Source organism: Roseibium sp., assembly GCF_050301095.1.
Lineage (GTDB): Bacteria > Pseudomonadota > Alphaproteobacteria > Rhizobiales > Stappiaceae > Roseibium.
Map to the genome: position 1 here is coordinate 1 of NZ_JBNKYW010000061.1, position 41213 is coordinate 41213.

The 41213-nt window shown below is 62.1% G+C and carries 39 protein-coding genes and 1 tRNA gene; 18 read left to right on the plus strand and 22 right to left on the minus strand.

The genetic code is table 11. From position 1 onward, the window contains the following. The 5 genes from ACQY7U_RS05535 to iaaH all read left to right on the plus strand — a co-directional run. Window positions 1–438, plus strand: a 438-nt coding sequence (locus tag ACQY7U_RS05535) for a YeeE/YedE thiosulfate transporter family protein (protein ID WP_428642756.1), incomplete at its 5' end; no start/stop codon positions are given. Then, complete coding sequence (locus ACQY7U_RS05540; RefSeq protein WP_428642757.1) at window positions 435–611, plus strand: hypothetical protein; 177 nt, start codon at window positions 435–437, stop codon at window positions 609–611. The genes ACQY7U_RS05535 and ACQY7U_RS05540, both read left to right, overlap by 4 nt. Before the next feature lie 111 nt (window positions 612–722). Then, on the plus strand, window positions 723–1775 hold the full coding sequence (locus ACQY7U_RS05545; RefSeq protein ID WP_428642758.1) for a MaoC family dehydratase: 1053 nt from the start codon (window positions 723–725) through the stop codon (window positions 1773–1775). An 82-nt stretch (window positions 1776–1857) separates the two neighbouring features. Further along, window positions 1858–2631, plus strand: a complete 774-nt coding sequence (locus ACQY7U_RS05550) for a response regulator transcription factor (RefSeq protein ID WP_428642759.1) — start codon at window positions 1858–1860, stop codon at window positions 2629–2631. Window positions 2632–2765: 134 nt separating this feature from the next. Then, window positions 2766–4247 (plus strand): indoleacetamide hydrolase, encoded by a 1482-nt coding sequence (gene iaaH, locus ACQY7U_RS05555; protein ID WP_428642760.1) that lies wholly within the window; start codon window positions 2766–2768, stop codon window positions 4245–4247. 160 nt (window positions 4248–4407) lie between these two features. Here iaaH and ACQY7U_RS05560 read toward each other — a convergent pair whose 3' ends face one another. From ACQY7U_RS05560 to ACQY7U_RS05570, 3 genes are all read right to left on the minus strand, one after another. Then, window positions 4408–5655 carry a L,D-transpeptidase family protein gene (locus tag ACQY7U_RS05560; RefSeq protein WP_428642761.1) on the minus strand — a complete coding sequence of 416 codons (1248 nt, stop codon included), beginning with the start codon at window positions 5653–5655 and terminating at the stop codon, window positions 4408–4410. A gap of 305 nt (window positions 5656–5960) precedes the next feature. Continuing rightward, window positions 5961–6917 carry an acetyl-CoA carboxylase carboxyltransferase subunit alpha gene (locus ACQY7U_RS05565; RefSeq protein ID WP_428642762.1) on the minus strand — a complete coding sequence of 319 codons (957 nt, stop codon included), beginning with the start codon at window positions 6915–6917 and terminating at the stop codon, window positions 5961–5963. 241 nt (window positions 6918–7158) lie between these two features. Next, complete coding sequence (locus tag ACQY7U_RS05570) at window positions 7159–7989, minus strand: DUF3108 domain-containing protein (RefSeq protein ID WP_428642763.1); 831 nt, start codon at window positions 7987–7989, stop codon at window positions 7159–7161. 342 nt (window positions 7990–8331) lie between these two features. Here ACQY7U_RS05570 and rpmB point away from each other — a divergent pair, with 342 nt between their 5' ends. After that, the gene (gene rpmB / locus ACQY7U_RS05575; RefSeq protein ID WP_428642764.1) at window positions 8332–8628 is read left to right on the plus strand and encodes a 50S ribosomal protein L28; all 297 of its coding nucleotides are present in this window, start codon (window positions 8332–8334) and stop codon (window positions 8626–8628) included. A 20-nt stretch (window positions 8629–8648) separates the two neighbouring features. Beyond that, complete coding sequence (locus ACQY7U_RS05580) at window positions 8649–9335, plus strand: VUT family protein (RefSeq protein ID WP_428642765.1); 687 nt, start codon at window positions 8649–8651, stop codon at window positions 9333–9335. Between the two features lie 306 nt (window positions 9336–9641). On the opposite strand, the gene ACQY7U_RS05585 is transcribed toward ACQY7U_RS05580, so the two are convergent. The 4 genes from ACQY7U_RS05585 to ACQY7U_RS05600 form a co-directional block, all read right to left on the minus strand. Beyond that, complete coding sequence (locus tag ACQY7U_RS05585; protein ID WP_428642766.1) at window positions 9642–10643, minus strand: esterase-like activity of phytase family protein; 1002 nt, start codon at window positions 10641–10643, stop codon at window positions 9642–9644. A gap of 162 nt (window positions 10644–10805) precedes the next feature. Further along, complete coding sequence (gene cobT / locus ACQY7U_RS05590; protein ID WP_428642767.1) at window positions 10806–12713, minus strand: cobaltochelatase subunit CobT; 1908 nt, start codon at window positions 12711–12713, stop codon at window positions 10806–10808. A gap of 7 nt (window positions 12714–12720) precedes the next feature. Further along, window positions 12721–13707, minus strand: a complete 987-nt coding sequence (cobS, locus tag ACQY7U_RS05595) for a cobaltochelatase subunit CobS (RefSeq protein ID WP_428642768.1) — start codon at window positions 13705–13707, stop codon at window positions 12721–12723. Between the two features lie 68 nt (window positions 13708–13775). After that, complete coding sequence (locus ACQY7U_RS05600; protein WP_428642769.1) at window positions 13776–14366, minus strand: DnaJ domain-containing protein; 591 nt, start codon at window positions 14364–14366, stop codon at window positions 13776–13778. Between the two features lie 182 nt (window positions 14367–14548). On the opposite strand from ACQY7U_RS05600, the gene ACQY7U_RS05605 reads away from it, so the two are divergent. Then, complete coding sequence (locus ACQY7U_RS05605; protein WP_428642770.1) at window positions 14549–14848, plus strand: BolA family protein; 300 nt, start codon at window positions 14549–14551, stop codon at window positions 14846–14848. Between the two features lie 195 nt (window positions 14849–15043). Here the strand turns inward: ACQY7U_RS05605 and ACQY7U_RS05610 are convergent, their stop codons facing one another. Genes ACQY7U_RS05610 through ACQY7U_RS05620 form a run of 3 tightly spaced genes read right to left on the minus strand, consistent with a single transcriptional unit; the run spans window position 15044 to window position 18183 of the window. Further along, window positions 15044–16369, minus strand: coding sequence for an HlyC/CorC family transporter (locus ACQY7U_RS05610; RefSeq protein WP_428642771.1), 1326 nt, complete (start codon window positions 16367–16369; stop codon window positions 15044–15046). Continuing rightward, window positions 16366–17514, minus strand: a complete 1149-nt coding sequence (gene aroB, locus ACQY7U_RS05615; protein ID WP_428642772.1) for a 3-dehydroquinate synthase — start codon at window positions 17512–17514, stop codon at window positions 16366–16368. Before aroB ends, ACQY7U_RS05610 begins: the two co-directional genes overlap by 4 nt. Before the next feature lie 21 nt (window positions 17515–17535). After that, window positions 17536–18183, minus strand: coding sequence for a shikimate kinase (locus ACQY7U_RS05620; RefSeq protein WP_428642773.1), 648 nt, complete (start codon window positions 18181–18183; stop codon window positions 17536–17538). Window positions 18184–18381: 198 nt separating this feature from the next. Here ACQY7U_RS05620 and ACQY7U_RS05625 point away from each other — a divergent pair, with 198 nt between their 5' ends. Together ACQY7U_RS05625 and xerD are read left to right on the plus strand one after the other, a co-directional pair. Further along, on the plus strand, window positions 18382–18525 hold the full coding sequence (locus ACQY7U_RS05625) for a hypothetical protein (protein ID WP_428642774.1): 144 nt from the start codon (window positions 18382–18384) through the stop codon (window positions 18523–18525). Continuing rightward, complete coding sequence (xerD, locus tag ACQY7U_RS05630) at window positions 18525–19448, plus strand: site-specific tyrosine recombinase XerD (protein ID WP_428642775.1); 924 nt, start codon at window positions 18525–18527, stop codon at window positions 19446–19448. The genes ACQY7U_RS05625 and xerD overlap by 1 nt, the downstream gene beginning before the upstream one ends. 136 nt (window positions 19449–19584) lie before the next feature. On the opposite strand, the gene ACQY7U_RS05635 is transcribed toward xerD, so the two are convergent. Further along, entirely contained in the window at window positions 19585–21591 is a 2007-nt protein-coding gene (locus ACQY7U_RS05635) for a methyl-accepting chemotaxis protein (protein WP_428642776.1), read from the minus strand. A 370-nt stretch (window positions 21592–21961) separates the two neighbouring features. On the opposite strand from ACQY7U_RS05635, the gene ACQY7U_RS05640 reads away from it, so the two are divergent. Then, entirely contained in the window at window positions 21962–23608 is a 1647-nt protein-coding gene (locus ACQY7U_RS05640) for an AMP-binding protein (RefSeq protein ID WP_428642777.1), read from the plus strand. Here the strand turns inward: ACQY7U_RS05640 and ACQY7U_RS05645 are convergent. The 3 genes from ACQY7U_RS05645 to ACQY7U_RS05655 form a co-directional block, all read right to left on the minus strand. After that, complete coding sequence (locus ACQY7U_RS05645) at window positions 23598–24728, minus strand: GNAT family N-acetyltransferase (protein WP_428642778.1); 1131 nt, start codon at window positions 24726–24728, stop codon at window positions 23598–23600. The genes ACQY7U_RS05640 and ACQY7U_RS05645 overlap by 11 nt on opposite strands. Continuing rightward, the gene (locus ACQY7U_RS05650; protein ID WP_428642779.1) at window positions 24718–26142 is read right to left on the minus strand and encodes an oligosaccharide flippase family protein; all 1425 of its coding nucleotides are present in this window, start codon (window positions 26140–26142) and stop codon (window positions 24718–24720) included. The genes ACQY7U_RS05645 and ACQY7U_RS05650 overlap by 11 nt, the downstream gene beginning before the upstream one ends. Before the next feature lie 891 nt (window positions 26143–27033). Then, window positions 27034–27426, minus strand: coding sequence for a YchJ family protein (locus ACQY7U_RS05655; RefSeq protein ID WP_428642781.1), 393 nt, complete (start codon window positions 27424–27426; stop codon window positions 27034–27036). 104 nt (window positions 27427–27530) lie between these two features. On the opposite strand from ACQY7U_RS05655, the gene ACQY7U_RS05660 reads away from it, so the two are divergent. After that, entirely contained in the window at window positions 27531–28502 is a 972-nt protein-coding gene (locus tag ACQY7U_RS05660; RefSeq protein ID WP_428642782.1) for an endonuclease/exonuclease/phosphatase family protein, read from the plus strand. 12 nt (window positions 28503–28514) lie between these two features. Here ACQY7U_RS05660 and ACQY7U_RS05665 read toward each other — a convergent pair whose 3' ends face one another. After that, window positions 28515–28880 (minus strand): c-type cytochrome, encoded by a 366-nt coding sequence (locus tag ACQY7U_RS05665; RefSeq protein WP_428642784.1) that lies wholly within the window; start codon window positions 28878–28880, stop codon window positions 28515–28517. Between the two features lie 184 nt (window positions 28881–29064). Between ACQY7U_RS05665 and ggt the strand changes: the two genes are divergently transcribed. Beyond that, window positions 29065–30810 carry a gamma-glutamyltransferase gene (gene ggt, locus ACQY7U_RS05670; RefSeq protein ID WP_428642786.1) on the plus strand — a complete coding sequence of 582 codons (1746 nt, stop codon included), beginning with the start codon at window positions 29065–29067 and terminating at the stop codon, window positions 30808–30810. Window positions 30811–30843: 33 nt separating this feature from the next. On the opposite strand, the gene ACQY7U_RS05675 is transcribed toward ggt, so the two are convergent. Both ACQY7U_RS05675 and ACQY7U_RS05680 read right to left on the minus strand, forming a co-directional pair. Further along, entirely contained in the window at window positions 30844–31410 is a 567-nt protein-coding gene (locus ACQY7U_RS05675) for a TetR/AcrR family transcriptional regulator (RefSeq protein ID WP_428642787.1), read from the minus strand. Continuing rightward, window positions 31407–31775 (minus strand): hypothetical protein, encoded by a 369-nt coding sequence (locus ACQY7U_RS05680; protein ID WP_428642788.1) that lies wholly within the window; start codon window positions 31773–31775, stop codon window positions 31407–31409. The genes ACQY7U_RS05675 and ACQY7U_RS05680 overlap by 4 nt, the downstream gene beginning before the upstream one ends. Window positions 31776–32004: 229 nt before the next feature. On the opposite strand from ACQY7U_RS05680, the gene ACQY7U_RS05685 reads away from it, so the two are divergent. The 4 genes from ACQY7U_RS05685 to ACQY7U_RS05700 all read left to right on the plus strand — a co-directional run bounded on the left by ACQY7U_RS05685 (window position 32005) and on the right by ACQY7U_RS05700 (window position 35563). Continuing rightward, complete coding sequence (locus ACQY7U_RS05685; RefSeq protein WP_428642789.1) at window positions 32005–32790, plus strand: ThuA domain-containing protein; 786 nt, start codon at window positions 32005–32007, stop codon at window positions 32788–32790. Window positions 32791–32858: 68 nt separating this feature from the next. Next, window positions 32859–33932 (plus strand): Gfo/Idh/MocA family protein, encoded by a 1074-nt coding sequence (locus ACQY7U_RS05690; protein ID WP_428642790.1) that lies wholly within the window; start codon window positions 32859–32861, stop codon window positions 33930–33932. A 540-nt stretch (window positions 33933–34472) separates the two neighbouring features. Then, a complete protein-coding gene (locus tag ACQY7U_RS05695) occupies window positions 34473–35069 on the plus strand; it encodes an ankyrin repeat domain-containing protein (RefSeq protein WP_428642791.1) in 597 nt (198 codons plus the stop codon). A 14-nt stretch (window positions 35070–35083) separates the two neighbouring features. Continuing rightward, the gene (locus ACQY7U_RS05700; protein ID WP_428642792.1) at window positions 35084–35563 is read left to right on the plus strand and encodes a YHS domain-containing (seleno)protein; all 480 of its coding nucleotides are present in this window, start codon (window positions 35084–35086) and stop codon (window positions 35561–35563) included. Window positions 35564–35581: 18 nt separating this feature from the next. Here ACQY7U_RS05700 and ACQY7U_RS05705 read toward each other — a convergent pair whose 3' ends face one another. The 3 genes from ACQY7U_RS05705 to ACQY7U_RS05715 form a co-directional block, all read right to left on the minus strand. After that, entirely contained in the window at window positions 35582–37789 is a 2208-nt protein-coding gene (locus ACQY7U_RS05705; protein ID WP_428642793.1) for an adenylate/guanylate cyclase domain-containing protein, read from the minus strand. A gap of 395 nt (window positions 37790–38184) precedes the next feature. Further along, on the minus strand, window positions 38185–38688 hold the full coding sequence (locus ACQY7U_RS05710) for a nucleoside deaminase (RefSeq protein ID WP_428642794.1): 504 nt from the start codon (window positions 38686–38688) through the stop codon (window positions 38185–38187). Between the two features lie 47 nt (window positions 38689–38735). Further along, window positions 38736–39206, minus strand: coding sequence for a nucleoside deaminase (locus tag ACQY7U_RS05715; protein ID WP_428642795.1), 471 nt, complete (start codon window positions 39204–39206; stop codon window positions 38736–38738). A 122-nt stretch (window positions 39207–39328) separates the two neighbouring features. Between ACQY7U_RS05715 and ACQY7U_RS05720 the strand changes: the two genes are divergently transcribed. Then, a complete protein-coding gene (locus ACQY7U_RS05720; protein WP_428642796.1) occupies window positions 39329–40237 on the plus strand; it encodes a LysR family transcriptional regulator in 909 nt (302 codons plus the stop codon). Window positions 40238–40588: 351 nt separating this feature from the next. Here ACQY7U_RS05720 and ACQY7U_RS05725 read toward each other — a convergent pair whose 3' ends face one another. Together ACQY7U_RS05725 and ACQY7U_RS05730 are read right to left on the minus strand one after the other, a co-directional pair. Continuing rightward, the gene (locus ACQY7U_RS05725; protein WP_428642797.1) at window positions 40589–40834 is read right to left on the minus strand and encodes a hypothetical protein; all 246 of its coding nucleotides are present in this window, start codon (window positions 40832–40834) and stop codon (window positions 40589–40591) included. A 256-nt stretch (window positions 40835–41090) separates the two neighbouring features. Continuing rightward, a tRNA-Gly gene (locus ACQY7U_RS05730) sits at window positions 41091–41165 on the minus strand. Window positions 41166–41213 lie beyond the last annotated feature (48 nt).

Genomic DNA, 41213 nt, shown 5'->3' on the forward strand with positions numbered 1-41213 from the left:
CAGCCCTGGGGTGTCGTCTACGGCCTTGGCCTCTGGGCAGCCAAGGCCGCCAGCGCGGCGGGCGCGGATCTCACCGGCTCCGCCTTCTGGACCGCCCCGGCCTCCATCGACCGCCTGAACCACAGCCTCCTGACCGACTACACCTCGCTGACCAACATCGGCATCATTCTCGGGGCCTTCCTGGTGGCGAACTGGCGCAGCGGCGGCCTTGCCCAGAAACTGCCCGCGCTGCCCTGGCAGGCCTGGACCGCGACGGTCGTGGCAGGATTTCTTCTCGGCTATTCCTCCAGGCTCGCCTTCGGCTGCAATGTCGGAGCCTTCTTTTCCGGCATTTCGACGGGCAGCCTGCACGGCTGGGTCTGGTTCGCGGCGGCCTTCGCCGGAGCGGTCTACGGTGTCAAGCTGCGCCCGTTGCTGAAGCTGGAGGCAAGACAATGACGCGCCTGGTCACGGCCACGATCGCGATTGCCGGACTTGCCGTCATGATCGCCCTGGATGCGGCCGCCACGCCGCCCAACCCCTACAAGGCGCCGAAGCTGCTGGCGCTCGGCTCGGGCGTGGCTCCCTCCGGCGGCTTCTGCGGTGCCCTGCCGGACCCGGCGGGCAAATAACCTGCGAAGCGGCGACGGCCGCGCCTGCCGCCCCTCTCCAAACGTCCAGCTTGCAAGTGTGCACTGCAATAGGCTTAACTCGCCGCAAAGGACAGCAACCGGGAGGCAGAGTTGAGCAAAACCAGTCGCGGCAATTTTTTCGAGGACTTCGAAGTCGGCCAGATCATCCGGCATGCCACACCGCGCACCGTGACCAGCGGCGACCAGGCGCTATACACCGCGCTCTACGGCTCGCGCTTCGCGGTCCAGTCCTCCGACGCCTTCGCGAAGTCGCTCGGTTATGCCCATGCCCCCGTCGACGATCTGCTCACCTTTCATGTGGTCTTCGGCAAGACCGTTCCGGACATCTCCCTCAATGCCGTTGCCAATCTCGGTTATGCCGGCGGGCGGTTCCTGGCCCCGGTCTTTCCCGGCGATACGCTGTCGACCGTGTCGGAAGTCATCGGCAAGAAGGAAAATTCCAACGGCAAGACCGGCGTCGTTTACGTGCGCTCCACGGGCTATACCGACAATGGCACGGAAGTGCTCGACTATGTCCGCTGGGTGATGGTCAACAAGCGCGATGCGGGCAGCCCCGCCCCGGACCCTGTGGTGCCGGATCTGCCGGCCGCGCTCGACCCGCAATCGCTCGGCGGCGCCGTTCCCCTGCTCGACAGCGCCAACTGGGACAATGAACTGTCCGGATCGGAATTCCGCTTCGCGGATTACGAGGTCGGCGAGAAGATCGACCACGTCGACGGCATGACCGTCGAGGAAGCCGAGCACCAGATGGCGACCCGGCTCTACCAGAACACCGCCAAGGTGCATTTCAACCAGCACACGGAAGCCCACAGCCGCTTCGGCGGCAGGCTGATCTATGGCGGTCACGTGATTTCCCTTGCCCGGGCGCTGTCCTTCAACGGCCTTGCAAACGCCTTCCACATTGCCGGCATCAACGGCGGCCGCCACGTCGCCCCGCTCGGTGCGGGCGACACGGTCTATGCCTGGTCGGAAGTGCTGGAGAAGGCCGAGATCGAGGGCCGCACGGACGTCGCCGCCCTGCGCCTGCGCCTCGTCGCCACCAAGAACCTGCCCTGCAGCGATTTCCCGCTGAAGGACGCGGACGGCAAATACGTGGACGGCGTCATTCTCGACTTCGACTACTGGGCGCTGATGCCGAGGTAAGAAGGGGCCACCGGCACGCCGCAGGCTTTGGGATGACCGGAGAGCGCAATCCGGCTACCATGACCTTTTCGGGAGGTTGGGGATGCTGACGACGTTATCGGCAAGGGAAACGAACCTGCTGTTCGGCATCATGCAGGATCTTGCGGGCCTCGAGCATCCCCGGGACCTGCGGCTGCAGCTGGGCGAGCGGCTACTGGATCTGCTTGATGCTGATTACTTCGCCTCCTTCGTCTGGACGAAGGCCGAGGGCGATACCGACTGTGTGGCTCTCAACATGGACGAGCGAAACCTTTCCGCCTATCTGAGCCACTTCCAGCACTGCGACCCGATCACACCGAAGTTTCGCATGTGCAGCCGCGCAACGCATGTCGAACAGATCATGCCTCGGGAGGATTTTGAGCGCACAGAGTTCTACAACGATTTCCTGGCGCGCGACGGTCTCTGCCACGGCATGAATTTTCATGCCTATTCCGAGAACAGCCACCTCGGCGATCTTCGCATCTGGCGCGGCAGCACCCGGGAAACCTTTCAGCGCCGGGATCTGGAGCTCCTGGACGCGATCGGCACGGCCTTCGCCAATGCCCTGGCGAGACGCCGCACGGTTGAAGACAGGCTTCGGGAGACCGATCCTCGCCAGCGCCTCTCGGCCTGGGCGGAACGGCACGGCTTGACGGCGCGGGAACTGGACGTTCTCCGGCTCGTGAGCAACGGGGCACGCGACCTGGAGATTGCCGAAACGCTCGGCGTTGCCGTCACCACGGTCCGCTCGCACATCAAGTCGGTGTTCCAGAAATCCGGCACGTCGAACCGTGCCGCCCTGGCCGCCAGCATCAACGGCACGGCTCTGACGCAATAGCGCACGAGGGTCCGGCCTCCCAAAATTTTGCTGTCAGCCCTCCTAAACGCGTTCAGCTCCTCATTTTCGAGGATGCGCACGCCGTGGCATGAGCGTTTTCTGTTTCCCTACCAAAGAAAAGAAGGGGAACTGACATGAGAAGATATCTTGCGGCAGGTCTGGCTGCCGTTACCGCGATCTGTTCCGAGGCGGCAATGGCAGATGACGACATCACCACCCTGACAGTGCTCGAGGCCGCCAGGGCCATTGCAGAGAAGAAACTGACGTCGACGGAACTCGTAGAGGCCCTTGTTGCCAAAACCGGCGAGGACCGGGGCAATGTCTACATTACCTTCGACAGCGAAGGCGCCCTGGCTGCCGCCGCAGAGGCAGACGCAAAGGTCAAGACCGGCGCCCCCCTTGGCCCGCTGCATGGGATCCCCATCGTCGTGAAAGACAATATTGCCGCTGCCGGACTTCCCGCTACCGGTGGAACCCCGGCACTTAAAGACTGGATCCCGGCTGACGATGCACCTGTTCTTGCCAAACTCCGTGACGCCGGCGCAATCGTGCTCGGCAAGACCAATCTCCACGAGCTTGCCTTCGGGATCACCTCCAACAACGCGGCCTTCGGCGCCGTGGCAAACGCCTACGATCCGGCCCGGTTCGCGGGCGGGTCCAGCGGCGGAACAGGCGCGGCGGTCGGCGCACGTCTGGCGCCGGCAGGTCTTGGCACCGACACCGGTGGTTCCGTGCGCATTCCTTCCGCCCTCAATGGCGTTACGGGCCTTCGGCCGACCACCGGGCGTTATCCGGCGGAAGGCATCATCCCGATTTCCTTAACCCGTGACACGCCGGGACCGATCGCACGCTCGGTCGCGGATCTGGCGCTTCTCGATACGGTCATCACCGGCGCCCCGGACGACCTGCAAGCGGTGGCCCTGACCGGCGTCAGGCTTGGCGTTCCGGCCAAACTGGCCGGGAATGTCTCTCCGGAAACAGACCGTCTTTTCACCGCCGCCCTGGATACCCTTGAGAAAGCCGGCGCGACACTGGTTCCGGTCGACATCGGAAACGAAGTCGACCTCAGCAACAAGGCCGGATTCCCGATCGCTCTTTGGGAAGTCAAACGAGACCTTGCGGCCTTTCTGGACAAACATGAAACCGGAGTGTCTCTTGAGGACATAGCCGCCAAGGCGGCAAGCCCGGATGTCAAATTCGTCTTCGACAACCTGGTCCTGGGCGATCAGGCCATACCGGATGAGGTTTACACGGCATCGATGACGACCCTCCGGCCCCTGGTGCAATCGGGATATGCCGATGTCTTTGCCGCCAACAAGCTGGATGCACTGGCCTTTCCGACGACACCTCTGCCCGCTCAGGCAATAGCAACCTCGGACCGGACAGTCTCCCTGAACGGTGAAGAGGTGCCGACGTTCAACACCTTCATCCGCAACACCGATCCCGCATCGATTGCGGGTATTCCGGGACTGACCCTGCCAATCGGACTGACTTCGGACGGGCTGCCCGTCGGGCTGGAACTCGACGGCCCGGCTCATTCCGACCGGCATCTCCTGTCTGTCGGACTGGCCATCGAAGCAGCCCTGCCGGTCATGCCTGCGCCTTCTGCAAACTGACTGAAGAAACCCGGTCCGGACGCGTCATCCGGACCGGACATTTCGGGAAAAGATGTTGTTCACTGGTGGAAACGGATAGTGCAAGCCTTCGAAACGGCAATGATCCGGGACGGGATCTCGCAACACCGGTCAGCCCTGTCCCGGGCGCATTGCGGGCGGCTCAGGGTTTTGCTTCCGGCACCACTTCGGTTTCAATCGGGCCGGCACCTGCTTCTTCACCCGTCACCTTGGGACCGAAGGGCACCCAGCGTTTGAAGAAACCGCCGACGGAGCTGCCGCGTGGCTTGTCCTGAGGGGCATAGGCGGTCTCCACGCCTGCTTCCGCAACCGCCTGATCGGGAGCGGCTTCCGGTTTTGCCACCGTGGCGGCGACAGCCTGCCCCGAAGTTGCAAGGGCTGCTTCGGCCACCCCGGTCTCATCAGCTCCCCCGCCAAGCGCTTCCGCCAGGCGGTTCGAGCGTTCTTCCCACCGCTTCTGGCGTTCCTCGCGAGCATCGAAACGCGCCGCAAGCTTCTGGAACTTTGCGTTGTCGATCCGTTCCTTGGCGGCGACGGCGGAGGCGATGCGCGGGCTCACCTGATAGTCAGGACATTTTGCGCTGGCGCGGAACGGAATCCCTTCCACCAGGGTGGTTGCATCAAAAACGTATTTCTTCTCGCAAACCGAAATCTTCGGCGGCGTTTTCGTCACCTCGAAGTGATCGTAGCCGGTCTTCAGCATCTTCCAGAAATCGAAATGCTCGCTATCGCGATGACGCGCCATGTTTTCCGGCGTCATGCGGAACGGGAAGGCCTGAACCTGGAAAGACCGCTGACCGCCCTTGAAGCTGTCGCGGGCGAGCGCGTAAATGTCCTGAACCTGCTCGTCCGTCATCGCGTAGCAACCGCGCGAGGAGCAGGCGCCGTGCACCATCAGATGAGTCCCGGTCCGGCCGTGGGATTGGTCGTAGGCGTTCGGATAGCCGAGGTTGAAGGCCAGATGGTAGCTTGAATTCGGGTTCATCAGGCCCGGGGTGATTTCATAAAACCCCTCGGGCGCCTGGCGGTCGCCTTCCTTGAACTTCGGGCCGAGCTTGCCGGACCATTTGCAGATCTCGAATTCTTCCAGAAGCTGATATTTTCCGGTGCGCGCCTGCTTCCAGACCTCAAGCGAGGATTCTTCCTTGAAGATCCGGATCATGATCGGTGAGGTCGTGCTCATGTTGAGGTCGGTCATCTTGCGCTTGACCGAAGCGCTGACCGGCTGCTGTGCCTTGTTCGACCCGACGCCGAACTCATCCCCCTGGCAACCTGCCAGAAGGCCCGCAGCCACAATCACGGCTCCCAGCTTTGCGGCCCGGACGCCACGAAGACGGTCAATCCCCTGCCGGAAACCGGCTTGCATGTGCAGAAGGCGCTGAACGACCATGGTACAATCCCAAACAGACAAGGAAAACGGCATACGCTTCAGGCCAATGGCCAAAACCGGTCTGCTCGCTACTCCAGCCCCCGCCCAAAGGCTAGGGAAGGATGGTTGACGATAAGTTACTGAAACCTGTCGAAACCCGCGATAAAATTTCCGCCGATAGGAACAACAAATTTTGAAGCGGCCCCATCCCATGCTTTCTGAATGAGGGTAGAATCTGTCCACAGCATGGCAAAAGGGGCCACGCATTGCGCAGCCCCTTGGAAATCCGGCATTTTTACCGTGAATACGCCCGTAGCGGACGTTTTCTAGGAAAGCGTCCGGCCGATGGCGATGAACTTGTCGCGCCGTTGCTTCCGCAGCTCTTCCGGCGTAAGTCCCGCCAGATCCTTCAGGACACCTTCGATAGCCTTGCCCGCGTTGTCGATCACGATTTCGCGCGCACGGTGCGCCCCGCCGACTGGTTCCTCGACGATACCGTCGATCACGCCGAGCTGTTTGAGGTCCTGCGCAGTGATCTTCATGGCCGTCGCCGCTTCCTGCGCCTTGGCGCTGTCGCGCCACAGGATGGAGGCCGCCCCTTCCGGGGAGATGACCGAATAGATCGCATGTTCCATCATCAGCACCTTGTTGGCGGTGGCGATTGCGATGGCACCGCCCGAGCCGCCTTCGCCGATGATGATGGAAACCGACGGCGTGCCGAGGCCGAGACCCGTATCCGTTGACCGTGCAATCGCTTCCGACTGACCGCGTTCTTCCGCGCCCCGCCCCGGATAGGCACCGGAGGTATCGACAAAGCTGATCAGCGGCAGGCCGAAGCGTTCGGCCATTTCCATGATACGAACCGCCTTGCGGTAGCCTTCCGGGCGCACCATGCCGAAGTTGTGCTTCAGCCGCGTTTCCGTGTTGTGGCCCTTTTCCTGGGCAAGCACGGCAACGGACTGGCCGCGGAAGCGGCCGATGCCGGCAATCATCGCGTGGTCTTCGGAGAATTTGCGGTCACCGGCCAGCGGCGTGAAATCCTCAACGAGACCGGCGATATAGTCGACCGCATGCGGCCGGTCCGGGTGGCGCGCGACCAGGGTCTTCTGCCACGGCGTCAGCTTGGCATAGAGCTCTTGCAGCGTTTGCGAGGACTTCGTTTTCAGCCTGTCGATTTCGTCTTCGACATTGACGGCTTCTCCATCCGCGGCCAGCGCCCGCAATTCCTGGATCTTGCCTTCGATGTCTGCAACGGGCTTCTCGAATTCCAAATAGCTGTGCATGTACTCGGTAACCTGAAACAAGCCGGCACCGCCGTTTGACCGGCGGGTGTTCCGGATGTGAGTTGCGTGGGCACAAGGGTGCCCGGACGACATAACGTGGAGGGCTGTATCAAGAGACGCAAGGGCGCGCAAGCCTCGGCTTCAGCTTCGCCCTTTATTGAGGCACCCTTTTCAAGGGCAACGGCGACGCCCGCCGAGCCTGCTCAGACCCGGATTACAGGCCCTGAAAGCGGAAGGGGAATCAGCGCGAGGCCTGGTCGGCACCGGCTCCGTCGATGCGCAGTTTTGAGGCCTCGACGACAAGACGGCCGTTCTTGGTGTCGATCGAAATCCGATAGGGAACCAGCACGTTTTCCCGGCCCATCGGTGCAACCCACACTTCCATGTCTGCGCGCGCCATGAATTTGACCGACTCCTTGGACGGTCTGTGACCTGCAACCGGAACCCAACGCGCCTTGCAGACGACCACCGGCCCTTCGTAGCCCCGCCCGGAAACTTCCTTGGTTTCCTGGTAGCTCAGCTTGATGTCGAACCGCGTCCAGCCGTCGAAGACCGGCAGCTTGCGGTTACAAGCCTTCGGTCCGAGACTGTCCTGCACCCTTCCGACCGGCATCAGCGCGGCACTCAGCGGGTCGATGGCATTGCTCGTGTGCCGTTTGGTTACCTTGATGCGTTCCGGATTGGGCTTGAATTTCGGCGCAACCTCCATGGACCTGATCGCACCCGATCCCTGGAGCAGGTTGACGTAAAAATCGAGATTGGCCGCATGGGAGGCCATACGGTACTTGGAAGGAACGACCCTTGAACCGACAAGCCAGCCGGAGGCTTCCGCGCCGCCCTTGCCGGTAGTGAAGAGCGTTCCGATACCGGCGGGCTCCAGACTGACCTTGGCCGAATAGGCATTGCCCTGCATGACGAGCGAAAGGGTACCGCGGCCCACCTTGAAACCCGCGATCGAAATGGAATAAAGGCCACCGACGCTGTTCTTCTTCGCTTCCGCCGGCGAAACCAGCAGAGCACCCGCAAGCAATGGCAAGGCGACCAGACGCCCGAAATTCTTCAAACCAAACACTTCAAAACCTCCACACCGCCCGCCAGGCAGTGATATGCGCCCCCGCGCCGAGAGTGTTCCGCCGCGGCAACATTATCATGAAAGTCGGCCGCCGGACGAATTCAATATTTCTGAATTATGGTAACCCAGTGGTTAACACGGGCCCCATGGACAGTTAAAATCACAGAATCTTGTCAAACGGCTCGAGATGTCTTGACGTTGGCGTCCGCTGCCATTATAGCGGGGCAACTTTTTCCGAGAAATGCCGGAGACGATGTCGCCGGACCTAAGGTCCGCGCCGGTTCCGGTTGGACTTGCTGGGTTCCATGTAACGGCCCAGCCACGAAAACAAAAGGTGATATCATGGCACGCCGTTGCGAACTCTCCGGCAAAGATGTGATGACGGGCAACAACGTCTCTCACGCGAACAACAAATCCCGCCGCCGGTTCCTACCGAACCTGTGCAACGTGTCTCTGATCAGCGACACGCTCGGTGAAACCTTCAAGCTGAAGGTCAGCGCGCACGCCCTGCGTTCCGTCGAGCACCGCGGCGGTCTGGACGCCTACCTCCTGAAGGCTTCCGACGACCAGCTTTCCGATGCCGCCCGCAAGATCAAGGTCAGCATCAAGCGCAAGCAGGCCGAGGCCGCTGCTGCTTAACCCTTAAAGGGCAGCGCACCATGACAGATTCCCGGAGTTTCTCCGTGGGCCATTTCGCCATCGCGATCCTCGCGATGGCGATTGTCGTTGTGGCCTCCAATTTCCTGGTCCAGTTCCCGGTCGAGCATGTTATCGGCGGCGTCAACCTTGCCGACACGCTGACCTGGGGCGCCTTTACCTATCCGGTCGCCTTCCTGGTCACGGACCTGACGAACCGCCGCTTCGGCCCCGCAGCCGCCCGCAGGGTGGTCATCTCCGGGTTTGTCATTGCCATTGTCGCGCCCCTGATCTTCTGGGCCTTCAATGAGACTTTCACCACGCCGCGCATCCTGATCGCCTCCGGAACCGCCTTCCTGGCCGCTCAGCTGCTGGACGTGACCATTTTTGATCGCCTGCGCCGCCTGACCTGGTGGAAGGCACCTATGACCTCTTCCCTGATCGGCTCGGTGATCGACACGATCCTGTTCTTCGGCATCGCCTTTTCCGCCAGCTTCGCCTTTATCGACGCAGGCCTTGGCATGGAAGACGGCTCGCTGGCCTTTCCGGTGCCCTTTCTCGGCATCGAGGGCGCCCCGGAAGTGCTGCTCTGGAACTCCCTCGCCGTCGGTGACTTCTGCGTGAAGATACTGGTCGCAGTGTTCCTGCTGGCGCCTTATCGCATCGTGCTCGGATTGTTCCGGATGGCTCCGAACAGGACGGCCGCATAAACTCTCAGACGGCATTTGCAGATATTTTAAAGGCGCTGCTGCGGCGCCTTTTTCGTTGCTGGCTTTTGGTTAGGTTACGGGCTCACCCAACGGCTGCACCGATACCCCCAATCCCTAACCCTTCCCCACAAGGGAAAGGGAACTACTCGTGCAATCCGGCAACTCAGCGAAAACAGACAGACCCGGAACAGGGCATTGCTTCTCCGTCAGCAGGGCCAGTCTCCCCTCCCCCTTGTGGGGCGGGGCTTGGGGGTGCGGGTGCACTGCATCGGCAACACCGAAAAGCCCAGAGGAAAGAAAAGTCGCCTAGTCTTCCAACCGAAACCGCAGAAACACCGTCCGCTGCAGCAGCGAGCGGTTGTTGTCCGACAGCAGCGTCAGAATGGTTTCCCCTTGCGCATTCTTGTGAACGGCAAGGGCTTCCATGTTGTCGATCTGATATCCGAAGTCGGCCTCCAGCAGCAATTCGCCCTCCACAACCGCGCCCGGTTTTATGTTCCCTGCCTTGAAACGGCGCAGCCGCAACCCGATCAGGTCGCGCAGGTTGAACCGGCGCTCCATCAGCAGAAGATCGCCGCCGGGCAGGAAAGCCGCGTCCGTGGCGTCGAACCGGTCGTGGCGGGCGATGCCGAAGGTCTCCGTGCGGTCCGGTCCGATGATAAAGCCGGCAAGATCGTGCAGACCGCTCGGCGCGGTTTCCGCAACCGCGATCACTCGCCCGGCAAGCGGCCCATCCTCGGGCGCGGCGGCAAGAGCCTCCAGCCCGGTGTTTCGCGGCAGAGACCGGATCGCGTCCGGAAGCTCGAGCTCTTCCAGCATCCTTTCCTTGCCGGTCGCGATCGGCCAGGGATAGCGGTAGACGGCATTTTTCGTCTCGGCGGTCACATAAAGGCCGGATCCGGACAGGGCCAATGCCTCGGTATCATGTCCCCAGCGCGCCTTCAGCGTCTTGCCGTCAGCTCCCCGCAGCGGCGCGAAGCGAACATCGGAAAGGCCTTGAGGCACCCCTGCCTCAGTCTGCTCCACCCGGCCGGAGACCCAGTGGCCGTTGTCCGTCACCGCCAGAAACCCGTTGCCGCCGTCCAGGCTGATCAGGCCGGAGAGGCCGCCGATCTGGCGGTCGGATGCCAGAATTTCAAAGCCTCCAAGATAGGTGAGCCGGCCGAAGCGGATCTCTTCGTGGCCGATCCTGAACTGGTCGATGGGCTTGATCCTGACGGCGACGGATGCCCCCTCGCTCAGAAGCGCCTGCGCAGATGCAGGCGGCAAGCTTGCCGTGAACAAGGCGGCGAGGCCCACAACGGCCACGCGACATCCCGTTCGAAGCAGACTTGAAATCATGGCCGGGAACTTTCCCACCGAAGCCGCACCGGAGGAGACGCAACCGGACCGCGGCGAGGATCGCATGAGAGACACGCCCGGTTAGCTATCGCCTCCGGGCGTGCGGCTATTTCCTGAACGGACTTCGCGCTAGCGGCGTCCTGCGCGGCGCCGGCCGCGAGACTGGAACGCCTGCATGGCTTCATCGTCGAAGAGGTCTGCCAGCTGGTCGGTCATGGCGCCAGCCAGCTCTTCCGCATCGACGATGGTCACCGCGCGGCGATAGTAACGGGTCACATCGTGGCCGATACCGATGGCGATCAGCTCGACCGGCGAGCGGGTCTCGATTTCCTCGATCACATAACGCAAGTGCCGTTCCAGATAGTTGCCCGGGTTGACCGACAGTGTCGTGTCGTCCACCGGAGCCCCGTCAGAGATCATCATCAGGATGCGTCGCTGTTCCGGACGGGCCAGAAGCCGTTCATGTGCCCAGATCAGCGCTTCGCCGTCGATGTTTTCCTTCAGAAGCCCCTCGCGCATCATCAGGCCGAGGTTGCGTCGGGCTCGCCGCCAGGGCGCGTCCGCGGACTTGTAGATGATGTGGCGCAGGTCGTTCAGCCGGCCCGGTGTCGGCGGCTTGCCGGCGCCGATCCAGGCTTCGCGGGACTGTCCGCCCTTCCAGGCCTTGGTGGTGAAACCGAGGATTTCCACCTTCACACCGCAACGTTCCAGCGTACGGGCCAGAATATCGGCGCAGGTGGCGGCAACGGTGATCGGACGGCCGCGCATGGAGCCGGAGTTGTCCAGTAGCAGCGTGACCACCGTGTCGCGGAAATTCGTGTCGCGCTCCTGTTTGAATGCAAGCGGGGCCATCGGATCTGTCACCGCGCGGGTAAGACGCGCCGTATCCAGAATACCCTCTTCCAGGTCGAAGTCCCAGGCCCGGTTCTGCTGGGCCATCAACTTGCGCTGGAGCCGGTTGGCGAGGCGCGCGACCGCCCCCTGCAAATGAGTGAGCTGCTTGTCGAGGAAACCGCGCAGCCGGTCGAGCTCGGCCATGTCGCAGAGCTCTTCCGCCGTCACTGTCTCGTCGAACTGGTGGGTGAAGACACGGTAGTCGCTCTCCGGCCGGTTGGAGAAGGGCGTATTCTGCCTGTCGCTCTCGCCCGGCTCTTCCGTGTCCTCCGCCATATCCTGATCGGCGAAGTCTTCCATGTCGGCTTCGGCGGCTTCCGTTTCACCGCTGTCCTGCTCCTCGCCGGAGAGTTCCATCTCCTGGGGGGCAGCTTCCTGTTCGCCGCTGTCCTCTTCCGAGTCGTCGCCGGTCTCCGCCTCGTCGTTGTTGCCCTCATCCTCGTTCTGGTCGGGATCCATGTCCTCGTCCAGATCGCCGAGTTCGTCCCCCATGTCGAGCGACTTCAGGACATCGCGCAAGCGTTCGGCGAAGTGCCCCTGGTCTTCCACTTCCGCCTCGAGCTGGTCGAGGTCGGCACCCGCCTTGTCCTCGATCCAACCGCGCCACATGTCGACCAGCTTTTCCGCGCTTTGCGGCGGCTTTGCCCCCGTCAGGCGCTCGCGCACGATCAGGGAGAGAGCATCCTGCAGCGGGGCTTCCTCGCGGCTGGAGATGTCGGGCGCTCCCGATTTTCGGAAGCGGTCGTCCAGCATTTCCGCCAGGTTTTCCTTGACGCCCTGCATGCGCCGGGCGCCGACCGCCTCGCAGCGGGCCTGTTCGACCGCCTCGAAGATGGCCCGCGCCTCCGCGCCCTGCGGCATGTTCCTGGCGTGCAGGGCCTTGTCGTGACAGGCAATCCGGAGCGCAATGGAATCCGACAAGCCGCGCGTGACGGCAATGTCCCGCCCGTTCAGCTTGCGCGGTGGCTCCGGCAAGCGCGCGGACGAGCCGGAAAGGCCCGGCCGGTCACCGGAGAAGATGACTTCCAGTTCGGGCTCGCCGGCAATCGCCCGCATGGTTCCGCTCACCGACTGCTTGAACGGTTCGGTGCTGGGAAGGGGCTTGTTGCCCGGTAACGAATTACTGCCTGGCCGCGGCGCCATGGTACCCTCAGCTCATCACGACGTTGACAGAGGATTCCGGCAGGTCTTCGCCAAAGCAGCGCTGATAGAACTCGGCCACCAGCGACTGTTCCATGTCGTCGCACTTGTTGAGGAAGGTGAGGCGGAACGAGAAACCGACGTCGCCGAAAATCTCGGAGTTTTCCGCCCAGGTGATCACGGTCCGCGGGCTCATCACGGTCGACAGGTCGCCGTTGATGAAAGCGTTGCGGGTCATGTCCGCCAGACGCACCATCTTGGAGACAGTGTTGCGGCCTTCATCGGTCTGGAAGTGCTTTGCCTTTGCCAGAACGATGTCGACTTCGTTGTCGTGCGGCAGATAGTTCAGCGTGGTGACGATCGACCAGCGGTCCATCTGCGCCTGGTTGATCTGCTGCGTGCCGTGATAGAGGCCGGAGGTGTCGCCGAGGCCGACCGTATTGGCGGTGGCGAACAGTCGGAAAGCCGCATGCGGACGGATCACCCGGCTCTGGTCGAGCAAGGTCAGGCGGCCGGAGGATTCCAGGATACGCTGGATCACGAACATCACATCCGGACGGCCGGCGTCATATTCGTCGAACACGAGCGCGACGTTGTGCTGATAGGCCCAAGGCAGGATGCCATCGCGGAATTCCGTGACCTGCTGCCCGTCCTTGATCACGATGGCGTCCTTGCCGACGAGGTCGATACGGGAGATGTGGCTGTCGAGGTTCACGCGGATACACGGCCAGTTGAGGCGCGCGGCGACCTGCTCGATATGGGTGGATTTGCCGGTACCGTGATAACCGGTCACCATCACGCGCCTGTTGTGGGCAAAGCCTGCCAGGATCGCGAGCGTGGTCGCCCGGTCGAACAGATAATCCTCGTCGCGCTCTGGCACATGCTCGGACGGAGCGGAAAATGCCGGCACCTTGAGGTCGGACTTGAAACCGAAAACCTCTTCTACAGAAATTTCAGTGTCCGGCATGGCCATTGCCGCAGTCGTCGTCTCAGTCATCAGTCCTCCGCAATCCCGGACATTCCGGGTGGGGTCAGTTGGGGGAAGCCGGCAGGGCCCTGCTGGCTCTAAAGGAAACCGGCTTTTTTCAGGACATTGTAGGCCTGAATGATCTCCCGCAGGCGGTCTTCGGAAGACCTGTCACCGCCATTGGCGTCCGGATGGTTCAGTTTCACAAGCTCCTTATACCGCGCTTTGATTTCAGCGCCACGGGCCGTGTAGGGGAGATTGAGCACATCCAGGGAGCGTTTTTCAAGAGTAAGTAGCTTTCTTTGCCGCGGACGGTGCACTTGTTCGGCCCGCCGCCGCGCGTTCGCACGCATGCCGGCGCGCGGATCGAACCCGTCCGGACCGTCGGCGGCCTGCCGGTTCACGCCCATTTTCCAGGTCGGCCTGTGTCCGGTCAGACTGTCCTTCTGGTAGCTGCGGACATCGTCGTCGTCCATGCCGGTAAAGTAATTGTAGGTCTTGTTGTACTCGCGGACATGATCGACGCAGAAATTGAAGTACTGCCCTTCCCGGTTGCGCCCCTTCGGCGCCCGGTGCATGCCGGGCCGTTCGCAGCCCGGATGGTCGCACGACGGGTGGCGGTCTTTTTCCACGCGGTCCTTGTCCGGCTTCACCCGAATGCTGTCGAAAAGTTTTGAGTCCAGTTTCATGCGGCAAAATATCGGTGTCTGACGGGCTGCGGACAAGCCGCGGGCCGTTGCATTTGTCCGGTTTCCAAAGTTTATATTGATCCTGACCCCGGAACCGGAAATCGATCAGCCCGACACTTTATCAGCCTGCGCCCCACCGGCAAAGGCTTGACCTTCGAAAACAGTGCATCCACGTTGAGACCATGACCGTAAGACAGACCATCGCCGACAAGCTTACCGCAGCCTTTTCCCCGTCCTTCCTGAACGTCATCGACGAATCCGAAAAACATCGGGGCCATGGCGGCTGGCGCGAAGGCGGCGAAACCCATTTCCGCGTCCAGATCGCCGCGGCCGCCTTCGAAGGCATGAACCGCGTGGCGCGCCATCGGGCGATCAACGAGCTACTGGTGGACGAACTTGCCGGCGGCGTTCATGCTCTGGCGCTGGAAATCCGCGCCGACAGCGAACCCGATCCGCGCGCCGCACGCGTGGCGGACGTCTAAGAATCGCGGAACTGATTTCTCTCCGGCTCCAGATCTATCATACGGCCTCATCCTGAGGAGGGCCGCCAGGCCCGTCTCGAAGGATGGGCAGCAAACTCACGATCAAGCGGCCTGTCCTTCGAGACAGCGCTAAAGCGCTTCCTCAGAAAGAAGTTCTCAGGGGTGAAGCCTGCTTGAAGGCTGCGGCGCCATCACTCAGGAAGGTGTCACCGCCGCTCCGCGTTGCGCCTCGCCACCGGTGGCCGGACGCCCCAGTCCAAGCGGCATGATCCGAAGCCGCGTGATGCGGTTTTTCTCGCGCCGCAGAACCGTGAAGCGGAAACCGTGGAAGGTGAAGATCTGGCGTTCTTCCGGGATCATCCGGGCCTCGTGGATGACAAGACCGGCGATCGTGGTTGCCTCGTCGTCCGGCAGGCTCCAGTCGGCGGCGCGGTTGAGGTCGCGGATCGGTACGGATCCGTCGACGATCACCGAGCCGTCCGCCTGCGGGCGCAGGCCTTCCAGTTCCACGTCATGTTCGTCCGCGATCTCGCCGACGATCTCTTCCAGAATGTCTTCCAGCGTGACCAGGCCCATCACCTCGCCATATTCATCGACGACGAGGGCAAAGTGGGACTTGTGGCGCAGAAACGCGTTCAGCTGGTCCTGAAGACTGGTCGTGTCCGGCACGAACCAGGCGGGAGCCGCAATCTCCAGAACATCGACCTTCTCCGCATCGCCGCCGGCCGCATGAAGCGCACGCAACAGATCCTTGGCATGAAGGACGCCGACGAAATTGTCGCTTTCCCCGCGCCAGAGCGGCAGGCGCGTATAAGGAGAGGCCAGGGCCGCCTCGACCAGCTTGACCGGATCTTCATCCGCGTTGAGCGCCACCATATTGGTCCGGCGCACCACTATGTCGGAGACTTCAAGCTCCGCCAGATCGAGCAGGCCGCCAAGCCGGTCGCGCTCGCCCTTTTCCAGGCCGCCCTCGATGTGCTGCAGGTCGACGGCACCGCGCAATTCCTCGTGCGCCGACAGGATGAAGGTGTCGTCGCCGATCGCGACGCCGAGCATCCTCAGAATATGACGGACGATCCATTCGACGCCGACGACGATCGGTGCGAACACGGCCACCACGACCCGCACCACCGGCGCGACGGTCAGCGCGAAGCGTTCCGGGTTGGTGATCGCCCAGGTTTTTGGCAGAACTTCCGCGAAGATCAGCACCAGCGCGGTCATGACAAGGGTGGCCAGGGCCACTCCCGCCTCGCCGAACAGGGACAGGAAGACGCTGGTGGCCAGGGCCGACGCCAGAATGTTGACGAGGTTGTTGCCGAGCAACAGCGCGCCGATCAGCCGTTCACGCGAGGTGATCAGACGGCTCGCGACGCCGGCACGCCAGTCACCGGTCTTTTCCAGCTGGTGCAGCCGGGCCCGGGAAGCGGCGGTGAGCGCCGTTTCCGATCCGGAGAAAAAGCCGGACAGGAACAGGAGCACGAAAATGGCGGCGATTGCCAGCCAGAGAGCTGTTTCCATCATGCCTTCAGCTTCTCCTTCAGAAAGTCCGAAACGACTGCAGGGTCAACGCCCTTTTCGACAAAGGCCTCACCGATGCCCCGAGTCAGGATGAAGGTCAGCGCCCCGCGGCTCACCTTCTTGTCCTGCGCGATGATGTCCATGAAGGTTTCCACCTGCGGCAGTTGCCCCGGGATCTCCTGCACCGTCACCGGCAGGCCGACCTCGCTGAGGTGCCTGTGAACGCGCGCGACGGTTTCCGCGCCGATCAGGCCGAGCCGTTCGGAAAATTCATGGGCCAGCATCATGCCGATGGAAACGCCTTCCCCATGCACCAGCCGTTCTGTTTCATAGGAGACGGCGGATTCCAGAGCATGGCCGAACGTGTGGCCGAGATTGAGCAACGCCCGGCGGCCGGATTCCAATTCGTCTGCGGCGACCACTTCCGCCTTGGCCCGGCAGGAGCGGGCCACCGCCTCGTCCCTTTCGGAACCGCCGGCAAAAACCGCCTGCCAGTTGTCTTCCAGCCAGGTGAAGAAATCGGCATCGCCCAGAAGCCCGTATTTGGCAACCTCCGCATAACCGGCCCGGAAATCCCGAACCGGCAGCGTGTCGAGCACGGCGGTATCTGCCAGGACAAGCGCCGGCTGGTGGAACGCGCCGATCAGGTTCTTGCCGTGCCGGGAGTTGATGCCGGTCTTGCCACCGACGGAACTGTCCACCTGGGCCAGAAGAGTGGTCGGCACCTGGATGAAGGCCATGCCGCGACGGACAGCGGAAGCGACGAAACCGGTCAGGTCTCCGACCACCCCTCCGCCGAGCGCGACAATCGCATCGCCGCGTTCCAGGCGCGCGGCCAGAACTTCATCGCACAGCCGTTCGAACTGGGAAAAGCACTTTGTGCTTTCGCCGGCCGGGACCGTAATCGCGGTGTGATCGAGACCGGCAGCCTTCAGGCTCTCCGCAAATGCATCGAGATGCAGTCCGGCAACGGTCTCGTCGGCAATCACCGCGAGCCGCGCGCCCGGCAGGACCGCTGCGATTTCCGCGCCAGCCGTTTCCAGAAGCCCGCGCCCGATCCTGATGTCGTAGCTGCGTGCGCCCAGATCCACCCGGACAGTCTGCTCGTCCCGCCCCAAAAGGGCTCTCGCCATTACCGTGTCTGACATGCTGCTACGTTTCTTGAACTCTCAGGATGTTGCACTTTGCGAAGCGTCACCCGCCTCGCTGTTAAACAGATGTTCGGCCAGTGTAACGACGATCTGGTCCACCACCGCTTCGTGGGGAACGTCCTTCGACGTCACCGTCAGGGCCGCCTTGGCATAAACCGGCTCGCGCGTGGCCATCAGCTTGCGCATCGTGCCTTCCGGATCCGGGTTCTGCAGCAGGGGACGCGTCGCCCGGCGGCGGACACGCGCCATGACCGTCTCGAAATCCACCTTGAGCCACACGGACAGCCCGTGCTCTGCGATCTCGTTCCGGGTGGCCTCGCTCATGAAGGCGCCGCCCCCGGTGGCCAGAACCTGCGGCCCTTCCCGCAGCAGGCGGGCAATCACCCGTTCCTCGCCGCTTCGGAAGTAGGGCTCGCCGTGCTCGGAAAAGATCTCCGCAACGCTCATGTTGGCGGCACGCTCGATTTCGGAATCCGCATCGACAAAGTCAAGACCCAGCCGCTGTGCCAGCCGTTTGCCGACCGTCGACTTCCCGCAGCCCATGATCCCGACCAACACGATGGACCGGTGCCCAAGAGCCTCGACCAGACGGGCGAGATCAACGGATTTTGCGTGTTTCCCCGTGGCGCTCCCTTCGGAGCGCCGCATCTTGTCGTTATTCGTCATGGCCGCGTTTTAGCATATTCGCAAAAAAAGACACGGGAGAACTCGAAGACCGAACGACTTGCTTTGCCTTGCCTAAACCCGGCTGTTGCTGAAACAATCCTGCAACCGATTCGCTCCCGGAACTCCGCTTCCGAAGCGATCCGACTCGCCACTTTCAAATGGAACGCCCGAAAACAGGCTGACCTACGGAGACCCGACGTGCCGACCCTGACCCGCCTGCTGCTGGTGCTGCTTTTGCTGGGCGCTCTCGGATACGGCGCGATCTATTCCCAGGCGAATTTCGTCAATCCGCGTGAACGGGAAATCACGGTACGCGTCAAGAAGGACGGCTTTGGCCGCTGATGGCAACAGGCTTCGACCTCGAGACTTTCCTGGAGATGCTCGCCGCCGAGCGGGGAGCTGCGGAAAACACGCTGGCCGGCTACAGGCGCGACCTTGAAGACTTCTCCGGGTTTCTGGGACGCAAGACACTGGCGGCCGCGCAGCCGGAAGATATTTCCGCCTATTTGAGCGACCTGACCCGGCGCGGCTTTGCCGAAACTTCCCAGGCGCGGCGCCTGTCCGCCCTGAAGCAGTTCTACAAGTTTCTTTATTCGGAAGGCAGCCGTGAAGACGATCCGACGCGAACCTTGTCGGCGCCGAAGAAGCGGAGCCCTCTGCCCAAGGTCCTGTCGGTCGATGAGGTCGACAGGCTGATCGAGACGGCGAAAGCGGAAACGGAACGGCCGCAGAAGTCCGCCGCCGCGCGCTTGCGTGTCCAGCGCATGTACACGTTGATCGAGGTTCTCTATGCCACGGGCCTGCGCGTTTCCGAGCTGGTTGCCCTGCCGGTGACGGCGGCCCTGCGCGATGCCAGGCTGATCGAGATAAAGGGCAAGGGCGGCAAGGAACGTCTGGTGCCGCTGTCGCACGCCGCCCAGGCGGCAATGAAAGACTACGTCGGACTGCGTGCGGCGGAAGGCGCCCACGAGAACAGCCCCTGGCTGTTTCCTTCCCACGGCGAAAGCGGTCACCTGAGCCGTCAGCACTTTGCGCGCGACCTGAAGGACCTTGCGGTCCGGGCCGGGCTCGCCGCGGCAAAAGTCTCCCCCCACGTCCTGCGCCACGCCTTCGCGTCGCATCTTCTGCAGAACGGTGCCGACCTGCGTGTGGTTCAGCAACTCCTTGGCCACGCAGACATTTCCACGACGCAGATCTACACCCACGTCCTGGACGAGCGGCTGCGCGAGCTTGTCGAAAGCACCCATCCGCTGGCACGGAAGTAGCGTTTCACAGGGCATGGTCCGCCAGCTGCCCGCAATGGCCGCTCCCCCCCATTCGTAATCCCGGCCACACACGCAAAACAAAACAGCCAGGCACCTTCGGGAGCCTGACTGCAACCTTGAACCTGGATGTATCTCCTCAGGCGGCGCGCACGCCTTCCAGGAAACTGGAGATTTCGCTGCGGATAAGCGCGGCCTGTTCGGAAAGTGACCCCGCCAGTTGCTCGACCTCGCTGCCTGTCGCCCGGGCATGTTCGGTTGCCGAACCGACGGCTGTCATGCATTCGGCGCCCTCATGCGACCGTGTGGAGGCATCGACCACGTTTTTCGCGATCGACTGGACCGCCGCATCCTGCTGAACCACCGCGGACGCCACGGCCGAGGCCAGCCCCTCCATTTCGGAGATGATGTCGGTGACCTGCCCGATCGCATCGAGAGCATGATTGGAGGACATCTGGATCGCCTCGACCTGGCTGGCAATGTCTTCGGTTGCCCGCGACGTCTGCTCCGCCAGTTGTTTCACTTCGGAGGCGACGACCGCGAAGCCCTTGCCGGCTTCGCCTGCCCGCGCAGCCTCGATGGTCGCATTCAGCGCCAGGAGGTTGGTCTGGTTGGCAATGTCGCGGATCAGACCCATGACTTCACCGATCCGGTCGGCCGCGCGCGACAGCTGCTCCATGGTCTGGGACGTGCCTTCGGCACTCGCGACCGCTTTCTTGGCAACTTCGGTCGAACTCGAAGCCTGGTTTGAAATCTCGTTGATGGACGCAGCGAGTTCCTCGCTGGCAGAGGCCGCGGAATTGACGTTTTCGGCGGCAACCCGGACAGCCTGGTTCGCACGATCCGCCTGCTGCGCGACATCGTCCGCCGCCGCCTCGACGGCCACCGAGGTCTGCGTCAGATCGGCGGTCGAGTTGTCCAGGCTTTCCAGGGCCTGACCAACTGTACCTTCGAAATTTGCGATGAGCGCCTCCAGGCGGGCGACCCGCGCATCGCGCTGTGCGTTCTCCTGTTCGGAAGCTTCCGTGAGCCGCTGGCGTTCGACCGCGTTTTCCTGGAAAACGGACACGGTGCGTGCCATCGCGGCGATTTCGACGCTGCCCTTGGCTTCCGGCAAGTCGACGTCCACCTGGCCAGACGCCAGGTCTTCCATTGCGTTCTGCAGACGGGACAGCGGCACCGCAATGGAGCGTCCGATGAAGTGGCCCGCCAGGACGCCTGACACCAGGAAGGCGGCAATGACACTGATGACCGCCAGGGTCGAGAACGCGCGCACCCGCGCAAGGCTCTTCTGGGCGGCGAGTTCCGTTTCCCGCGCGGCGTCGCTGAGCGCGGCCAGACGCGGCGGCACCAGATCAAACAGGTTCTCCAGCAGTTCGATCGACTTGTCCTTTTCCGCGACCGCGGCCGTGTAGGTATCGAAGGCCTCGCGATAGACGCCCATCTTCGCGGTCATCTCGTCCTTGAGTTCCTCGGGCAGTTTTGCCTTCTTCATCCGGCGCTCGTACCTGCCGAAGGCAACCTCGAAATTGCCGAGCGCAACGTCGTTGCGGTCAAGGATGAACTTCTTTTCCGACAGCTGAACCGCCATCATGACCGGCACCAGCTTCTTGAAGTCAGGACCGCCCCCGAACCTTGCTTCCTTCTCAAGACGTTTCAGGACGCTGTCGGCATTGCCGCTGAGCGTTGCCAGAACGCCGGTCTCCGAATCGAAACCGATGGTTTCCTGTACCGTATTCAGCGTGGCAAAGGCCGTGGACGCCTTGTCGAGCGTGTCGCGCACCTCGGCAATCTCCGCGCTGAAGGCCTCGGCCACCGGCTTGGCGGAGATTTCGTCCAGAACCGCGTGAGCCTCGACCAGCTTGGCCTCGAACAGTTCGTGATCCTTTGCCTTGGGACGGGCGACATAGCCCTTCTCGATGTTGCGCATGCCGTTGGCGATATCGGAAAGATCCGCCACGCTGCGGGCAAGGCCTGCGCTCTGGTCGAGCCGGTCGAACGCGCCTGCCACTTCCTTCTGGCTCCAACCGAACACACCGCCGATCGACAGCAGGCCGACGGCGGTCAAAAGGCTCAGCGACAGAATTCTCAGCTTCACGGAAAGCCCGCCAAAGCGAGCCAGAACGGACTGCCCAAACTTCTTCATGGATCTACAGGTCCCCAGCCGGACTATTTGGTAATTGGATCCGATATTGCAGGACAGAAGTTAAGGAAGCGTCCAATTTCCGGCGAATGTGCCATGTCTAGATAGCATTTAACCGGGAAAGACTTGCCACCCCGGAAGCTTCCGGCTCCACATGCCTGGAAGGCGCCGAGCCGTTTGCCCGCGCCGCCCTGAAAGCCGCGATTTCGAGCGCTCCCGACACCACATCGATCCGCGGCCTCTCGAAAGCGGTACAAGTAAAGAAAGGTCGGTTACTTGCACGGTGCCAATACTCGTCTCTCCAGTCTATTGCACTGCAGCAAGCGCCGCCCTACACTCCGCTGCCAAATTTTGAAGCATCGGACGCCCAAGCATGCTGCAGCCCGCCAGCGACTATGAAACCCTGACTGCCAATTTCCGCTGGTCCCTGCCGGAGGTCTACAACATGGCATCCGCCGTCAGCGACGGCTGGGCGGCGAGCGCGCCGGAACGTCTTGCCATTCGCCAAGTAGCGGCTGACGGATCACAGGAAGACTGGAGCCACGGGGCTCTCAACCGGGCGGCCAACAGGTTCGCCAACGTACTGACCGCCAAGGGCGTCAGGCCGGGAGACAGGGTAGCCCTGCTGCTGCCCCAGATCCCCCAGACTGCCGTTGCCCATCTCGGTGCCTACAAGACCGGAGCGGTCGCCGTTCCCCTGGCCGCGCTTTTCGGTCTCGACGCCCTGCGCTACCGCCTTGCCGATTCCGGGGCCAGGGTTCTGGTGACCGACACTGCCGGGCTCGCCAAGCTTGCCGAAATCCGCGACACCCTGCCGGGCTTGGATCTGGTCCTTTCAGTGGATGGCCCAGGTGACGGCGCCGAGTCGTTCGAGGGTCTGCTCTCCCGCGCCTCCGACAGGTTCGAAACGCTCGCGACCTCGCCGGACGATCCGGCCCTGATGATCTACACTTCCGGCACGACCGGCCAGCCGAAGGGCGTCCTGCACGGCCACCGGGTGTTGCTCGGCCATCTGCCGGGGATCGAATTGTCGCAGAATTTCCTGGGACAGGACGGCGACCTTTTGTGGACGCCCGCCGACTGGGCCTGGGCGGGCGGGTTGCTCAACGCGCTTTTCCCGGCGTTGTCGCTCGGCGTTCCCGTCGTTTCCTACGCTTCGAGGAAGTTCGATCCCGAATTCGCCTTCCGCCTTCTGGAAATGCAGGGCATCCGCAACGCCTTCATCCCGCCGACCGCGCTGAAGATGTTGCGTGCCGTGGAAAGCCCGGCGAAGCGATTCAGGCTGAACTGGCGCAGCGTCGGGTCTGCCGGAGAATCCCTCGGCCGGGAAACCTACGACTGGTTTGCGTCCGAATTCGGCTTTCCGGTCAACGAGTTCTACGGCCAGACGGAATGCAACGCCGTGCTAGGCTCCGCCGCTGCCATCGGCGTCAGCCGGTCCGGGGCCATCGGCAAGGCAACGCCCGGACATGAGGTCGCCATCATAGATGACGACGGCAATGCTCTGCCCACCGAAACGCTCGGCCAGATCGCCATCAGGCGGCCGGATCCGGTGATGTTCCTGAAGTACTGGAACAAGCCGGAAGCAACGGAAGAAAAATTCATCGGCGACTGGATGATCACCGGCGACCAGGGCGTGATGGATGAAGACGGCTATGTGCATTTCATCGGCCGGGACGACGACATCATCACCTCGGCCAGCTACCGGATCGGACCGGGGGAAATCGAGGATTGCCTGATCAAGCATCCGGCCGTCGCACTGGCGGCCGCCGTCGGCAAGCCGGACGCGCTGCGCACCGAAATCGTCAAGGCCTATGTCGTTCTGAAAGAAGATGCACAAGCGGACACGGCGTTGGAAGACAGTATCCGAAGCTTTGTCCGCGAGCGCCTGTCCGCCCATGAATACCCGCGGGAAATCGCCTTTGTCGACGCCCTGCCCATGACGACGACCGGCAAGGTGATCCGCCGCAAGCTCCGCGATCTGGCGCGCGAGGAAATGGCAGATAGCCTTACTTCCTGAGCTTCCGCTTTACGCTCCGGGCCATCTGGCGCAGGGTCTGTTCGGCGGCTAGATCCACCATGGCCAGCCTCCGCTTTGCGTCGCCCACGGCTCCCGAAGCGATCAGCATGGTTGCCGTTTCCAGCCGCCCCGGCCACAGGGGCTCGATCATCGAGTGCCCCGGAACAGCCAGCGAGTCGGCGCCTTTGAAACCCGTCAGCGCAAGGTTTTCCCGAAAGGCCTGCAGCGCGATCTGAACGCCCGGCGAATAGCGCGCGAAGTCCTCGTCGTAGGCGATTTTCCAGGAATAGGACCAGCCGCCTTCCACGAAGGACACCAGCGCGGCAACGAGCTTTTCACCTGCCCGAAGCAGGTCTATCCGTATCTCCCTTTCCCCGGCCAGATTTGCGACGGCAGCTCTTGCGAAGGCCACCGTGTCCGGGCGGCTGGCCAGCGCCGTCCCGGCCCGGCCTTTCCAGCCGGAAGCCTCCACGGCCAGGAACTCCTCGAATGCGGCAACGGCATCCGCACCTGAAAGGCTTTCAAACCGCACCGGGCCGTGGTCACCCAGTCGGCGAAACAGGCGGCGCCATTCCTTCCCCCGCTTGCCGCTGCACGCCGCTTCCAGCTGCGCCTTGCCGGCAGCGCCGCCGTCATGGGCGGCCCGCCGTGCGCGGGACACGAGATGGATCCGTTCCGGCAATGCCTCTGCAAGCAGCCGGGCAGCGCGTGATCCAGACGGCAGGTAGGGGATGGCAAGCAATCCGCCGGATCGGGCCACCCCCTCGACAAAGCAGGTGATCTCAACGGGTCCGGCGACCGGATGAACCAGGGGCGTTCCGAGCGGCGCGTAATGGGTTGCCCAGACGGTTTTCACCGGCAGGACGAGACCGAAGCGCCGCATACCGACGGGCGCGGCCAGCAACCAGTCTCCGGATGCGCGGTTCCGCACGACGGCCAGGCGAATGCCTTGCGGCGCCATGTGTTGAAGATAGGGCTTCAGGAAGGCCGGACCGAAGAACGGGTTCGGGTCGGCTGCGGCACCACTGAGCGCCTGCCAACGCTCAACCGGACACCGATCGCTCAGCGGATCGGAAAGGAGGAATTCCAGATCTGACAGCGCCTTTGGATCACTGATCAACCGGCCGCCCCTTACGTAAAAACATCAATGGCAGAACAAACGTTGTTATATTCAGCTTGCGCCTGACGGTCACGGCAAGACAAGTCGCTTCAAAAAGAATTGCGCAGCTTGTGGCAATGGCGGCTCCCGCAAGGCCGAACTGCGGAATGAGCGCCAGATTGAAAAGAACATTGAGCAGGAAGGTGGCGGCGTAGATCCCGGCGCAGGAGGTCTGGTTGCCGGTCATGGTCAGCAGGGCATCCGCCGGTCCGACCGATGCGCGCGCCAGGACACCGATCATCAGAATGGCGATCAGCTCATATCCGCTGGTGAAATCGCTGCCGAAGAGACGGAGCAGCAGTGGAGCCGCGAGCAAAAGCACGGCTCCGGCCGCGACAGACGGCCAGAAGGTCCAAAGCGTTGCCTGATGCACATAGTCCGCCAGTCCCTTCCGGTCGCCGTTATGGGCGAAGTTGGAAAACCGGTGCGCGGAAGCCGCCCGCACGGCGAAATAGACGAAGTGGACGAGCGCCAGCGTCTTGGACGCGGCAAAATAAACGGCAACCTCTCCGGGATCGCGGAAGAAACTGACCATGATGACGTCGGCACTGGTGATCAGCTGCAGGAAGCCGTCCACGAGCAGCATCGGCAAGGAGATTGCCAGCCAGAATGTCAACTCGGTTCTGCGCGGACCAGCCGGAATGCGCGGCGCCAGTTTCCGCCGCAGGTGAAGATACTGGTAGAGCGCGACCAGCAGGGTGGCCGAAACGGCGACAAGAACGGTCGTCAGCGCATCCGTCCGCAAGCCACTGACGGCGACCACGACCAGAAGGAAAAGGATCGCCAGCGGTCGCCAGACATAGGTCGGCAGCATGGCAAGCGACGGCCAGTCATAGCTGCGCGCTATGCCATCCTGAACCAGGCCGACGGCGAAAAACGGCAGGGCCAGCAGAACCACCGAGACAGGCAGGACATAGAAGGGCTCGATGACCGGCCGCAGCAGGTAGACGCCGCCCATTCCGGCGGCGGCGGCCAGTGTGCCGATCAGGAAGGCCGTTTGCCGGCTTGTCCGCAGGAAACCCCGCAACCCGTTCAGGTCGCCCTTTTGCAGATACTGCGGAATGAACCGGTTGGCAGAACTTGAAAACCCGCCACATGCCATGACGCCGAAGACGATCACCAGCGTCCAGGCAACGGAATAGATGCCGTAATCATGAGCCCCCATTAGCCGGGCCAGCACGATTTGCGACAGATAGGCAAGGGCAGCGCCCGCGACCCGCACCACGAAGGTGAACACCGCCATGCGCCCCGCGGCACTGCCTTCCGTCTGGTCAGCGCGCAGGACCGCGGCAACGTCACGGGCCCCTTTCCCCAGGATACGGGGCAGGGCCGAGCCGTTAATTCGCTTTGTCCAGGCACTGGCGGTGAAACGCAATTAGGAAACCCTTGATCACGAGCTTAAGAATGAGGATGAACTGGATTTCGGCGAACAGCTCCTCCCCGGGGAGCTGAGTTGCGCGGAAGGCGGTTCATTTTCTTGCCCCTTGCGGCGCGGCAGGCAGGGTTCGGCATTCATGACCCACGTGCGTTACCGCGCGGCAAGGCCGCGCCGCGCGCCCGTTTTGTCGAGTTTTCACCATTCCAATACCATGACCTGCACGGGTACGAGGCTGCGCCCTCGGTGACCATTCTTCCGTATTTGTGTCATGACACGCTTAATATTTCGTCTGCACCAATAAAACGGCGCCACGACAGCTGGGAATTTTCGCGTTCATATTCGCGTCACTGCGGCAGGTTTTCACAAGACATGGGCAAACGGGAAACAGCAAGGGTGCCCGCACCGCCGACTGCTGACAAAGGCGTTGTGTCCCGGTTCCGTTCCGCCCTAGCGGAGCGCGAGCCGGGGCTTGATGGCCACAAACTCCTGGCTCCTTTCCAGGGTTTACTGCTCTTGGTCCCAAGATCCCGGTTCTTCGCTTCGCCAGGTCCGGGAAGGCGAGGCCGGAGGCTGTCATTACTCCCGACAGCCCCGCAGCGGCACATTTTTCCATTTTCCCGGAAAACACACTTGACTTGGATCGGCATCTCCGTGAAGAATGAGAACATAACAGGAACAAATCAGCTTTGCACCTGATGCGTTCCGCCGGTACGGGCGGCACACGCTCCTTGCCGGCACCCCTGAAGAGATTGCGGATGTTGAGGGCTGCCTCCCCTTCGGTCCGCAGATTGGTCCGGTCCCTGTTCCCGCCGCCATTTACAGGGACCGGACACTCTTTCCCGTCTTCCGGCCCGTCTTCCCGCAAATGTGGTCGTTTCAGCCGTCGCTTCAGAGTGCCTCCACGTAATACCAGCACCCGGCTTTCTTGCGGAACCGGCTGCGCTCGAGGTGGACGTTCAGCTTCGCCCCGGACAGATATCTCGCCTCGAACAGAACTGTGCCGTCGCGGTCGTTCTCGCCGCCTTTGTCCGTCTCAAGAACGCTTAGTCCGGTCCAGTGGTTCTCAGCCGCCCACCGGGCCGTGCCATCGGCATCGAAGCCGTCCTGAAATTTCGGCCAGAGCGTTGCCTTGAGATAGGCGATATTCTGGCGGACGTAAGCCGAATAGCGTGACCGCATCAGGGCCTCAGCCGTCTTCGGCCGCGCCCGGCCCTGAAGGAAAGGTCCGCAGCAGGCCTCGAAGGCTGCACCGCTGCCGCAGGGACAAGGATCGTCCGCCATGAAAATCTCCCGAAATCCGGATACGCTCTGGGCAGCTCTCTACCACTTGACCGCGCGCGCCGCTATTGTGCCCGTCCAACTTCCGTACGAATGGGCGCCCGGGAATGAAGCTTGCCACTTTCAACATGGAATCCTTCGGCGCGGACCGGCATGATCCGGACGCCTTGAAGCCGCGCATCGAGGCGCTGCGGCCAAGGATACTGGAACTGGACGCGGACATCTTGTGCCTGCAGGAGGTCAACGCGCAGAAACGCAGGCGCGCGCCGAAGCGGGAGTTTCAGGCGCTCGAGCTGCTTCTGGACGATACGCCCTACAAGACGTTTCACAGGGCAACCAGCGACCGCCCGTCCGGCAAGGGGCCCGGTGACCGGCACAATCTTGTGATCCTGTCGCGTTACCCGATCAAACGGGCGGAAAGTCTTTATCAGTCCCACGCGCATGTGCCCCTGTGGCAATCAAAGACGGCGGAGCCGGTCTGGTCCGGGCCCCAGGCAGTTCTCTTCGACCGGCCCGTGCTCAAGACGGAAATCGATATCGGCACGGACCGTCCCTTGCATCTCTTCGGCGTTCATTTGCGTGCGCCGGTCGCCGCCATGATCCCGGGAGGAAAGCTCCCAGACCGCAGCTGGAAAAACATTTCGACCTGGGCCGAAGGCTATCAGCTGTCCGTGCTGAAACAGACCGCCCAGGCCCTGGAACTGCGTCTGGCGGCGGAAGCGCTTTTCGACGCCGACGAAGAGGCGCAGATCGTTATGGCCGGTGATTTCAACGCGACGGGGGAAACCGGAACGCTGCGGCTGCTGCGCGCCGATCCCGAAGACACAGGCTCGCCCGATTTCGCCAACCGGCGCCTTTTCCAGCTCGACGCGTCGCTGCCGCCCGAACGGCGCCAGACCGTCATTCACAGGGGCAAGGGACAGGCGCTGGACCATATCCTGGCCAGCGCTTCCATGCACAGCAAGGCCGTCGATTTCAAGGTGTTCAACTACGGCCTGCCGGACGAGGTCTATGATGCCCACGGCGGCGACTATGCCGGCTCCTACCACGCCGGCATGCGGGCCGAGTTCAGGATCTGATCCGCGGAGAAATCAGGGAGCGAGCGAGCCGATATAGGCCGCCAGGTTGGCAATCTCGATGTTGCCCAGGTTCATGCTCGGCATGATGGGGTGAGGGTCGGCCAGAAAGGTTGCCAGCTTCTCTTCCGTCCATCCCGGGTCCTTTGCAATGTCGTAGAAACTCGGCAGGGAAACGCTCGACGCCGTGGCCTGATCCTCTGACACCAGATGACAGGAGGAACACCATTGCAGGGCAAGATCCTTTCCGGCAGCCGCATCGGCGGCCTGCACGGCCTGCGATTGCACAAGCAGTCCCAGACATCCGGCAGCGATCGCGCATACAGAATACGGAAGGCCCCGGTAAGGGCGCCGGCTTGAACGGAGAGCATTGCCAGTCATGGGACCTCCTTGGAGAAACGAAAATCTTCAAAGTGCAAAAACATTCGCCAGATTGCAGCCTAACAGGAGAATTGGCCTTGCGGTGAATCAATCGCGCAAGAGGCTCAACTTTCGGGGGAATTTGAATTGCCTCTCGCGCCTGCCTCTTGCACACTCTCCGGCGAACCAATCGCCGGAGACGAAGATGAAACCTACCGTGAAATCGATGATCTGCGCAGTCTCGATTGCAGTTGCGCTTGTTGTTGCCCCCGGCCGGCCGCTTTATGCCGACGAGGCGCCGATCTATTCCCTCAAGGACCGCTTCCAGCCGGTGACGGCGCAGAACGGTATGGTCGCCAGCCAGGAAGCGGTTGCGACCGGTGTCGGTCTTGAGATCCTGAAGAAGGGTGGCAATGCAGTGGATGCGGCCATCGCGACCGGCTTCGCGCTGGCCGTGACCCTGCCACGGGCGGGCAATCTCGGCGGTGGCGGCTTCATGCTCGTGCATATGGCAGGAAGCGGCGAGACCAAAGCGCTGGACTACCGGGAAAAAGCGCCCGCCGCTGCCTTCAAGGACATGTTCCTGGGCGATGACGGCGAACCGGACAAGCAGAAGTCCCGCTATTCGGGCCTTGCCGTCGGAGTGCCCGGAACGGTCGCCGGTTTCGCCGCGGCTCACAAACAGTACGGCAGCGGCAACCTGGCCTGGGCGGACCTGGTTGCGCCGGCGATCAGGCTTGCCGAAGACGGGATCACCGTGACGCCCGGCCTGTCGGCGGCGCTCGCTTCCGCCGCCAAACGGCTGACGCAGGACCCGGCAAGCGCTGCGATTTTCTACAAGGAAAATGCGGCGCTTTACGCTCCCGGCGAGATCCTCAAACAGCCGGACCTTGCCAAGACGCTGCAACTGATCGCCAACAAGGGCGCCGAAGGTTTCTACAAGGGCGAAATCGCAGAAAAGATCGCCGCCAAGGTCCAGGCGAACGGCGGCGGAATGACTGTGGAAGACCTCGCCGGCTATGAAGCGATCTGGCGCGAGCCGGTCACCGGCAATTATCGCGGCTACCGGATCGCCTCGATGCCGCCGCCCTCTTCCGGCGGCGTCCACATCGTGGAAATTCTCAACATGCTGGAGAGTTTTCCGGTTGCAGAGTTCGGCCCGAACTCGGCCGACACCATCCACGTGATGGCCGAATCCATGCGCCGCGCCTATGCCGACCGGTCCAAGTATCTCGGCGATCCGGACTTCGTCAGCGTGCCGGTCAAGGGCCTGACCTCGCCGGACTATGCGGCCGAGCTGGTGAAGACCATCCGGATGGATGCGGCAACCCCGTCCGTTGACGTCAAGCCCGGCGACCCGTTCCCTTACGAGAGCAACCAGACAACGCATTTTTCCGTCGTCGACAAGGACGGCAATGCGGTGTCCAACACCTACACGCTGAACTTCTCCTTCGGCGTCGGCATGACGGCGGACGGCACCGGTGTCCTGCTCAACAACGAACTGGACGACTTTTCCGCCAAGCCGGGCGTGCCCAACGCCTATGGCCTGATCGGCGGCACGGCCAACGCGGTGGCCGGCAACAAGCGCCCGCTCTCCTCCATGAGCCCGACGCTGGTCTTCAAGGACGGCGAACTCTTCCTGGCGACCGGTTCGCCCGGCGGCAGCCGGATCATCACCACCACCTTGCAGATCATCATGAATGTGGTGGACCACCAGATGAACATTGCCGAGGCCACCGCCGCCCCGCGCGTCCATAATCAGTGGTTGCCGGACGAAATCCGCATCGAGGAAGGCCTGTCTCCCGATACGATCCGGATCCTTGAAAGCCGCGGCCACAAGGTGGAGGTCAAGAACGCCATGGGCTCGACCCAGTCGATCATGAAGGTTGGCGGCCTGCTGGCGGGCGCCTCCGACCCGCGCCGGATCGGAGCTCTGACGGCGGGCTACTAGAAAGGAAAAGTTTCCTCGCGACCGGACCGGATGTCAGTCCGGCCGCGAGGGCAACCTGACGGCCGACTTCACCAGTCCGGCAAAGCGCCGCTCGAGCGCCTGCCGTTCCGCTTCCGGCATATCGGGCCAGACGACCTGAACACCGACGAAGGCTGCATATTCGATCCTGGCAATCTCAAGCGCAAAGCCGGGTTCGAGCCCAGAGCCTTCATAGAGCTTCGCCAGGAACCCTGTTCTGAGTTCGTCGACCTCCCGAACCGCCCTGAGGGCCGTCGCATTGCCTTGTGCGAACTGGCGCACCGCCCGTTCCAGATCCTGATCCAGACCACTTGCCAGATCGGACAGTTTCCGGGCCCGGTCGTTCGGCGCCTGCAGCAGGGTCTCCTCCGCAACGTCATGGGTGTTCCGCTGTTTCCAGGCCTCCATGAGCGCCTCGATGAAAGCACCGTGATCGCTGAAGTGGTGGTAGAACGAACCGCGCGTGCGGTCGGCCGCCTCGCAAAGCGCCTCAACCGTCAGACCGGCGCTACCTTCCCTGGCCAGCTGCCCCAAACCAAGAGACAACCAGTCGGTTTTTCCGAAACGTTTGCGTTGCTTCATGAGACCCCGATGGCGCCGAGCACTGTGATCGGCAGAAACAGCCAGCCCTGAGGCATGTGCGCATATGTTTGCTTCTTCATCGGCGGTACCGCAAGGCCGAGCAGGCAGATGGCTCCGGTCAATCCGGTTGCCGCCCAGGCAAGTTCAAGGCTGTCCGGCCGCATCGCGGCAAAGGCGAACATCGCGGCGATGGCCGCCAGCGCTATCGTGACGATGTGCCAGCAGAAATAAGACACATATTTCGGCACCGGCGCGAGATCGGCCGCCTGCAGAAGCGGAACGGCAATCTCGCGCCCCCCGAGAAATGTGTGAATGAGGCAAACGCCTGCCGACAGCCCTGCCGCTATCAAGAGAAAGATATTCATCGAAACCCCCGTCTATACCATACTATATGGTATGTTACCGATTTCCGGCTTGAAGACGATGCGGCTGACCGCCGCACGATCCGCCATGCGACAACCCGGCTGGTATCGGCAAGTTGTCTCCAGCCCGGAATTGACAGCCGCGAAAACCAGTGATAGCGCTATCCAAAGCGCTTTGAAAACCCTGTCCCCGCGACACCCTCACACAAATTGCGAACCGGAAGGAGCCGCTATGGCGATCAGAACCGTGGTCTGGGGCGAGAACGTCCACGAACAGCACAACGAAGTCGTCGCACGTCTCTATCCGGACGGCATGCACAATTGCATTGCCTCGGCGCTGAATGCCGACCCGGACATCAGTGCCACCACCGCAACGCTGCAGGAACCGGACCACGGCCTCTCGGAAGAGAGGCTGGCGGAAACGGACGTGCTGCTGTGGTGGGGTCATGCCGCTCACGGCGACGTGGCCGATGAGGTCGTCAACCGCGTCTGTGAGGCGGTGTGGTCCGGCATGGGCATGATCTTTCTTCATTCGGCCCATTTCGCCAAGCCTTTCCTGCGGCTGATGGGCGGGCCCTGCAATCTCACCTGGCGCGAGGCAGGCGAGCGCGAGCGCCTTTGGATCACCAGCCGCAACCATCCGATCACGAGAGGGCTGCCGGACAGTTTCGAACTGGAGATGGAGGAGATGTACGGCGAACCCTTCGGCGTGCCGGAACCGCTCGAGACCGTCTTCATCAGCTGGTTCCAGGGCGGCGAGGTGTTCCGCTCCGGCCTCACCTACAAGCGCGGTGCCGGCAACATCTTCTATTTTCGCCCGGGACACGAGACCTATCCCACCTATCACGATCCGAATGTACGGACCGTGCTGAAAAACGGCGTCAAATGGGCCTTCAATCCGATGGCGCGCATCGCCGAGCCCACGGCGGCACCCAATGTGCCTGTGGACCGGGCCCCGGAAAAAATCGAGGAACGCGGCCCCAAGCTTCACAAGGCCGGAGAAGAAGGTTTCCGCTGACACTGTCCGGGCCGTCCAAAGGTGCCGGGCGCACGGACGGAGCGGTTCCTGCCCGATGGAGCGTTTTCATGACTTCAGCCCACTCCCCTGTCCGGATCCTGATCCTTGGCACCGGAAACATGGCCCGCACGCATGTGGCCGCCTTTCAGAAGATTCCCGGTGTCGAGGTCGTCGCGGGCGTCGACCGGCGCACCGAAATTCTCGATGCGTTTTGTGCGGAACTCGCAATCCCGCATCGCTTTGAAACGCTTGAGGACGCGATTGCATGGGGCGCATTCGATGCCGTTTCGAATGTCACTCCGGACGCCGTGCATCACCCCACCACTCTGCCCCTGTTGCGGGCGGGAAAACACGTCCTGTGCGAAAAGCCGCTCGCGACCAATGCTTCCGACGCGCGCGAAATGGCCGATCTTGCCCGGACCAAGGGGCTCATCGGCATGGTCAACCTGAGTTACCGCAATGTCGCCGTGTTGCAGCAGGCGGCCGGACTGGTGGCGGAAGGAGCTCTCGGCGCGCTTCGCCATTTCGAGGCCTCCTACCTTCAAAGCTGGCTTACGCAGCCGGCCTGGGGGGACTGGCACACGGAAAGCCAGTGGCTCTGGCGCCTGTCGACGGAGCACGGCTCAAAGGGCGTTCTCGGGGACGTCGGCGTTCACATTCTGGATTTTGTCGTCCATGCCGCCGGCAGCCCGGTTGCGGGGCTTTCCTGCCGCATGAAGACATTCGACAAGGCTGACGGCGGGCGGATCGGCGACTATGTCCTTGACGCCAACGACAGCTTCACGCTCCAGGCCGAGCTTGAAAACGGCGCGCTCGGCACGGTCAGCGCGACCCGGTTTGCCTCCGGTCACCTGAACGATCTCCGTCTGCGCCTGTACGGCGACAAGGGGGGGCTGGAAGTCCGGTTTGAAAACAGGATCGAAAGCTTGCGGATCTGCGATGGGCCGGATCTGGAACGCGCGGTCTGGCGAGACATTGCGGCATTGCCTGTACCGACGGTTTACGAGCGTTTCGTCACCGCGATCCGCACCGGCAAGGCGGCGGAGCCGGGGTTCGATCATGGCGCCAGATTGCAAATGGTACTGGATACTGCTGAAAAATCGCACTCAGACGCCAGCCGGTTTCTCGAGCTGGACATCTGAGTACGTAAAAGTCCCCCCGGACCTGCGGCGGAACCATAGGGCTCCGCCGCAGACACGGGTACTTGAGGCAAAGCAAAACACGGGAAAGATATCCGGCCATGGCCAGTCTCCCCCGTAAATTGCCTTTCGACATTACGCCCCGGATCTCTGAGATTTCCTTCCGCCGATAGGAAAGGTTTGTCTTAATTTTTAAGCTTGCCTCGCCCATTCCCACCAACTACGTGGAAATCCTTATGCATTGCCGCATACAAAAAAATGTGATTGCGATGCACTGATTGCCTTTCGGTTTCGCAATTCACCGGGGGCATTTCACGGCGCCGATACCGGCGCGCTGAAGCATCCGAGCACCAGCGGCATCCAAACACGATATTTTTCCGGACCTTGGCACCCTCCCAAGCGCTACCGAAGCAGAACATTCCAGCAGATCCCGGGCGCGGCTTGCCGCAACTGCTGCCATCCGGTCCGCGAGGTTCCACCGAGGCCGCTTATTTGCGCGCAATCTGCCCTTTGGGTAAAATGGCGGTCAGTGGAGGGATCTCGATGTTAGGACGGTTCGCCGGAATAATCGGCGTGGTCTGCGTCATGGGAGCAGCCAACGCCGGTCCGCTATTCGACGCCGCGAAGCAAGGCGATGCCGCCGCGGTAAAAAGCCTGCTGGAAACCGGAACCCCGCCTGAGGATCGCGGATTGAACGACGCGACGCCACTGATTGCCTCGGCCCTGGCGGGACATACGGAAATCGCGAAAATACTGCTGGATGCGGGCGCTGACATCATGGAGCGCAATCGCGGCGGTTTCACCGCATTGCATGCGGCCGCCTACGGTGGCCAGACCGATGTTGTCCGTCTGCTACTGGACCGGGGGGCCGATCTGGCGGACCGGAATAACGAGGCTGGCCAGACACCCCTGTTCATGGCAGCGGAAGAAGACCACCTTGAAACAGCGGAACTGTTGCTTGCCGCGGGCGCCGACCCGACGGCGATCGACCGTCACGGCTTCAGCGTGCTCACCCAGACCTGGTCGAAAAAACGGATGAAAATGGTCGGCCTGTTGAAACAGCACGGCGCTGTTTGCCAGTCGGCCAATGTGCTTGGCAGCGAGGACTATTACCAAAGATGCCTTGAAGCCGGGCAATGAATGGAGGTTTGAAAATGCGTATCAGCACTTTAACGGCCTGCCTGATATGCCTGGCCTTGCCCGGCACGGCAGCAGCAGGCGGATCGGTCAACACCGGCCCGTTCGGCGGCGTTGCCATCAAGGGATATGACACTGTTGCCTATTTCACCGAACACAAGGCGATGAAGGGCTCCAGTGAATTTGCCTATGAGTGGCTCGGAACGCCATGGCACTTCGCCAACAGCCGCCATAGGGACCTGTTCGCCGCCGACCCGGTCAGATATGCCCCTCAATACGGCGGATACTGCACCCTTGGCGTCGGCATTGACGGTCACGCCTCGGCAAACATCGATCCTGAACGGTCGTGGCGGATCATCGACGGGAAGCTTTACTTCGTCTACGACCCGACTTACGCCGAAGAACTTGACGGCCCGGCCAGGGACGATTGGCTCGCCAAGGCGGATGCTCATTGGCCGGACCTGCAGGAGAAGCTGGAAAAGAACCTGCTGAACTGAACAGGGCCGTTCCCGCTGTCAGTCGTCCGGCGCGAAATGGAACACCATGTTCCCGTTGACGTATGTATAGGGGAATTGTGTATCGCCCCCCGTTTCGGCAGCCCGGTAAATCGGCCCGCACACGGCACGGGCAAGTGCCAGCGCTTCATATTGAAGGCAAAGCCGGTCGCCTGAGACATGGGCTGAACCGGTCGCGAACAAGGCGGGGGTCCGCACCGCGAGAACACCGTCTCGTGAAATCTGAAGGGCCCCCGGCCCGAAGCCGTCCAGGTGACCACGCCAGCTCCTTCCAATCGCGATCTCCCGAATTTCCGCTGCACCGAGCGCGCTACGCGACTCCGGGTCAAATCCGAACGGCCATTTCTGCACTCCGGCACGGATCATCGCGTCCAGGACATGCTCAAGATCCTCGGCACGCCGGAAATGCGCCAGGTTCACCCGGAAAAGTTCCACACTCGTATTCGGCCCGACCCGTTCGGACTCCGCCGCCGCCTGGCGCGCAAGATCTGCCTGCCCCGCCTCCGCATAGGCAGCGCTGAGCAAAATCTGGAAATCGTCGAGGCCGGCGGATTCGAACCGGACTTCTTCAAGAATTTCAACGGCGCGTGCCGCCTGCCCGTCCAGAATGTAGGACATGGCGGCAACCTGCCGTGCATTGGTCGGCAAACGCGGATTGAGCTTCAATGCCAGCTCGAATTCCGCAATGGCTTCCTTGTGGCGGCCGCCGAAGGTATGAACCAGGCTGAGCGTCGCATGGGCTTCCGCTTCCCCCGGCGCCAGATCGACGGCCTGCCGGGCGGAGGCCAGCGCCTGGTCGTAGCGCCCGTCCACGGTCTGCAATTCCGCGAGCACGGCGAGCGGCAGGGCCGCTTCCGCATCGAGTTCGAGCGCGCGGCCGGCATGTTCGTAGGCAAGTTTGCGGGCAACCGGAAAGGCCAGAATGTCATCATAGTCCCGGCGCATGACCAGCGCCTCGACACGTGCCATGGCCGCATAGGCGCGCGCGAAGGACGGATCCAGGGACGTTGCCTTGTCGTAGAGGCGCAAGGCTTCCCTCAGCCGCGGACGCAATCCGCTGCGCGCGGCCTCCTCGGCGCGCAGATAATTGTCATAGGCCTCCAGATTGTTGGTCGGCAGTCGCGTGACCCTCTGAAGTTCCGATGGCGAGAGCTGAACGGCAAGGCTGTCGACGATGTGTTCGATCACTTCGTCCTGAACCGCGAACATGTCCGGGGAGCTGTGATCGACCCTCTCCGCCCACAGGTTCTCCCCGTTGAGGCTGTCAATCAGCTGGGCGTTGATACGCACGCCACGCGCCATCCGCCGGACGCTCCCCTCAAGCACATATCGAACGCCGAGCTCGCGGGCGATGTCACGGGTATCCGCCACACTGTCCTTGAAGGAGAAGGCGGCATTGCGCGAGATGACGAACAGACCGGAAATCTTCGACAGGTCGGTTATCAGATCGCTGGTAAGTCCGTCTGCGAAATAGTCATCCTGCGCCGCCGCATCCAGATTTTCAAACGGCAGCACCACCAGGGAGGGTCGGCCCGCCATGGCGTCGACCGTCTGCGCCGGAGGTTCCGCAGGGGCTTCGCCGCGAAAGTCCCGCCAGAAAAACAGCGCTCCGGCGAGCACGGCCAGTACCGCCAGACCCAGCATCACCGGCACGACGCCGGTGTGCCTGCGAGACGGGTTTGCCGCTTTGCCCGGCCTGTCAACGATCTGGTACACCAGGATGGGATCCGGAAGGTTCTTCACGTGCCTCAGCCCGGCCTCCACATATTCCTTGCTGATCTTGCCGTGGGTGTATTCATAGACCTCGCGCGAGACGCAGATGCCGCCCGGCTCCGCAAGCGGTTCCAGGCGCGAGGCAACATTCACCCCTTCCCCGTAGATGTCGTCGTCTTCGATAATCAGGTCGCCCATATTGACCCCGATGCGAAGCTCAACACGGTGCTCTTCGGGCAAACCCAGATTATATTCTTGCGTCACCGCCTGAATGCCGATCGCACATTCGACCGCGTCAATGACACTCGGGAATTCCGCGAGGAGACCGTCCCCGACCAGCTTGACCACACGTCCATGCCGGTCGGCAATCAGCGGCTCGACAAACCGGGAGCGCAACTCGGTCAGGCGTTCATAAGTCCCAACCTCGTCAATTGCCATCATCCGGCTGTAGGCGACCACGTCGGCAGCGAGTATGGCGGCAAGTCGGCGTTCCATCTCCTTGCTCCTCCGCTTGAAAGACTAGCAGGCACGGGAAGAGCCGGTAATCGCGTTGTTGCCTCTTCGGAACACAAACTCAGGACGGAAGGACGCCTGCAATGGCACATATGCCGATAGATTCACCGCGCGATCGGGGTCAGCGCCCGGACCGCGCGGGAAAGGCTTGGAAGAAATGACGAGCCCCTCCGGAACGATGGCAGCAGGCGCACCCGCACATCGGACGACCGGAAGGTCTTCGGCCGTCCGCGGTTTCCTTGCCTGGAAACAGGCCCTCAGGAAAACAGTCGCCGGGGGTTGGTTCGGCGGCCGGCATTCCATCGACCCAACGCGAACGGCCGAATGTGAACGGACCAGCCGGGAGATATGTGCTGCGGTCCGTCACAAACGCGCGGTTACGTCCAGAACCCCAGGTGGGGAACGCGTGCCTCGTCTTCGAGAACCGGGCCGATCACGACGGTCGGGTGATGCGGGGCGCTTTCGAAGACCTTTTCGCACGGGACATTGAGCAGCGGCGGATGCGGGTTGTCCCCGCTCACGCAGATGTCGATCAGTCCTTTTTCGGACAGTCCGAAGACCACGGCGCGGATGCCGGTCCAGAACGTTGCACCGGCACACATGGCGCAGGGCTCGGTGCTGGTGACCATGACGTAATTCGCCCGCTCTTCCTCGCCGAAGGCCCTAGCCGCCGCGCTCATGAGATTATGTTCCGCGTGGCACGTCACGTCACCCAGTTCGCCGACCGAATTTTCAGCTTCCAGAACGATATTTCCCTCAAGATCGCACAAGAGTGCCCCGAAAGGATGATTGCCCTTTTCCCTGGCCGAGGCCGCGAGTGCAATCGCCCGGCGCATCAGGCCTTCCAGGTCGAGTTTTTCCAGATTGAGCATTTCTTTCATCTCATTTTCCTAGCCAGTTTCCTGCCGCCGGCGCGGCATGCCGCGCCTTACCAGAAGCCCCGATGGCCTTCGGCGACTTCTTCTTCAAGTTCCGTGAAGGGACCGCGTGTCTCGACCTCCCGCTGTCCGGCGCGGAAAACATGCTCGCAGGGCAGATCCAGTGTGAGGTTCTCGGGATTGTCGCCGGTGAGGACCGCGAGGCGTTTTTCGGTCATGCCGTAGACGACCGTGCCGATGCCCGCCCAGTAACTGGCGCCCGCGCACATGCAGCAGGGTTCGACCGATGTGTAGAGCGTGCATTCGGCCAGAAACTCGGGCGAATACATGCGGCTGGCTTCACGGACAACATTCAGTTCGGCATGACCGACGCCCTTGTCCGCCTGGTAGGTATTGCCGCTGCGCAGCAGGATTGTGCCGTCCGGTCCGGCAAGAAGGGCTCCGAACGGATGATTGCCCTCTTCCCGGCTGTCTCTGGCGATCCGGATGGTTTCCCGCAAGAGCTTCAGGTCGTCTGCCATGATTTCTGCCTCCGTGTTTCGTCGTCGTCGGCCACAGTCTAGGCACCTTCGATTGCGCGAAGAACTTGAACTATTAGCGCTTCATGATCTAAAATTTCGAACACGAAAGACCGGATCGGCCTATGCCTGAATTTTCCCGCGAACTGTATTCATTCGTCGAAATCGCGCGCGAGCGCTCCATCCGCAAGGCCGCGGACAAGCTGAACATTGCCTCCTCCGCGCTCAGCCGGCAGATGCAACTGCTGGAGAGCGACCTTGGTGTCCGGCTCTTCAGCCGTCGCACAAAGGGCGTGGAACTGACGGACAAGGGCCGCATCTTTCTGAAGCAGGCAGAAGCCTGGCTCGAACAGGGAAACCGGCTCCGGGCGAACCTGTCGCGGAATGCCTCCGAAGGCGAAAAGATCTTCCGCGTCGGTGCGATGGAATGTTTCGCCGGAGCGCTTGTCCCGGAGCTCGCACAGCGGGCGAGAGAAGAATGCCGATATGACCGGACAGAGGTAAAGATCGGCGGCACATCGGCCCTGACCGACGCCTTGCGGGAGGGAGACCTCGATCTCATCGTCGCCTTCAATGTGCTTCACAGCCAGGAGGTCCGGGTGGTTTCGGAAACGCCTTGCCGTGTCGGCATGGTCTACAGTCCCGCTCTCTGCGAGATAAGGGAACCCGAAGTCCGTGTGTCCGATTGCCTCGACTGGCCGATCTGCCTGTTCGACGAGAGCTTTTCCCTGCACACAAGGCTGCAGGCCGAGATCCTGAAACAGCGCAAGAGCGCCCAGATCCTCGCAAGCAGCAATTCAGTCGGAGTGATCCGCGAAATGGTCGCCCGCGGAGACTGCGTGAGTTTTCTGTCCTGGTTCGATGTCCGGGACGACGTGCTGGCGGGCCGCGTCAGGTTCGTGCCGCTGCTGGACAAGCGTCTCGTCGAACGCATCTGCATCTGCGTCTCCGGAACACGTCCCTTCGACCGGGACCTTGCCTTTGCCGCCCGACAGGCACGGCAGATCGTCGATGAACTCGCGGTGATGGAATAGGAGGAAACGCTTTCTCCGGCCCTTCGGCATGAGTGCCAACCGGTTTTCCCTGCCACCAACAACATGTGCGGCGGGTTACCGGGACAAAAAAGCGCTCAACAGTTTTGCGGAGGCAATAAAACAAAAAGGCCCGGTGACCCGAGCCTTTTTCGTTTCAAATCCTTTGAGGGCCGACCTGATACATGGGCGACGGCCGAAGGAGAAATCCAGCCCTGACTGAAAAAGACTCGGCCGGTTGGTCAGCTCCGGGGGGAAGGTCATATCACCGCCCCCCTATACTGCAACGAAAGCTCAAGCAGATCTCTGCAAGATTCAGAAACCAGAGCACTTGAGCGCATATTTATCTGATGACTATTTTTCGCATCTGAACGATGCCGTGGGCAGCGAGAAGCCATTGGTCGGAATGGTAGAGGTATAAACCGCATTCTTGCCGTGCTTCTGACATTCTTCCTGAGCCATGGCAGCCATTTTTGCGGGGTCATACATTCCCGGATCGTATTGGACCAGCACGCTCGATGGATTTGATGCCACAACACTTTGGCAACCTGCCAGCGCAACTGTTAACAAGGCTGCTGCCGCAATTTTTTTGTAAGTCATTGATAACCCCACCAGAATCGATAAAGTGCCGCCGCACCCTAGAGTAGTGCCCGCCTTGCAGCAAGCGTGAAACACGAATTGGCGAAAGCATTCCCCATATTTGAAGATACCGGTGAAGCTGAGGGAGCAGAGCGGGCCAGCCAGCGCGCAACCTTGAGCACCTTGCCCGTTGAGGATTGTGAACATCGGTGTGAACGGAGGAACGCCTGGACGAACGTAAAAGGGCCCAGGATTTCTCCTGAGCCCTTTTGAAATCTGGAGCGGGCGATGGGATTCGAACCCACGACCCCAACCTTGGCAAGGTTGTGCTCTACCCCTGAGCTACACCCGCATAGTGTCCCGAGCGCTTGGCGGTGACCGCCTCGTCTTCGGTGGCGCA

What these genes read in the sequence shown, in the direction of transcription:
- cobT (WP_428642767.1), bottom strand. Translation starts at nt 12,713, where the DNA reads ATGGCGCCGCGGCCAGGCAGTAATTCGTTACCGGGCAACAAGCCCCTT.
- ACQY7U_RS05620 (WP_428642773.1), bottom strand. Translation starts at nt 18,183, where the DNA reads ATGACGAATAACGACAAGATGCGGCGCTCCGAAGGGAGCGCCACGGGG.
- ggt (WP_428642786.1), top strand. Translation starts at nt 29,065, where the DNA reads ATGAAACCTACCGTGAAATCGATGATCTGCGCAGTCTCGATTGCAGTT.
- aroB (WP_428642772.1), bottom strand. Translation starts at nt 17,514, where the DNA reads ATGTCAGACACGGTAATGGCGAGAGCCCTTTTGGGGCGGGACGAGCAG.
- ACQY7U_RS05720 (WP_428642796.1), top strand. Translation starts at nt 39,329, where the DNA reads ATGCCTGAATTTTCCCGCGAACTGTATTCATTCGTCGAAATCGCGCGC.
- cobS (WP_428642768.1), bottom strand. Translation starts at nt 13,707, where the DNA reads ATGACTGAGACGACGACTGCGGCAATGGCCATGCCGGACACTGAAATT.
- ACQY7U_RS05635 (WP_428642776.1), bottom strand. Translation starts at nt 21,591, where the DNA reads ATGAAGAAGTTTGGGCAGTCCGTTCTGGCTCGCTTTGGCGGGCTTTCC.
- ACQY7U_RS05640 (WP_428642777.1), top strand. Translation starts at nt 21,962, where the DNA reads ATGCTGCAGCCCGCCAGCGACTATGAAACCCTGACTGCCAATTTCCGC.
- ACQY7U_RS05610 (WP_428642771.1), bottom strand. Translation starts at nt 16,369, where the DNA reads ATGATGGAAACAGCTCTCTGGCTGGCAATCGCCGCCATTTTCGTGCTC.
- ACQY7U_RS05675 (WP_428642787.1), bottom strand. Translation starts at nt 31,410, where the DNA reads ATGAAGCAACGCAAACGTTTCGGAAAAACCGACTGGTTGTCTCTTGGT.
- ACQY7U_RS05725 (WP_428642797.1), bottom strand. Translation starts at nt 40,834, where the DNA reads ATGACTTACAAAAAAATTGCGGCAGCAGCCTTGTTAACAGTTGCGCTG.
- ACQY7U_RS05690 (WP_428642790.1), top strand. Translation starts at nt 32,859, where the DNA reads ATGACTTCAGCCCACTCCCCTGTCCGGATCCTGATCCTTGGCACCGGA.
- ACQY7U_RS05550 (WP_428642759.1), top strand. Translation starts at nt 1,858, where the DNA reads ATGCTGACGACGTTATCGGCAAGGGAAACGAACCTGCTGTTCGGCATC.
- ACQY7U_RS05685 (WP_428642789.1), top strand. Translation starts at nt 32,005, where the DNA reads ATGGCGATCAGAACCGTGGTCTGGGGCGAGAACGTCCACGAACAGCAC.
- rpmB (WP_428642764.1), top strand. Translation starts at nt 8,332, where the DNA reads ATGGCACGCCGTTGCGAACTCTCCGGCAAAGATGTGATGACGGGCAAC.
- ACQY7U_RS05605 (WP_428642770.1), top strand. Translation starts at nt 14,549, where the DNA reads ATGACCGTAAGACAGACCATCGCCGACAAGCTTACCGCAGCCTTTTCC.
- ACQY7U_RS05700 (WP_428642792.1), top strand. Translation starts at nt 35,084, where the DNA reads ATGCGTATCAGCACTTTAACGGCCTGCCTGATATGCCTGGCCTTGCCC.
- ACQY7U_RS05695 (WP_428642791.1), top strand. Translation starts at nt 34,473, where the DNA reads ATGTTAGGACGGTTCGCCGGAATAATCGGCGTGGTCTGCGTCATGGGA.
- ACQY7U_RS05705 (WP_428642793.1), bottom strand. Translation starts at nt 37,789, where the DNA reads ATGGAACGCCGACTTGCCGCCATACTCGCTGCCGACGTGGTCGCCTAC.
- ACQY7U_RS05560 (WP_428642761.1), bottom strand. Translation starts at nt 5,655, where the DNA reads ATGGTCGTTCAGCGCCTTCTGCACATGCAAGCCGGTTTCCGGCAGGGG.
- ACQY7U_RS05710 (WP_428642794.1), bottom strand. Translation starts at nt 38,688, where the DNA reads ATGAAAGAAATGCTCAATCTGGAAAAACTCGACCTGGAAGGCCTGATG.
- ACQY7U_RS05565 (WP_428642762.1), bottom strand. Translation starts at nt 6,917, where the DNA reads ATGCACAGCTATTTGGAATTCGAGAAGCCCGTTGCAGACATCGAAGGC.
- ACQY7U_RS05680 (WP_428642788.1), bottom strand. Translation starts at nt 31,775, where the DNA reads ATGAATATCTTTCTCTTGATAGCGGCAGGGCTGTCGGCAGGCGTTTGC.
- ACQY7U_RS05660 (WP_428642782.1), top strand. Translation starts at nt 27,531, where the DNA reads ATGAAGCTTGCCACTTTCAACATGGAATCCTTCGGCGCGGACCGGCAT.
- iaaH (WP_428642760.1), top strand. Translation starts at nt 2,766, where the DNA reads ATGAGAAGATATCTTGCGGCAGGTCTGGCTGCCGTTACCGCGATCTGT.
- ACQY7U_RS05580 (WP_428642765.1), top strand. Translation starts at nt 8,649, where the DNA reads ATGACAGATTCCCGGAGTTTCTCCGTGGGCCATTTCGCCATCGCGATC.
- xerD (WP_428642775.1), top strand. Translation starts at nt 18,525, where the DNA reads ATGGCAACAGGCTTCGACCTCGAGACTTTCCTGGAGATGCTCGCCGCC.
- ACQY7U_RS05715 (WP_428642795.1), bottom strand. Translation starts at nt 39,206, where the DNA reads ATGGCAGACGACCTGAAGCTCTTGCGGGAAACCATCCGGATCGCCAGA.
- ACQY7U_RS05665 (WP_428642784.1), bottom strand. Translation starts at nt 28,880, where the DNA reads ATGACTGGCAATGCTCTCCGTTCAAGCCGGCGCCCTTACCGGGGCCTT.
- ACQY7U_RS05655 (WP_428642781.1), bottom strand. Translation starts at nt 27,426, where the DNA reads ATGGCGGACGATCCTTGTCCCTGCGGCAGCGGTGCAGCCTTCGAGGCC.
- ACQY7U_RS05540 (WP_428642757.1), top strand. Translation starts at nt 435, where the DNA reads ATGACGCGCCTGGTCACGGCCACGATCGCGATTGCCGGACTTGCCGTC.
- ACQY7U_RS05600 (WP_428642769.1), bottom strand. Translation starts at nt 14,366, where the DNA reads ATGAAACTGGACTCAAAACTTTTCGACAGCATTCGGGTGAAGCCGGAC.